Genomic DNA, 42,765 nt, shown 5'->3' with positions numbered 1-42,765 from the left:
CCGCTTCTGGCGCGGGGCCCGGCCCGCACATCGGACTCCGGCCCGGCCAGCCAAATGGGGTGCCGGTGTGGCGGTGGGGGGGGGGCGCGGTCGGGGCGCCCCGCCCCTCTGTGTCTTCCGGGCCTGTTGCCCGACGCCCGCCGCCTGTCGCGCGCGGCTTCCGGGGCGGCACCCGGACTCAGGCCCGGGTCGGCCCGCCGGGCATCCGGACGGTGGCGAGCGTGCCCGGGCCGCCGTCCGGGGCCGGGCCGAGCGACACCTCGCCGCCGGCCTCCCGGACGCTCTGCGCCACGATCGACAGCCCCAGCCCGGAGCCCGGGAGCTGGCGCGAGGACGGCGAGCGCCAGAACCGGTCGAAGACGTAGGGCAGTTCGTCCGGCGGGATGCCGGGACCGTGGTCGCGGACGGTCAGCACGCCCTGCTGGAGACGGACGTCGACGGCTCCGCCGGGCGGGCTGTACTTGACCGCGTTGTCCAGCAGATTGATCACGGCGCGTTCGAGGGCCGCGGCGTCGGCGTGCACGAACCAGGGCGCGACGTCGGTCTCGAAGACCAGCCCGGGGCCGCGCAACCTGGCGCGGGCGACGGCGCGTTCGGCGATGTCGTGCAGCGCGACCACGGCGAGGTTCCCGCCGGGCTTGGGGGAGTCCGGACGGGACAGCTGGAGCAGGTCGCCGATCAGGGCGGTGAGTTCCTGCATCTGGGCCTTCATGTTGCCCAGCAGCTTGGTCTTCGTGGCGGGCGGCAGCGGGCGGCCGGTGTCGTCGCTGCGGATGAGCAGGTCGACGTTGGTGCGCAGCGAGGTGAGCGGGGTGCGGAGCTCGTGCCCGGCGTCGGCGATCAGACGGGTCTGCCGCTCGCGGGAGTTGGCCAGCGCGGTGCTCATCGAGTTGAAGGAGGTGGAGAGCCGGGCGATCTCGTCCTCCCCGTGCACCGGGATGGTGGTGCCGACCTCCTCGGTGCGGGCGATGTGCTCCACGGCGTCGCTGAGCCGGTCGACCGGCTTGAGCGCGGAGCGGGCCACGAGCCGGCCGGCGAGCCCGGCCAGGATGACGCCGCCGACGGCCACTCCGCCGAGGACGACGGCGAGTTGGCGGAGATCGCGCTCGATCCCGTCGACGGGGGCGGCGGTGAGGTAGGCGTAGCGGTCCCCGGTCGACGGGTCGGCGAGCAGGTTGACGCGGACCATGGCCGGGGTGCCGTCGAGGTAGCGGCCGTCCCGGTAGACGAATTCCTTGGACAGGGTGCCGACGAGGTCGCCGGCCTTGACCTCGACCGCCTTCGGCACCGAACCGGAGGTGAGGCAGACGGTGCCGTTCTTCCCGTAGAGCTCGGTCGTGAACTGGCCGGCTCCCCGGGGCGGGTTGTTGCCGACGAGGTGGGTCGAGAGCCTGTCGCGGATCTTCGCCGCGGCCTCCGCCTTGGCCTGGGCGTCCGGGGGCGACGCGGCGCAGTACCCGAGCCAGCTGCGCTGGAGCGTCGGGTCGGGCGGTTCCGGCGGGGGTACGTCCATGGCACGGGAGAGGTTCTCCCTGACCTGGCCGTAGAGCTTCTGCTCCACGATGAACCAGCAGGCCAGCGCCGAGGCGGCGATGGCCACCGCGACCGCCGCCGCTGTCAGGAAGGTGAGGCGGCTGCGCAGTGAGCGGGCCCGGTACCAGGTGTGGAGGCGTTGCCGGGTGCGGTGCGGGACGCGCGGCGGGGCGAGTGGGGGTGGTGGGACGGCGGGGGTCACGTGAGCGTGCCGGCGGCCGGGCGGAGCGCGTATCCGACTCCGCGGACGGTCTGGACGAGCCGGGGCAGGCCGCCCTGCTCGGTCTTGCGGCGCAGGTACATCACGTACACGTCCAGCGAGTTGGAGGAGGGCTCGAAGTCGAAGCCCCAGACCGCCTTGAGGATCTGTTCGCGGGTGAGCACCTGCCGGGGGTGGGCGAGGAACATCTCCAGCAGCATGAACTCGGTGCGGGTCAGTTCGACCGGTCGGCCGGCCCGGGTGACCTCGCGGGTCGCCGTGTTCATCCGGAGGTCGGCGAAGGCCAGGACGTCGCCCTCCTCCTCGACCGCGGCGGCCCGGGCGGCGGCCTCGCCGGCGAGGGCGTTGCGGCGGAGCAGCGCGCGGACCCGGGCGAGGAGTTCGTCCAGTTCGAAGGGCTTGGCGAGGTAGTCGTCGGCGCCGACGTCGAGGCCGGTGACCCGGTCGCCGACGGCGTCCCGGGCGGTGAGCATCAGCACCGGGACGGTGTCGCCGCGCGAGCGCATCCGGCGGACGGCGGTGAGGCCGTCCATCCGGGGCATCATGATGTCGAGCAGGACGAGGTCCGGCCGGTCGCGTTCGACGGACTCCAGCGCCTCGTACCCGTCGGTGGCGGTGGAGACCTCGTAGCCCTCGAAGGCGAGGCTGCTCTCCAGCGCGTCCCGGAGGGCGGGTTCGTCGTCGACCACGAGGAGCCGGGCGGTGGGCTGCGGCCCGGGCTCGGCGGAGGTGCGGTCGTCAACGGACGGGGTCATGGGCGGTTGCCCTTTCTCTGGGCCTGAGGGCGCGGTGGTCGCAGGGCCGTGCTCGGAGGACCTGCTCGGGTCAATTGTCGGGCGTCGTCAGACGTTCTGGCCGGACTGCAGCTTGGGCAGCACCTGCTTGATGTCGTCGATCGGGATGGCGAAGCCGAGACCGACGCTGCCGGCGCCGCTGCCGCCGGCCGTGGCGCCGGCACCGCTGGGCGAGTACATGGCCGAGTTGATGCCGATGACCTGCCCGCCCGCGTTGATCAGGGGGCCGCCGGAGTTGCCGGGGTTGAGGGCGGCGTCGGTCTGGAAGGCCCGGTAGGTGGTGGTGTCGCCGCCGGTGGGCCGGTCGGTGCCGCGCAGTCCGGGCAGGTCGGGGAAGCCGAACCCGCCGTTGCCGCTGGTGGTGCCCTCGTCGAGCTGGACGGTGACCTCGCGGTGCTGGGCGCTGATGATGCCGGAGGTGACGGTGCCGGTGAGGCCCTCGGGGTTGCCGATGGCGACGACCGGGTCGCCGACCGAGACGGCGGAGGAGTCGCCGAGGACGGCCGGGGTGAGCTTCTTGGCGCCGCTCGCGGTGATCACGGCGGCGTCGAGGCTCTTGTCGGTGCCGGTGAGGGTGGCGCGGGCGGTGGAGCCGTCGTGGAAGGTGACGGTGATCTGCCCGCCGGCGGCCGCGGCAGCGACCACGTGGTAGTTGGTGAGGATCTGGCCGCCTGCGGTGAGCACGACGCCGGTGCCGGTGGCGGTGCCGTTGGTGCCCTGGACGCTGATCTGGACGACGCTGGGCGAGACGGCCGCGGCGATGGCGGCGACGTCGGCGCCGCCGTCGGAGCGGGCGGCGACCGGGCTGGCGACGGTGCCGGTGCGGCTGCCGGAGCCGTGCTCCTGGGCGGCGACCACGCCGCCGGTGACCCCGCCGAGCACGGCGGCGACCGCGGCGACGGCGGTGACCAGGGTGAGCCTGCCGCGCAGCAGGCCGCGGCGGGCCCGGCCGCCGTGGGAGGCCGGGGCGCCGTCGCCGTGCCCGGACGGCACCGGCGGCACCGGGGGCACCGGCGGGACCGGGGGTGCGGGAGGGCCTGCGGGCGGGGGAGGGGGCGGAGTGCCGACCGACGGGCTGCCCGCGGCCGGGTACCCGGGGTCCTGGTGGGTGCTGCTGCCGAGCACGGTGCCCGGGATGACCTGCGGATCCCCCTGGCCGTACGGCAGTCCGTCGCCGTACGGGTCCTGCCGTCCGTACGCGGTCCCGTACGGGCCGTCGTCCTGCGTGCCGCCGCGGTACTGCTCGTGATCGCTCATGCCGACCAACGTCCGCCCGCCGGATGAGAATCCGGTGAGAGTGCGCTCAGAACGCCCCGAGAAGCCTGTTGACTTCTCATAAAGCCTGGTCAGGCTAGTTCGCGGGGCCGGCCGGCGAGCAGCCGCAGGAACGCCGGACGACCAGGCGCGACGGGAACTTGCGGACCCGTTCGGTGTCCGAGCCGGGCACCATCAGCGAGTCGTCCAGCACCAGGTCGACCGCGGCCCGGGCCATCGCGTCCCGGTCGGAGGCGACGGTGGTCAGCGGCGGGTCGGCCAGCGCGGCCTCCGGCACGTCGTCGAAGCCGGCCACCGCGAGGTCCTCGGGCACCCGCAGGCCGAGTTCGCGGGCGGCGCGCAGCACGCCGATCGCCTGGTCGTCGGTGGAGCAGAAGATCGCCGGCGGGCGGTCGGGGGAGCCCAGCAGGCCGAGCGCGACGTCGTAGGCGCCGTACCGGTGGAACGGCGCGTCGATCAGGCGCGACTCGGTGGGCAGGCCGTGCGCGTCCATGGCGCGCTGCCAGCCCTCGACGTGGTCGATGACCGGGTCGCCGGGGGCGGGGGACTCCACCGGGCCGCCGAAGCAGGCCACGTACGAGTGTCCGTGCACCTCCAGGAGGTGGCGGACGACGGCCTCGGCGCCGCCCACGTCGTCGGTGACCACCGCGACGTCGTCGATGGCCTCGGGCCGGCGGTGCAGCAGGACGACCTTCGCGCCCTCCATCGCGGCGAACTCCTCGGCGGCCCGCTGGGACGGCCCCTGGCTGACCAGGATCAGGCCGGAGACCCGCATGCCGAGGAAGGCCCGGACGTAGTGGACCTCGCGGTCGTCGACGTAGTCGGAGTTGCCGATCAGCACCAGCTTGCCGCGTTCGGAGGCGGCGCGTTCGACGGCGTGCGCCATCTCGGCGAAGAACGGTTGACGGGCGTCCGGGACGACCATGCCGATCAGGTTGGTGCGGCGGGAGGCCATCGCCTGGGCGACGCTGTTCGGCCGGTAGCCGAGCTGCTCGATCGCCGCGAGGACCTTCTCCCGGGTGGCGGGCGCGACCGGTCGCGGCCCGTTGTTGATGACGTAGCTGACGACCGCGGTCGAGGTACCAGCCAGTCGGGCTACATCGTCGCGCGTCACTTTGGCCACGGGGGGAGTCTACGCGTGTGGCGTGCCGTGGGGCAGAGGGGACCGCGGCTACCGGGCGGTACCCGGAGGACAGCGCGGGGCGAATGCGGACAGGCCGGGCGGGTGTTCCCGCCCGGCCGACCGGTCAGGCCTCCAACGGGGCCGAGGAGCGCAGCGAAGCGGTCTCGGGCCGCTCCCCCTTGTCCGGCTTCTCGGGGACGACGAAGCGGTAGCCGACGTTGCGCACGGTGCCGATCAGCCCTTCGTGTTCCACGCCGAGCTTGGCGCGCAGCCGCCGGACGTGCACGTCGACCGTCCGGGTGCCGCCGAAGTAGTCGTAGCCCCAGACCTCCTGCAGCAGCTGCGCCCGGGTGAAGACCCGGCCGGGGTGCTGGGCGAGGTACTTGATCAGCTCGAACTCCTTGAAGGTGAGGTCGAGCACCCTGCCCTTGAGCTTGGCGGAGTAGGTGGCCTCGTCGACCGACAGGTCGCCGTTGCGGATCTCCATCGGGCCGTCGTCGGTGACCACCTGGAGGCGGCCCATGGCCAGGCGCAGCCGGGCCTCGACCTCGGCGGGGCCGGCGGTGTCGAGCAGGACGTCGTCGATGCCCCACTCGGCGGTGACCGCGGCCAGGCCGCCCTCGGTGACCACCAGGATCAGCGGGCAGCCGATGCCGGTGGAGCGGAGCAGCTGGCAGAGGCTGCGGATCTGCGGCAGGTCCCGCCGGCCGTCGACCAGGATGACGTCTGCACTGGGGGTGTCGACCAGGGCGGACCCTTCGGCCGGAGCCACCCGGACGTTGTGCAGCAGCAGGCCGAGGGCGGGCAGTACCTCCGCGGAGGGCTGCAGCGCGTTGGTGAGGAGGAGCAGAGAACTCATACCCGGTAGTCCCCTTTCCGGGTCGTCGCGGTCGCGTTACGGCTGCCGCCACAGCCGGATGGCGCACGTTCGGGGAGGTGCCGAGCGCAGCGCGTCCCGCGAGGGGCGGCGGCGGTCGGCGGGAGGGTGGGGGAAGCGGCGGACACCGGTGGGGAGCCGGAGCAGTCGTCGGCGCGCACGGCGGAACGGGGCGCGCGTCGAGGGTCCCGCAACCCGCGATGCACCGTTTCTGCCTTGCTCATCCGTGAACCTTCCGGTCCTGTCCGGTTCCGGGTGGCGGCCCGGAGCCGGGGTTCCGACACCCCGGCCTGGCCCCGGCACGTCGTTGTGCCGCTGGTGGCGGGGCGGTCCCTGCGGCACGCCGGGGGTGGGCCGACGATTCGCACGGACGTCCGTACTGGCGTCCTGAAAGCACAAAAGGATCCGGGGGCGACTCTGCCCGGACCCTCAGGGGTCGAGGATAGCCGACGGGTCCCCGCCCGGGGGAGGGCTCGAAACCGGCGGTTCGGCCTTTTCGGGCGCGCCCCGGGTGAGCCTGGCCACAGCTTCGCTCGGCCGACGGCGGGCGCCGGGCCAGGGCGGTTGCCGGTGGTGCGGGCGAACAGGCCATCATGGGACGCACATCGGCGGCACCGTGCGCGTACCCCTTTCGGGTGGGGCGCGGGCGCTCCGGTGGTGGACCCGGCCGGGGTACCGGGCCCGGGCGAGGACGACGAGAAGGGGTTGCCATGGGCGCGACCACCGGGCATCACGACCCGGCCGGCGCCACGCGGGTGAGCGGGACGATCCGCTACTGGGCGGCGGCGAAGTCGGAGGCCGGGCTGGCCGAGGAGCCGTACCGGGCGGCGACCCTGGCCGAGGCACTGGCGGCCGTCCGGCAGCAGCACGCGGACCGGCCGAAGCTCGTCGGGCTGCTCGGACACTGCTCCTACCTGGTGGACGGTTCGCCGGTGGGCGGCCGTGACCACGCGGCCGTGACCCTCACCGAGGGCGGCACGGTCGAGGTACTCCCCCCGTTCGCGGGCGGGTGAGCGGCGTGACCGAGCCGAACAACCCCACCCCGGACAGCAGGCCGCAGCGGCAGTATCCGTACGGGCCGCCGCAGCCGCAGCCGCAGCCGCAGTACCCGCAGGGGCCGCAGGGGCCGGCGCAGCCGCCGCAGCAGGCGCCGCCGCAGCAACCGCCCTATCCGTACGCCCCGCAGCAGGCGTACGCGCCGGATCCGTATGCGCAGCAGGGGCTTGCGGCTCAGCCGTACGCCCCCGATGCGGGGCATGCGCCCTACGGTGGCCATCCCGGTCAGCAGCCCCCCGCACCGCCCTACGGCCAGCAGCCGTCCGCGCCGCAGTCGTACGGCGAGCAGCCCCGGAACGGCCACGGCGGCGGGCAGACTCCGTACGGCCGGCCGCCGTACGGTGCCGGGCCGGGTGCGGGTGCGGCGGACGACGCCGCGACCGCCCTGCTTCCGCCGGTGCCCCCGTTGGAGGACCCGGCGGCCACCACACTCCTGCCGCCGGTCCCGGCATCGGACGCGACGCCCGGGGCGCACGCCCAGGCCCAGGCGCACGCCCAGGCACAGGCTCAGGCCCAGGCAAACGCTCAGGCCCAGGCTCAGACGCACGCCCAGGCACAGGCTCAGGCACAGGCAAACGCTCAGGCCCAGGCTCAGACGCACGCCCAGGCACAGGCTCAGGCCCAGGCAAACGCTCAGGCGCACGCCCAGGCGCAGGCCCAGGCCCAGGCGCAGGCTGAGGCTGAAGCCCAGGCCCAGCCCTTCGACTCGCCGACCATGACGCTGAAGCGTCCGCCGGCCCCCACCCCGACCGATCCGGCCACCGCCCGGGCCGCCCGCGCGGCGCGTGCGGCACGGGCGGGACGGCAGGCTCCGCCCGCACGGCAGGCGCCGCCCACCGCGTACGCGGCCCCGGCCGGGCCCGTTCCGGGGCCGCCGGCGCAGCCGTTCCCGGCCCCCGTGCCGTCGGCCGTCCCGGCCGGGTCCGCCCGGACCGGTTCGCCGATCATCGACCCGGGCCTCCTGCCGGCCGTGATCACCGCCGGTGCGGCCGCGCTGCTGGCCGCCGGTGCGGCCCTCGGCCAGGTGCCGCTGGCCCTGGTGGTGGCGCTGCTCCAGGTGCTGACGGCCGCCGGATGGTTCCGGCTGAACGGCATGTGGCCGGCCCGCCAGGGCATCGCGCTGGCGGCGCTGTCCGGTCTGGTCGCCGACGTGGCGGTGCTGCTGGCCGACACGGACGGCGGCACGGGGGCGGTGGTCGGGACCCTCGGCGGATTCTTCCTGCTGGTCCTGGTGCTGCAGACGTTCCGGCCCGCCGATCCGAAGGAGCGGTTCTACGCGCTCACCGTGCTCGGCTCGGCCACGGTGGTGACGGTGCTCTGCACCGCGCTGCTGCTGGCCGACTGGGTGCCGGCGGCGGTCGGCGGCGTCGCCCTGGCGACCCTGCTGGCAGCGGCGCCGCTGCCCGGCCCGAAGCTGCTGGGCCCCGTGCTCGGCCTGCTGGCGGCGGTGGGCCTCGGCCTGGCCGTGGGCGCGCCGCCCGCGCTGGGTGCGGCGGCCGGGATCGGTGCCCTGGTCGGGCGCCGGGTGGCCGGGTACGACTTCCCGTCCCGGTTCGTGCACATGACGGCGGGGGTGGCGCTCCCGCTCGCGGTGGCGGCGCCGCTGGTCTGGATCGCCACCGAACTGCTCGCCGGCTGACCCGGCCGGTCCGGCCGCCCGCCCCACCACGGGCCGGTGGCCGGGCCCGGCACGCGCCGTACGGCGTCCCGTTCCCGGAACCATGCCCCGGGGCGGGACGTCGTACGGTCGTGCGAGGGCGGCCGCCCCTGAGCGGTCGGATCCGACTTCGAACGACAGCGACCGGCGACGACGGGGGAGAGCGATGCGCGGCTGGCTGAAGGTGACGATCGGCCTGGTGGTGCTCTCGGGAGCACTGGTGGGCGCGGACCGGGTCGCCGTCGGGGTGGCCGAGGACGAGGCCGCCGAACAGATGCTGAAGAGCGGCCGGATGAACCAGCGGCCGGACGTGTCGATCGGGGGCTTCCCGTTCCTCACCCAGGTCCTGTCGATGAAGCTGGACGACGTGCGGATCTCCTCGGACGGCCTGACCGTGGGTGACGGCAGCCACCAGGTGGCGCTGCACTCGTTCGAGGCGAAGCTGGCGGGCGTCAAGGTGAGCGACAGCATGAGCAGCGCCACCGTGGACACCGGGACGGGGAGCGGCCTGATCTCCTACGCGGACCTCTCCCAGCTCCTGCCGCCGGCCTCCCAGCTGGTGCCGAACGCGACCGGGCTCTCGCTGGGCGGCAACACCCGGCTGAGCCTCTCGTACGGCGGCCCGGGCAAGATCAAGGCCGCGTTCGGGCCGGTCCCGGTCGGCGAGGGCACGGTGCGCAACCAGGGCAACACGGTGACGGCGGAGGGTTTCCGGCTGACCGGGATGGCCGCGGTGCTGGCCGGTCTGACCAGCCAGAAGCTGGATCCGGTGAGCTTCACCCTCTCCTCGCTCCCGGCGGGTCTGAACCTGGCTGCGGTCACGCCGCAGGAGGACGGCCTCCGGCTGACCTTCGACGGCAAGGGCGTGAAGCTCATCGGCTGACCGGCTGCCCGCCTGACCGGCTGACCGGCACCGGCCAGGTCAGGCCGGGCCGGGGCGGGTCCGCTTCCCGCCGGTCGTGGTCGTTCGCCTTCGTTCCGCTCCGCGAGACGCGCTGTCCAGCGCGGACCGCGGAGCGGTCGTGTTTCCGCCCCCTGACCGAGGGACGTACGGTGCCCGGCCGGTTCACGGCGCCCATGAATCGACCAAATCCCAGCATGTGATCCATCTGGTCTCAACATTCGATACGCTGATGACAGCGGGCGTCGAGTGTCCCTAGCATCGTCGGCATGAAGCGACAGACGGACCTCACGAAGCGGCGGGCGGTAGACCTGTGCCGCGTGGCCGCCTGTCTGTGTCGAATGCGTTAACTCGGCATCTTGGCTGGGCAGTTGTCGCCCGCCGCCGATTCCTCCGGTGACCTGGACCGGCCTCCCGGGCCGAACGTCGCCGCCGTGCACCGCAGATCACCGCCCGGCCGTGCCGCATGCCTTCTCCGTCCCATTATTCGGACGTGAATTCGGACCGGTCACCGTCGGACACCCCGCAGTACCCCTCTCCGGCTCACGGCCGGGAGACCCCAGAGCAGCACCACCTTCCGCCAACCGCCCTCGGATGGAGAACATCACCATGAGCCGCAGCGACGTCCTGGTCGACGCCGACTGGGTCCAGGCCCACCTGGACGACCCGAAGGTCGTCATCGTCGAGGTCGACGAGGACACCTCCGCCTACGACAAGAACCACATCCGCAACGCGGTCCGGATCGACTGGAAGACGGACCTCCAGGACCCGGTCCGCCGCGACTTCATCGACCAGGCCGGCTTCGAGGCGCTGCTCAGCGCCAAGGGCATCGCCAACGACGACACGGTCGTGCTCTACGGCGGCAACAACAACTGGTTCGCGTCGTACGCCTACTGGTACTTCAAGCTGTACGGCCACGGTGACGTCCGCCTGCTCGACGGCGGCCGCAAGAAGTGGGAGCTGGACTCCCGCGACCTCGTCGCCGAGGTGCCGGCCCGCGCCGCGACCTCGTACACGGCGCAGGCCGCCGACGCCTCGATCCGCGCCTTCCGCGACGACGTGATCGACGCCATCGGCAGCCTCAACCTGGTCGACGTGCGCTCGCCCGACGAGTTCTCCGGCAAGCTGCTCGCCCCGGCCCACCTCCCGCAGGAGCAGTCGCAGCGCCCCGGCCACGTGCCGAGCGCCCGCAACATCCCGTGGGCGAAGAACGCCAACGACGACGGCACCTTCAAGAGCGACGACGAGCTCAAGGCCCTCTACGAGGCCGAGGGCATCGACCTGGCGAAGGACACCATCGCCTACTGCCGCATCGGCGAGCGCTCCGCGCTCACCTGGTTCGTGCTGCACGAGCTGCTCGGCCAGGAGAACGTGAAGAACTACGACGGTTCCTGGACCGAGTACGGCAGCCTGGTCGGCGTGCCGATCGAGCTCGGCAACTGAGCCGCCTGCTCCACCCGTAAGGCTGAAGGGAAGACAAGACATGTGCGGTGCGAAGGCCGGTGGGCCGGACCTGGCAGGAGTTGACGTGGCGAACGAGACGATCATCCAGGGTTCCGTGACCCGCGACGGCGAGCCGGTCAACGGCTACGTCCGACTGCTCGACGAGGGCGGTGAGTTCACCGCCGAGGTGCCCACCTCGGCGACCGGCCAGTTCCGGTTCTTCGCCCGCCCGGGCAAGTGGACCCTGCGGGCGCTCATCCCGGGCCAGACCGTGGACCGCCAGGTGGTCGCCTCCCAGGGCAACCTGACCGAGGTCGCGATCGCGGTCTGATCCACCCCGGTGACGTCGTGCCCGAGGGCCCCTGCCGTGCAGGGGCCCTCGGGCATACCGTGGAGGAGTGCAGGCACGCCGGCGACACCGCTACTACTTCGCCATGATGGGCGTCTGCCTCGGGCTGTTCGTGCTGGCCTGGGGCGTCGTGCGGTTCTGGTCCGTCCCGGTCGCGATCGGCATGTGCGCGGTCGCGATGGTGATCCCGCCCGCTGCCGCGGTGTTCGCGAACCGGCGGGACCCCGAGGACGACTGGTGGAACGACCCGCGCTGGGAGGACCCGAAGTGGGACGACCCCGGCCACGACCGGGACCGCCCCGACCGCGAACCCCGCGGGTAGACGGACACCCGTACGGCCCCGGTCGGCGGCCGGCCGGCCGCGTCAGTAGACGAGCGCCTGCACGCCGTCGGCCATGATCTCGCTGACGAAGACCTGTGCGCCCGCGATCCGGACACCCTCGACGGTGTCCTTCTGCTCGATCCCGCGCCGCGCCGCGCACTGGGTGCAGAGAGTGACCGTGCCGGCCGCCAGGAGCGACTCCAGCAGGTCCGGCAGCGGCGCCGCGTGCGGCAGCTCGAACTCGGCCGCCCTCCCGGGCAGGGCGAACCACGACGACTCGCCGGTCAGCCAGAGCGAGACCTCGACCCCGCTGGCGACGGCCACCGCCGCCACCGTGAACGCCTGCGAGCACCGCTCCGGCGCGTCCGCCCCGGCGGTGACCTTGATGACGAGCTTCTTCGACTGCTGCGACTGAGACGACATGCCGACACCCTAGATCGCCGACGTGGTGGGGCTCACCGAGAACCGTCGGCACCCGGCGGATAGAGTGAGCGCCAGCAAAATCCTTCACACTGTCGCCGCCCTGGGAGCCCCCCGTGTCCGGTCTGGAAATCTTCTTCGACGGTCTGCTGGCCCTCATGGCCGTGCTGATCACCTGGTTCGCCATCTTCGCGGTGATGAAGCTCTACCAGGGCCAGCGCTGACCGGCTGCCGTACGGTTGAAAGCAGTCCCGCACCGACGACAGTGACCAGGAACATGATCGAGATTCCCTCTGACCTCCACCGGGACGTCGTCCCGCTCGCCTTCCTCCTCGGCACCTGGGAGGGCGCGGGCGTCTACGACTTCCCCGGTTCGGAGAAGTGCAACTTCGGCCAGGAGATCGTCATCCGCCACGACGGCCGGCCCTTCCTGGAGTTCCGCTCCCGGACCTGGGTGCTGGACGCCGAGGGCGAGAAGATCCGTCCGCTGGAGAACGAGCACGCGTTCTGGCGCATCACCAGCAACCACCAGGGCACCAGCGGTGTGCGGGGGATCGAGATCTCCTCCGTCCGCGACGACGGCACGGTGGAGATCTGGTACGGCGAGCTGGCCGACGGCAAGCCTCAGATCGACGTCTCCACGGACGCGGTGGCCCGGATCGAGGGCTCGCCCGAGTACTCGGGCGGCAAGCGTCTCTACGGCTTCGTCAACGAGGAACTGCTCTGGGTCGGCGAGAAGGCCGCCCCGAACGTGCCGCTGCGCCCGTACATGTCCGCGCAGCTGAAGCGGGTGCTCAGCCCGGCCCAGCTGATCAAGGACATCAACGACCTGCCGGACGACGGCATCGCGTTCTTCCGCTGAGCCGGGGCGTTCCGCGCCGGGCACATCACGCGTGAGGTAGGGACCGGCCCCGCGGCCGGTCCCTACACTTGCCTCAGGACCCCCGACATCGGCAGGGACAGGACCCGTGGCGGACACCGGCACCACCGACTGGCAGCTCTCCGGCGACTGGAAGGCCGGCCTGCGCGAACGCGGCTACCGGCTCACTCCCCAGCGCCAGCTCGTCCTGGAGGCGGTCGAGGCACTCGACCACGCCACCCCCGACGAGATCCTCGGTCACGTCCGGCGGACCGCCAGCGGCGTCAACATCTCCACCGTCTACCGGACCCTGGAGCTGCTGGAGGAACTGGGGCTGGTCTCGCACGCCCACCTCGGCCACGGCGCCCCGACGTACCACCTGGCCGGCCGCCACCACCACCTGCACCTGGTCTGCCGGGACTGCGAGCAGGTCATCGAGACCGGGACCGAGATCGCCCAGCCGCTGGTCGACCGGCTGCGCGCGCAGCACGGCTTCGACACCGACCTCGAACACTTCGCCGTCTTCGGCCGCTGCGCCGACTGCACCGCCAAGCGGGCCGGGGCGCAGCCGTAAGCTTTCCGGTATGAAGAGCCCGCTGCTTGCGCTGCCCGGTGCCGTCCCCGCCGAGGGAACCGACGAGGGGGTGGCCGCCCACTACGGCGACCTCTTCCGTGAGCAGCGCAGGCTCGCGCAGGGCTCCGGGTTCGTGGACCTCTCGCACCGCGGCGTGCTCACCGTCACCGGTGACGACCGGCTCACCTGGCTGCACCTGCTGCTCACCCAGCACGTCAGCGCGCTGCCGCCGCAGCAGGCCACCGAGGCGCTGGTGCTCTCCCCGAACGGGCACGTCGAGCACGCGCTCTACCTGGTCGACGACGGCACCACCACCTGGGCGCACGTCGAGCCGGGGACCCAGGAGGCGCTGGTCGGCTACCTGGAGAGCATGAAGTTCTTCTACCGGGTCGAGGTGGCCGACGCGACCGCCGACTACGCGGTGGTCCACCTGCCGGCCGGCTCCACCGCCTCCGCCGAGGGCGCGGCGGCGGTCCGTGAGCTGACCTGGGGGCGGGACCTCTTCCTGCCGCGGGCCGAGCTGGCGGAGCTGACCCGGGAGTACGGCCCGGCGGCCGGGATCTGGGCGTACGAGGCGCTGCGGATCGAGGGGCACCGGCCGCGGCTGGGCTTCGAGACCGACCACCGCACGATCCCGCACGAGGTGGACTGGCTGAACACCGCCGTCCACCTGCAGAAGGGCTGCTACCGCGGGCAGGAGACGGTCGCCCGGGTGCACAACCTGGGCCGCCCGCCGCGCCGGCTGGTCTTCCTGCACCTGGACGGCACCGAGGAGGTGCTCCCCCCGCACGGGACGGAGGTGCGGCTCGCCTCGGACCCGGACGGGCGGGCGCTCGGCTTCGTCACCTCCTCGGCGCGTCACCACGAGCTGGGCCCGGTCGCGCTGGCGATCGTGAAGCGGAACGTGCCGCTGGACGCGGTGCTGCTCGCCGGCCGGGTGCCGGGGACGCAGGACGTGATCGTCCCGCAGTAGCCGCAGCACCCACGCCGTGCACGCCGGCCGTGCACGGCACCCACGCCGTGCACGGCGGTCGGGGTCGCTCAGACCTCGACCAGCACCGTGAACGGGCCGTCGTTGACCAGCGCGACCCGCATGTCCGCGCCGAACCGGCCGGTCTCGACCTTGGCGCCGAGCGCCCGCAGCTGGGCGACCACCTCGTCCACCAGCGGCTCGGCGACCGGGCCGGGGGCGGCGGCGTTCCAGGTCGGGCGGCGGCCCTTGCGGGCGTCCCCGTAGAGCGTGAACTGGCTGATGACGAGCAGCGGGGCGCCGATGTCGGAGCAGGACTGCTCCACGCCTGCCGCGTCGGGGGCCAGCAGCCGCAGGGTCCAGAGCTTGCGGGCGAGCTGGGCCGCCTTGGCCGGGTTGTCGTCGTGGGTGACGCCGATCAGGACGCAGAGCCCGGGCTCCTCGATCGCGCCGACGGTCTCGCCGGCCACCGTCACCCTGGCCTCGGTCACTCGCTGCACCACTGCTCGCATGCGGCCATTGTGCCGGAGCCGGTGGGGGCGCCCGCGGGCCCCTGGGGGCGCTCGAAGACTTGGCGCGCGCTGGGTAGCGTGCGCCTGCGCGCCGGTTGGCGCCGCTCTCCCTGCGAAAAGCTTCCGTCATATCAGCCACCCCTCTTCGCCAGGGGGCCGTTCGGGTGCACGGGCGGTGCGGCGGCGGCGGGCGGGGTGGCACGCTGGGGGACCGTACAAGGGGTCCGGGGCGCCAAGGTCCGCCGCGCCGGGCCCGGTTCGGCCAGGAGGCCGAGCCGGTGGGTCAGGTGTTCTGGCGGTGTCGCCCTGACGGGTGGTGCCGGTCGGGGGCGGGAACCTTCGCGGGTGGTCAGGGCGTGGCCCGGAGGGGTACGCGCCACGGGCGCACGCGACGGGAACGGGCCGGGCCGGCGGCAGGCGACGGGGTGCCGCGAGCGGGCGGGATCGGGACGACGGCAGGTGGTTGGCTGATGGACGCGAGCAGTACGGCGCAGGACCGGTACGGGCGGGTGCCCGAAGACCCGGAACCCGGTCCGGCACCGGAGACGGGAACGCCGGGCCTGGGACAGCTGGGCCTGGAGGAGCTGCGGATCCTGCGCAGGGAGACCCTGGAGCAGGAGGCTGACCTCTCCTACCTGCGGCGGCTGCTGCACGGGCGGATGGACATCCTGCTGGCCGAGCTGGACCGCAGGCCCGGCGGCGCGGCACCCCGCCCTGCGGACGGGGGAGAGCCGGCCGGCGCCCTGCTGGAACGGTTGCCGGCCATCCTCACCGACGCGCCCTCCACCGTCCGTCGGTCCGCCCGGCACGTCACCCTGGGCCCGCCGCGCGGCCAGCAGTCCCAGCTGGAGGCGGACGCGCTGATGGGCGACGTGCAGCTGGCCGACCTGGCCGCGCACCCGGCCGAGGAACTGCTGGCGGCACTGGACCGGCTGCGCGCGCACGAGCGTGAGGTCTCCGGGCGGCGGCAGCTGCTGCTGCGGACGGCGGACGGCTGCAACGCGGAGATCACCCGCAGGTACCGTGATGGGGAAGCACGGGTCGACGACCTGCTCGCAGGCGGCCCGCTCTGACCGGGTGAGGCGCCAGGGGCGGGGCCGTTCCCGGCTCGCCCCCGGCCCACCCTCATTTCCGGAAGGCTCCCGCCATGTCCAACCCCACCGCCCTGTCCGTGCTCGCCGAGGTCGTCCGCTCGGGGTTCACCGAGGGCCGGCACCACGGCTCGCTGGTCCTGCTGGCCGCCGACGGCTCGGTCGAGTTCGCGCTGGGTGCGCCGGACGCGCCGGTGTTCCCGCGCTCCTGCGCCAAGCCGTTCCAGGCGGTGGCCACCCTGCGGGCCGGACTGGCGATCGAGGGTGAACTGTTGGCGCTGGCGGCTTCCAGCCACTCGGCAGAATCGTTTCACCTCGACGGGGTCCGACGGATCCTGACCGAGGCCGGGCTCGACGAGTCCGCCCTGCGGACGCCGGCCGACCTCCCGCTCGACGAGACCGAGGCCGAGCAGTACCTGCGCTCCGGCGGAGAGCGCGCGCCGATCCTGATGGACTGCTCCGGCAAGCACGCCGGCTGGCTGGCCGCCTGTGTCGCCAACGGCTGGCCCGTCGACAGCTACCTCGACCCGGCCCACCCGGTCCAGCTGCTGGCCCGCGAGGCGTTGGAGGAGGCCACCGGCGAGACCGCCGGGCACGCCGGGGTGGACGGCTGCGGTGCGCCGCTGCTGGCGGTCAGCCTCACCGGACTGGCCCGCGGCTACCGGGCGCTGGTGCTGGCCGGGGCCGGCACGCCGCAGCGCCGGGTGGCCGACGCGATGCGGGCGCACCCCGAGTACGTCGCCGGCACCCGCCGGGCCGACACCTGGCTGATGCGGGCGGTGCCGGGCGCGCTCTCCAAGATGGGCGCCGAGGCGGTCCAGGTGGTGGCGCTGCCGGACGGCCGGGCGCTCGCCTTCAAGATCGACGACGGTGCCGAGCGGGCCCGCGGACCGGTGCTGGCGGCCGCGCTGCACCGGCTGGGCGTCTCCGCCGAGGACGGGACGGTCGAGCGGATAGCCGCCTCCCCGCTGTTCGGTGGCGGCGTGCCGGTGGGCGGGGTCCGGGCGGCCTTCTGAGCCTCGGCGTCGTGGGCCCCGGCCGCGGCCCCTCGCCGTGGGCCCCGGCGGCCGGTCCCTTCGGCGGCGGCCGCGGTCTCCGCCGGGCGGGCGCCGGGGCCGCGCCGCGGGCGGCCCCGGCCGGCGGTCGCCGGAGTGCGGACGGACGGCCTCCGGTGCACGGTGGACCGGGGGCCGTCGCACAGCTGAGGGAGTCCGTCATGAGCGAGCACGTCTACCGGGTGACCGAGATCGTCGGGTCGTCGACCGAGAGCATCGACGCCGCGATCCGCAACGGGGTCGAGCGGGCCTCCCGGACGCTGCGCAACCTCGACTGGTTCGAGGTGACGCAGGTCCGGGGCCACCTTGAGGAGGGCCGGGTCAAGCACTACCAGGTCGGCCTGAAGATCGGCTTCCGGCTGGACGACGAGGGCTGAGGCGACCCACCCGGACCGAAGCGAGCTGGACCGACCCGTGCTGGACCGAACCGGACCGGCCAGACCTCGGCCGAACCGGCCCGGCCCGGTCCGCGTCAGTCGCGCTCGGGCAGGACCAGCGGGACGCCGGTGCGCGGATGCGGCAGCACCTCGACCGGGTGGCCGTAGACCTCGCTGAGCAGCGGTGCGCGCAACACCTCGGCCACCGGTCCGTCGGCGACCGTCGCACCGCCGGTCAGCAGCACCACCCGGTCCGCGTAGGCCGCCGCCAGCGTGAGGTCGTGCAGGACGACGACCACGGCGTCCCCGGCGGCGGCCCTGGCCCTGGCGACCCGCAGCACCAGTTCCTGGTGGCGCAGGTCGAGCGCGGCGGTGGGCTCGTCGAGGAGCAGCAGCGCGGTCCGCTGGGCGAGGACCCGGGCCAGGGCCACCCGGGCCCGCTCGCCGCCGGAGAGGGCGGTGAACGGCCGTCCGGCGAAGGCGGTGGACTCGGTCGCGGCCATCGCCTCGGCGACCACCGCGTCGTCCTCGGCGGCGGCGGTCGTACCGGACCAGGGCGCGCGGCCCATCCGGACCACCTCGTCCGCCGGGAACGGGAAGGAGAGGGCGGCCGACTGCGGCAGCAGCGCGCGGTGCCGGGCGAGTTCGGGGGGCCGGTAGCCGGCCAGCGGCCGGCCGAGCAGGCGGACCTCGCCGGCGGTCGGCGGGAGGTCGCCGGCCAGCACGGAGAGCAGGGTGGACTTCCCGGCGCCGTTCGGCCCGAGCAGGGCGACCACTTCGCCGGCCGTCACCCGGACGTCCGCGCCGGCCAGCAGCTCGCGCCCGCCGACGGTCAGCCGGACGGCCTCGGCGGTGAGCAGTTCGGCGCCCGGGGCGGGGCGTGCGGGCACCTCGGGACGGGTTCGCAGTCTCACGCCCAGCCTCCCTGCTTGGTCCGGGTGCGGCGCAGCAGCCAGAAGAAGAACGGGCTGCCGATCAGTGCGGTGAGCACGCCGAGCGGGAGTTCGGCGGGCTCGGCCAGGGTGCGGGCGGCGAGGTCGGCGGCGACCAGGACGAGGGCGCCGCCGAGGGCGGAGGCGGGCAGCAGGAACCGGTGGCCCGGTCCGGCGACCATCCGCAGCAGGTGCGGGACGACCAGGCCGACGAAGCTGATGATGCCGCTGACCGCGACGGCGGCGGCGGTGAGCAGGGCGACCAGGGTGATCAGCACCAGGCGCATCCGCTCGACGTCGACGCCGAGGTGGCGGGCCGGCCGCTCGCCGAGCGCGAGCAGGTCCAGCGGCCGCGCGTAGCGGGGGGCGAGGGCCAGTCCGACGAGCGCGAACGGCAGGACGGCCAGCACCTTGCCCCAGGTGGCCTGGGCGAGCGAGCCGAGCTGCCAGAAGGTGACCTGGTTGATCGCGGCGGTGTCGGCGGTGAAGAGGAAGAGGCCGATCAGCGCGCCGCAGAAGGCGTTGACCGCGACGCCGGTGAGGATCAGCGTGACCACCTCGGTGCGGCCGCCGGAGCGGGACATCGCGTACACCGCGAAGACCGTCAGCAGGCCGGTGGCGAAGGCGAAGGCGGTGATGGTCCAGTTGCCGAACGCGTCCAGGCCGAGCACGATGCAGGCGACCGCGCCGACCGCGCCGCCGGAGGAGACGCCGATCACGGCGGGTTCGGCGAGCGGGTTGCCGAAGACGCCCTGCATCAGTGCGCCCGCGCAGCCGAGCGAGCCGCCGACCAGCAGGGCCAGCACCACGCGGGGGAGCCGGACGTTCCAGAGCACCGACTCGGGGACGCGGTCGAGCGGGTGTCCGCCGAGGCCGAGCCGGTGGGCGAACGAGGCGAGGATGTCGCCGAGCGGGATGCGGTAGGCGCCGATCCCGGCCGCGAGCAGGGCGCAGAGCACCAGCGCGACGGCCAGGCCGACGACGACCAGGGTGGTCCGGCTCCGGGGCCGGGCCAGGGGGACGGTCTTCTTCTGTACGGCGGTGGTCACTTGGCGGCCGCCGGGTAGAGCTGTTCGGCGATCTCGCGGATCACCTGCGGGGTGCGCGGGCCGTAGCTGAGCAGCTGGCCGTCCTCGACGGAGACGACCCGGCGGTCCAGCCCGGCGGGGGTCTGGGCGACGCCGGGCAGCTTGAGCAGGCCGTCGACGCCGCCGACGGAGTCGAGGCCCTTGCTCATCACCAGGATCGCGTCGGGTGCCGCCTTGACCAGGGCCTCGCTGGTGAGCGGGGTGAAATCGCCGGAGAGCCCGGCGGCGGTTCCGGCGTCCTCGCCGCCGACCGCCTCGATCAGCGAGCCCGCGCCGGAGGCCGGGCCGCCGAGCAGGAAGACCGAGGCGCTGCCGCGGAGGTAGAGGAAGGCGACCTTGGGGTGGTGGTCGACGGCCGGCAGGGCGGCCCTGGCCTGGGCGATCCGCTGCTCGGTGCGCTCCTTCAGCTGCCGCCCGGCGTCGGGGACCCCGAGCGCGGCGGCGACGGTGTCGATGCGCGGGCCGACGTCGCCGAGCTTCTTGGCGTCGTCCAGCACGATCAGCGGGACGCCGGCGGCGCGGATCTGTTCGATCGCCTCGGCCGGGCCGGTGGAGCGGTCGGCGAGGACGAGGGTCGGGTGCATCGAGAGCACGCCCTCGGCCGAGACGTCGTGGGCCTGGGTGATCACCGGGAGGGCGGCGGCCTGCTGGAAGGTGGTGGAGACGTCCCGGGCGATCACCTTGGGGCCGAGGCCCAGGCTGAAGACGATCTCGGCCAGGCTGCCGTTGAGCGGGACGATCCGGTCGGCGCTGGTGACGGTGACCTGGCGTCCGTCGGCGGAGGCGACGGTGGCCGGGAGCTGCGGGGCGGGCTCGCCGGGCAGCGGTTCGACCGTGTCCGGGGCCTTCGTGACGCCCGTTCCGGTGGCGGCGCCGGTGGAACCGGTGGACGGGCCGCAGGCGGTCAGGGTGAGCAGCAGGCCGAGGGCGAGCAGCAGGAGGGCAGGCCCGAGGGCTGCCCGGCTTCGGGTGGTACTGCTGCTCAACATGGTCCCCTTCGGTGGGAGTTGTCCCTGCCGGGTGCCATGTGTGGGGGGCGACCGGCGGGGCTCTTGACTCATATATTAGGTTAGCCTTACCTCAATTCCGCAAGGGGGTCGGTGGTGTACCGACTCTCTTTCCCCCGTCGCGCCGAGGAGTGATCCGCGTGCCTCTGCCCAGCCGGCTACGTCGTCTGGCCGCCGTCCTGGTGGCCGCCCTGGCTGCCCTGATGACGGCCGTGCTGCTGCCCGGCCAGGCGGTGGCGGCCGAGGGGAAGGTCTCCGGCGGGCGGCTCGACTGGGGGATCAGGCAGTCCTTCCTGACGTACGTCACCGGGCCGATAGCCAAGGGGAGTTGGGCGCTGACCGGAGGTGCGGCGACCGTTTCCGGCAGCGGCTTCCGGTTCCACTCCGCCACCGGCACGTACGACCCGGCGAGCGGCGCGCTGACCGCGGCGTTCTCCGGCGGGGTCCGGTTCACCGGGCACCAGGAGAACGGTGTCAACGTGCTCGACCTGAGTGTCGGACGGCTCACCTTCCGGGCCGCTCCGGGCGGCGCGGCCGGGCTGTACGCGGACATCAGCAGCAGGTCCAAGGAGACCGGCCGGGTCAGCAGTGCGAGCCAGGCCAAGCTGGCCGACCTCTCGCTGGCCGGCGTCGACCTGCGCGGCGCGGCCGGCACCCTGACCCTCAGCGGCGTCCCGGCGACGCTGACCGACGCCGGGGCCAGGGCCTTCGGCAGCTTCTACACCGCCGGGACGGCGCTCGACCCGGTCAACCTCTCGGTCAACCTCCCGGCGGCCCAGCCGGCTTCGACGGCACCCTCGACGGCCCCGACGGCCGCCGCGTCGACCCCGGCCGGGACGTCCGCACCGACCGCCGCACCGACCGCAGCAACGCCCACCACGCCGGCGCCGACCGCCGCACCGACGACGCCGGCCGCCCCGGCGGCGACCCAGGATGCCGCCGCCCGGGCGGAGTTCGGCAACGGCGCGCTCGACTGGGGCGTCCGACGGACCTTCCGCGACTACGTCACCGGCTCGATCGCCCAGGGCCGCTGGGAGCTCACCGGCGGCGCGGCGGACGGCGGCGCCTTCTTCCGCTGGACCCCGGCCAAGGGCGCCTACGACCCGGCGACCGGCGCCCTGACCGCCGCCTTCACCGGTGGCGTCCGCTTCACCGGCCTGAAGACCGGTGACACCCACGGGCTGGACCTCACCCTGGCCAACCTCGGCGTGACGATCGCCGACGGTCAGGGGAGGCTGCTCGCCGACGTCTCCGGCCGGACGCCGGACGGCGCCACCCAGCAGCTCACCGGCGTCGAGCTGGGCGCCTTCGACCCGGCCGGGCTGAAGCCCGAGGGCGGCCTGCTCAAGGCCGCCGAACTCCCGCTGAAGCTCACCGAGGCGGGCGCCAAGGCCTTCGGCAACCTCTACCCGGCGGGCACCGTGATGGACCCGCTGAGCTTCGCCGTCGCGCTCGACCCGGCCGCCGCCCTCCCGCCGCTGCCCGACATCGGCAGCGCCCCGGCGGCGACGCCGGCCCCGTCGGCGACCGCCTCGCCGTCCGCCGCCCCGGTGGCCGACGCCGCCGATGCGGGCGGATCCGGCGGAGTGCCGACGGCGGCCGTGGTGGCCGGCGTCGTGCTGGTGGCGGCGCTCGCCGCGGCCGGCGGCGTGTACACCCTCCGCCGGCGCCGGGCCGCGCCGACGGACCCCCCGGCCACCGCCCCGGCCGACGCGGCCTGACCGCCGCTCCACCTTCCCCCGCTCACCGATCGGAGTACCCCCATGTCCCGCAGCACCGCCCTGCCTTCGGCCGGCCGCCGCAACCGCACCCGGCTGGCGGCCCTGGCCGCCGTCACCGCCGGTCTCGGCCTGGCCGCCGCAGGCGTCCCCGCGCTGGCCTTCGGCGCCGGTGCGCCGACCACCGTCACGTACGACACCGGTTCGCTGGACTGGGGCGTGAAGGCCAGCTTCCGGAACTACGTGACCGGCCCGGTCGGCCAGGGCGCCGTGGAGCTGACCGGCGGCGCCACCACCAACGCCGACGGGACCTTCCACTTCGGTCTGGTGAGTGCCGCCTACGACATGTCCACCCACGCGCTCAGCTCCTCGTTCACCGGCGGGGTCCGCTTCACCGCCCACCACGGCGCGCTCGACGTCGCCCTCAGCGACCTGAGGATCACCACGGCCGGGACGGCCGGCACGCTGACCGCCGACACCGCGTCCAAGGAGTCGATGGGCGCCACCGAGGTCACCCGTCGGGACGACGTGCCGCTGGTGACCTTCACGGTCGCCCGGGACACCACCAACGGCGTGCCGGCGGCGGCCAAGCTCACCGAGCAGGGCGCCAAGGCGTTCGCGGGCTTCTACCAGGCCGGTTCGGACGTGGACCCGCTGGCGCTGCTGCTCAAGCAGAGCCCGGCCACCCCGTCCCCGACCGCCACGCCGACCGCCACCGCGACGCCCTCCGCGACCCAGTCGCCCACCGCCACGGGCTCCCCCTCCGCGACGCAGTCCCCGTCCGCGACCCAGTCGCCGACCGCCACGGGCTCCCCGAGCGGTTCTCCGTCGGCCACCCAGTCGCCGAGCGCGACCGGCTCGCCCTCCGCGTCCGGCAGCCCGTCGGCCACCGGCTCCCCGAGCGGGTCCCCGTCGGCCACCGCCACCGGCACCCCGTCGGCCACGACCACGTCGACCACCCCGCCGGCCGCCGGCCAGCTCGCCGTCGTCGACGGCAGCCTGGACTGGAAGGTCAAGGAGAGCTTCCGCAAGTACCTGCAGAGCCCGGTGGCCAACGGCAAGGTCGAGTTCGGCGGCGGCGCGGCCGACTACCGCTTCGGCGGCGCGACCGGCAGCTACGACACCCGGAACCACACCCTGTCGGCGGGCTTCGCCGGTTCCGTCCGCTTCCTCGGCCACCCCGCGGCCGGCGGCTACCAGCTGGACACCACCTTCTCCAAGCTCGGCCTGAGCATCGGCAAGGACGGCGCGTTCCTGACCGCCGACGTCAACGCCAAGTCCCTGGACGGCAAGACGTCCGCGCTGTCCGGTGCCCGGATCGCCAAGCTCGACCTGTCCAAGGCCTCCCTCGCCCCGGTCAACGGCGTGGTGACGCTCACCGGCGTTCCGGCCGCGCTGACCGCCGAGGGCGTGCCGGCCTTCGCCAACTACCCGGCGGGCGAGGTGCTCGACCCGGTCACCGTCTCGCTGGCCTTCGACAAGAACGCCCAGCTGCCCACCAACCCGGCCGGCGGCGGCACGACGGGCGGGACCGCCGCGGGCGGCACCGGCAGCGGTACCGGCACGGGTGCGGGCACCGGTGCGGGCTCGGTGGGCGGTGCCTCGCTCACCACCTCCGGCGGCGCCTCGCTGGGCGGCTCGGGCGTGCTGGCCTCCACCGGCTCGTCCACCCCGGTGGCCCCGCTGCTGGCCACCGCCGGCGGTCTGCTGCTGGCCGGTGGCGGCGCCACCGTCCTGGCCCGCCGTCGCGGCGCGGCCCGGGCCTGAGGACCGGCCGCCGGCTCGACGGTCCCGAGCCGGCGGCCCCACGGGAACGGCCCCGGCGAGCAGCTGCTCGCCGGGGCCGTCGCCGTACGGGGTCGTTCAGGCGCTCAGCGGGTACCGCGTGTCGAGGTCCCGGAAGATCGCGCCGTTGAGCCGGAAGGCCTGCTTGCACTCCTCGACCACCCGGCGGCGCTCGATCTCGTCCAGCGCCAGCCCCGCGGCGTCCAGCTTGGCCCGGTAGTCGCGCTTGAAGGCGGCCGGGTTGCCGACCTCCTCGAAGACGTAGAACCGCACGCCGTCACCCTTGCGGTCGAAGCCCCAGGTCTTCTCCGCGATGCCGCGGATGATCTGGCCGCCCGACAGGTCGCCCAGGTAGCGGGTGTAGTGGTGCGCGACGTACCCGGCCGGCCACTGCTCGGCCAGCTCCTCCACGCGGGCCGCGTACGCGGCGGTGGCGGGCAGCGGCGACAGCGCGTCGCGCCATCCGGGCCCGAGCAGGTGCGCCAGGTCGCGCTCGATGGCGGCGGTCCGCATCAGGGCCAGGTCGATGAACGGCCCGGCCACCGGGTGCTCCGCCAGCTCGGCGGCCCGGCCCTCCAGGGCGCGGTAGACGTACCAGAGCTGGCCGGTGAGGTCGGCGTAGGCGTCGACCCCGAGGTGCCCGCCGAGGAGCCGGCTCATGAACGAGGACTGTTCCGCGGCCTCGTGTTCCGCGCTGCTCGCGGTGCGCAGCACGGTGGAGAACGGGACGGGCTGCTCGGGTATGGGCATGCGGGCCTCCAGGTATCGAGTACACCCCCGATTGCTTTGGTTAGCCTAGCCTAATCTTTCGTCATGCCGACAGGGTGTCGGGAAGATTCGTACCCCCCGGGGAGTCCCGGAGAACGGCGAAGGCCGGGACCCGCGGGACAACCCCGCGAACCCCGGCCTTCGACTGCCGCGACCTGCCCCGAGCCGCTCCGGCGGACGGACCGCCGGGCGGACGAGATCGGTACGACGACTCAGTGGCCGCCCTGCTCCGCCAGACGCTTGATCGACGCGGTGACCTCGGCCTCGGCCTCGGCGCGGCCGACCCAGTTGGCACCCTCGACCGACTTGCCCGGCTCCAGGTCCTTGTAGACCTCGAAGAAGTGCTGGATCTCCAGGCGGTCGAACTCCGAGACGTGGTGGATGTCCTGGAGGTGCTCCCAGCGCGGGTCCGTCGCCGGGACGCACAGCAGCTTGTCGTCGCCGCCGGCCTCGTCCGTCATCTTGAACATGCCGATGACGCGGCACTTGATCAGGCAGCCGGGGAAGGTCGGCTCCTCCAGGATGACCAGCGCGTCCAGCGGGTCGCCGTCGTCCGCGAGGGTGCCCTCGACGTAGCCGTAGTCGGCCGGGTAACGGGTCGAGGTGAAGAGCATCCGGTCCAGGCGAAGGCGACCGGTCTCATGGTCGACCTCGTACTTGTTGCGGGAGCCCTTCGGGATCTCGATCAGGACGTCGAACTCCAACGGTTCCTCCAAGGTAGGGACTGACAGAATCCAAGTGTCTCCTACGGGAGTGGATGCTCAGGAAAGGGGCCGGGTCGTGCGCGCAGGGGCTGGGGCGGGGTGCCGCCGTCGGGGGACGGCCGCGGGGCTGTTCGGGACGGCACTGCTGGTCGCGGGGACGGTGCTGACGTCGGGTGGTGCGTACGCGCAGCCTTCCGCGACGCCCGGGGCGACGCCCACGCCCGGCGGGTCCACCGCACCGCCCGGCACCGGCACGCCCGGGCCGGGTACGCCCGCGACCGGCACGCCCGCGACCGGCACGCCCGGGGCGGCGTCCGCCTCGGCGTCCCCCGGCTCCGCCGCCCGCCCCGCACCCGCCGCCGGCACGGTGCTGGCCGCCGCCGAGGCCGGCCCGGGCGCCGGACTGCCCACCGCGCAGGGACTCCAACAGGCCCTCGCCCCCGTGCTCGGCGACCGGAACCTCGGCACCGTCAGCCTCGCCGTCGCGGACGCCGCCGACGGCCGGCTCCTGTACGGCAGCGGGGAGAACACCCCGGCCACGCCCGCCTCCACCACCAAGCTGGCCACCTCGGTCGCGGCCCTCTCGCTGATCCCGGCGGAGACCCGGCTGACCACCCGGGTCGTCAAGGGCGCGGCCCCCGGCGGGATCACCCTCGTGGGTGGTGGCGACCCCACGCTGACCGCGCTGCCCGCCGACCAGGTGCAGATCGCCGGCCTGCCCGCCGACCCCGACACCGCCCCGGCGTCGCTGGACGCGCTGGCCCGGCAGACCGCCACCGCCCTGAAGGCCGCCGGCACCACCACCGTCTCGCTGGACTACGACCTCTCGCTCTACTCGGGCAACCCGCAGCACAAGAACCACGACGGGGAGAACATCGCGCTGGTCACCTCCCTGATGGTGGACGAGGGCAAGGTCGACCCGAAGAGCCGCGAGGACGCGCCGGCCCGGTTCGCCGACCCGGCCGGCCAGGCCGCCGAGGCGTTCGCCGGCCTGCTGAAGGCCCAGGGCATCACCGTCCAGGGCAAGGCCAAGCAGGCGTCCGCCCCGGCCGCGGCCGACGCCGCCGTGCTCGGCCGGGTGGACTCGCCGACCATGGCCCGGCTGGTCGAACGGATGCTGACCACCTCCGACAACACCCTCGCCGAGGCGATCGCCCGTCAGGCCGCGCTCGCCGCCCGCCAGCCGGCCGGTTTCGAGGGTGCCGCCACCGCGGTCACCCAGGAACTCGCCCGGCTCGGCGTGCCGATGACCGGGGTGGTGATCAACGACGGCAGCGGCCTCCACACCGGCAACGCGATCCCGCCGGTCGTCCTGGTCAGGCTGCTCGCGCTGGCGGGCGCCGACCAGCACCCGGCGCTGCGACCGGTGATGACCGGTCTGCCGATCGCGGGCTTCACCGGCACCCTCGGCAAGCGGTTCGGCGCCGGATCCGGCGCCGCCGACGCGGCCGGGCTGGTCCGCGCCAAGACCGGCAGCCTCAGCGGCGTCAACACCCTGGCGGGCACCGTGGTGGACGCCGAGGGCCGGCTGCTCTCCTTCGCCGTGATGACCCGGACCGGGGCCCCCGTCGACGCGGCCCGCGCCGCGATGGACCGCATCGTCGCCCGGCTGGCGGCCTGCGGCTGCCACTGACCGGCCACTGTGGCTCCCCCCGGCGGACGAGAGCACGTACGGTGAGGGCATGACGAGCGCGAGCGGCGGTGCTGACATGGTCGACTGGAATCTCGCGGTCGCAACCGCGACCAGGCTGGTACGGCCGGGGCCGGAGGTGAGCCGGGCCGAGGCGGCCGCGGTGGTCGCCGAACTGCGCCGGCACGCCCTGGAGGCCGAGGAACACGTCCGGGAGTTCACCGGCATGCGGTCCAGCAGCCTGGCCGAGGCGGTCGCGACCCCGGTGCTGATCGTGGACCGCCCCGGCTGGGTGCGGGCCAACGTGGCGGGGTTCCGCACGATCGTCCAGCCGCTGGTGGAGAAGCTCCAGGCGCGCCGGGCCAACGGCTCCGGCCCCGGGGTCTTCGGCACGGTGGGGGAGAAGGCCACCGGGATCGAGGTCGGCGCCCTGCTGGCCTTCCTGTCCACCAAGGTGCTCGGCCAGTACGAGACCTTCGCCCCGGCCGAGTCCTCGCTGGAGACGCCGGACAGCCCGGCGGCCCTGTTCGACAAGCCGCGGCTCGGCCCCGAGACCGCAGGCCCGGGCCGGCTGCTGCTGGTGGCGCCGAACATCGTGCACGTCGAGCGCGAGCTGGACGTCGACCCGGCCGACTTCCGGCTCTGGGTCTGCCTGCACGAGGAGACCCACCGCACCCAGTTCACCGCGGTGCCCTGGCTGCGCGACCACATCCAGTCCGAGGTGCAGTCGTTCCTGTCCGAGACCGACGTCGACCCGGGGGCGCTGCTGGACCGGCTGCGCGACGCGGCCGGCACGCTCGGCGGCGGCCTGCCCGGACTCGGCGGCCGTGCCGAGAGCGCCCCGTCCGCCGGACTGCTGGAGATCGTCCAGTCGCCGGCGCAGCGCGAGATCCTCGCCCGGCTGACAGCCGTGATGTCGCTGCTGGAGGGCCACGCCGACGTGGTGATGGACGGCGTCGGCCCGGCCGTGGTGCCGAGCGTGGCGGAGATCCGGGAGAAGTTCCAGCAGCGGCGGGACCGCGGCGCCAACCGGCTCGACCTGGTGCTGCGCCGGCTGCTCGGCATGGACGCCAAGCTCCGCCAGTACCAGGACGGCGCGGTCTTCGTCCGGGGCGTGGTCGACCAGGTCGGGATGGACGGCTTCAACCGGGTCTGGACCTCGCCGAACACCCTGCCGACCAAGGAGGAGGTCCACGACCCGGCCGCCTGGGTCGCCCGGGTCGCGCGGTAACCCCTTCCGTCCCGCCGTCCGCCCGCCCTCCGTGCCCGTCGTCGGGCCGGAGGGCGTCGTCCTCGGCGGGCCGGCGCGGACCTTCGGCCGCCCGGGACGGGCCGGGAGCGGGGGCGGACGACCGTCTCGGCGGGGCGTTCGGTCCGAAGGGTGGTCGCGCGCGGTCAAACCCGTTCGTACGAGTGGTCCAGTCGTGCAGATGGCGGGTGAAGATACGTTTCTCCATTCACCCGAACGTGGGACGGTGGTCGTACCGGTGGCGCGGGTGGCGTAGCGGGTGCCTCCTTTCTGCCACCATCTGTGAGCGCCCGGTAACGCGGTGCGCATGGATGCGCGGTCCCCGCCGCGCCCACAGCCGTCCTGTCCCCCTCTGCCGAGGAGTCGTCCGCCGTGGGCCCTCACCCCGCCGTCGCAGCGATACGCCTGGCCGTACGCCGTACCCTCGCCGACCTCGCCACCGAGGCCGGCTCCACCTTCACCGCCCCGGTCCGCGAGCCGCGTGAACGCACCGGGGGCGTGCCGCTGGCCGTCGCCGCCGTCGGCACCACGTTGATCGGCAACGCCCACCGCCATCCGTCCGGGCTGCCGCGCACCCCCGCCGCGCCGGGCTCCCCGCTGGTCCTGGTCGCCGTCAGCGGCGGCGCGGACTCCATGGCCCTGGCCATCGCGGCCGCCTTCGAGGCCCCCAAGATCGGTCTGCGGGTCGGCGCCGTCACCGTCGACCACGGCCTCCAGGCGGGATCCGCCGACCGGGCCGCCCAGGTCGCCGACCGGCTCCGCGAGCTCGGGCTCGACCCGGTCGAGGCGATCCCGGTCCAGGTCGGCCGCGAGGGCGGCCCCGAGGCCGCCGCCCGCGACGCCCGGTACGCCGCCCTGGACGAGGCCGCCGAGCGCCACCGCGCGGTCGCCGTCCTGCTCGGCCACACCCGCGACGACCAGGCCGAGACGGTCCTGCTGGGCCTGGCCCGCGGCTCCGGCTCCCGCTCGTTGGCCGGGATGCCGGCCCAGAAGGGCCGCTACCGCCGCCCGCTGCTGGAACTGGACCGGGCCGCCACCCGGCAGGCCTGCTCCGCGCAGTCCATCCCGGTCTGGGACGACCCGCACAACTGCGATCCGGCCTTCACCCGCTCGCGGGTCCGCCACGAGGTGCTGCCGGTGCTGGAGAAGCACCTGGGCGGCGGCGTGGTCGAGGCGCTCGCCCGCACCGCCCGGCTGTTCCGCGACGACGCCGACGCGCTGGACCAGTGGGCCTCCCTGGCCGAACGCGACCTCCGGACGGGCGAAGGCACCCTGGACGCCGTGAAGCTGGCCGAACTCCCCTCCGCCGTGCGCCGCAGGGTGCTGCGCCGGGCCGCGCTGCGCGCGGGCTGCCCGGCCGGGGACCTCTTCGCCCGGCACCTCGAAACGATCGACCTGCTGGTCACCGGATGGCGCGGCCAGGGACCGCTGCACCTACCCGGGGGCGTCGAAGCCACCCGGCGGTGTGGCACGCTGGTCTTTCGGCGACAGGGCGACTGACGGGCTGGTGTGCCCCGGGGAAGCCGGCCGCCGGCCATCCAGACCCCGACACGTTTGAGGACGTATCCCCGGTGGACCAGAACGACATGGGCGCTGACCTCGCGAAGGTGCTCATCAGCAAGGACGAGATCGACGCGAAGCTCCTGGAGCTGGCCGAGCGCATCGACCGCGACTACGCAGGCAAGGACCTGCTGATCGTCGGCGTCCTCAAGGGTGCCGTGATGGTCATGGCCGACCTCGCCCGGGCCCTGCACTCGCAGGTCACGATGGACTGGATGGCGGTCTCCTCCTACGGGATGGGCACCAAGTCCTCCGGCGTGGTGCGTATCCTCAAGGACCTCGACACCGACATCGCCGGCCGTGACGTGCTGATCGTCGAGGACATCATCGATTCCGGACTGACCCTCTCCTGGCTGCTCGGCAACCTGGGTTCGCGCGGCCCGGCCTCGCTGGAGGTCTGCACGCTGCTGCGCAAGCCGGACGCCGCCAAGGTCGAGATCGACGTCAAGTACGTCGGGTTCGACATCCCCAACGAGTTCGTGGTCGGCTACGGCCTCGACTACGCCGAGAAGCTGCGCAACCTGCCGTTCATCGGCACGCTCGCCCCGCACGTCTACGGCGGCTGATTGACCCCGTTCGGACGACGGGCGGGAACGGTTGGCCGTTCCTGCCCGTTGGGTCGGGGGAACAGAGAAACACTGTCGTGTCGCTGTGCTCCCGCCATGAGCGGGTCGTACTGCGGTACGGTCCAATAAAACCGCTCTTCACATGAGCACAGACCGGATGCGCCGGCGGCCCACAGCCCCGCGGCGCCGTTGAGTGGCAGGAGGGACGGGGCGGCAACGCCCCGCATGGATGGACGTCAAGCGATACTTCCGTGCGCCGATCATGTGGATCGTGCTGGCCGTCCTCGCCGTCATCGTGCTGATGCAGGTCGTTTCGGATTCGAACGGCTACAAGACGGTGGACACCGGGCAGGTCGTCGCAGCGATCGACGCGAAGCAGGTCAAGTCGGCGCAGATCACCACGGGTGACTCGAGCACAATCAAGATCCAGCTGAAGGACGGTGCCAAGCTGCCCGCAGTGGGCACCGGCAAGCCGCAGTCCGGCAGCAAGTTCCAGGCCTCCTACATCGGGGACCAGGGCGTTGCGATCGCCGACAAGCTGCAGGCCCAGATCAACGACAACGACCAGAGCACGCTCTCCGAGGGCTACACCGTCAGCCCGGAGAAGCAGAGCACCCTCGTCAGCCTGCTGCTGTCGATGCTGCCCATTGTGATCATCGTTCTGGTCTTCCTGTTCCTGATGAACCAGATGCAGGGCGGCGGCTCCCGCGTCATGCAGTTCGGCAAGTCCAAGGCCAAGCTGCTGACCAAGGACACCCCGAAGACCACCTTCTCCGACGTCGCGGGCGCGGACGAGGCGGTCGAGGAGCTCCACGAGATCAAGGAGTTCCTGCAGGAGCCGGCCAAGTTCCAGGCCGTCGGCGCCAAGATCCCCAAGGGTGTGCTGCTCTACGGCCCGCCCGGAACCGGCAAGACCCTGCTGGCGCGTGCCGTCGCGGGCGAGGCCGGGGTGCCGTTCTACTCGATCTCGGGTTCGGACTTCGTCGAGATGTTCGTGGGTGTCGGCGCCAGCCGCGTCCGCGACCTCTTCGAGCAGGCCAAGGCGAACGCCCCGGCGATCGTCTTCGTCGACGAGATCGACGCAGTCGGCCGGCACCGCGGTGCGGGTCTCGGCGGCGGTCACGACGAGCGCGAGCAGACCCTCAACCAGCTGCTGGTCGAGATGGACGGCTTCGACGTCAAGGGCGGCGTGATCCTCATCGCGGCCACCAACCGCCCGGACATCCTGGACCCGGCGCTGCTGCGCCCGGGCCGCTTCGACCGTCAGATCTCGGTCGAGCGTCCCGACCTCCAGGGCCGTCTGGACATCCTCAAGGTGCACCAGAAGGGCAAGCCGATCGCGCCCGACGTCGACCTCTCGGCCGTCGCCAAGCGCACCCCCGGCTTCACCGGTGCCGATCTGTCGAACGTCCTGAACGAGGCGGCGCTGCTGACCGCCCGCTCGGACAAGAAGCTGATCGACAACAACACCCTGGACGAGGCGATCGACCGCGTCGTGGCGGGTCCGCAGAAGCGCACGCGGATCATGTCCGAGAAGGAGAAGAAGATCACCGCGTACCACGAGGGCGGCCACGCCCTGGTGGCAGCGGCCTCTCCGAACGCGGACCCGGTGCACAAGATCACCATCCTGTCCCGCGGCCGGGCCCTCGGCTACACCATGGTGCTGCCGGACGAGGACAAGTACTCCACCACCCGCAACGAGATGCTCGACCAGCTGGCGTACATGCTGGGCGGGCGTGCGGCGGAGGAGCTGGTCTTCCACGACCCGACCACCGGTGCCTCGAACGACATCGAGAAGGCCACCGCCACCGCGCGGGCCATGGTCACCCAGTACGGCATGACCGAGCGCCTCGGTGCCATCAAGTTCGGCAGCGACAACTCGGAGCCGTTCCTGGGCCGTGAGATGGGTCACCAGCGCGACTACTCGGAAGAGGTCGCCGGGCTGGTCGACGAAGAGGTCAAGAAGCTCATCGAGAACGCGCACAACGAGGCCTGGGAGATCCTGGTCGAGAACCGCGACGTGCTCGACAACCTGGTCCTGGAGCTCCTGGAGAAGGAGACCCTCAACAAGGAGCAGATCGCCGAGATCTTCACGCACATCGTGAAGCGCCCGGCTCGTCCGGCCTGGACCGGGTCCGCCCGTCGGACCCCGTCGACCCGCCCGCCGGTGCAGTCCCCGAAGGAGCTGGCGCTCACCTACGGCGCCGCCGCCGTCGAGGCCGCCCCGGCCGACGTGGCGAAGGTCCCGCCGCTGCAGCCCGAACCGCCCGCCGAGGGCTGACCGGCAGCACGGGCACCCGCCGGAATGGATGCCGCGTCACCAGGGTTTGTACCCTGGAGGCGCGGCATCCGTGCTGTTCAGCCAAGTCAGTCCCACGAGAAGCGAGGCCCGCATGATCGACCCGGTGACGCTCGACGGTCCGCCCGCCGTCGGCACCTTCGACCAGAAGCGGGCCGAGAACGCGATCCGCGAGCTGCTGCTGGCCGTGGGGGAGGACCCGGACCGCGAGGGGCTGCTGGAGACGCCCGCGCGGGTGGCACGGGCGTACAAGGAGATATTCGCGGGTCTCTGGCAGGAGCCCGAGGAGGTCCTCACCACCACCTTCGACCTCGGCCACGACGAGATGGTGCTGGTCAAGGACATCGAGCTGACGTCCGTCTGCGAGCACCACCTGGTCCCGTTCCGGGGGGTCGCGCACGTCGGGTACATCCCGTCCACGAGCGGCAAGATCACCGGCCTGTCCAAGCTGGCCCGGCTGGTCGACGTCTACGCCCGCCGGCCGCAGGTCCAGGAGCGTCTCACCAGCCAGGTCGCCGACGCGCTGATGCGGATCCTGGAGCCGCGCGGCGCGATCGTCGTGGTCGAGTGCGAGCACATGTGCATGTCGATGCGGGGCATCCGCAAGCCCGGGGCCAAGACCATCACGTCCTGCGTGCGCGGCCAGCTGCGCGACCCGGCCACCCGGGCCGAGGCGATGAGCCTCATCATCGGGCGCTGACCGGGTCGGCGCCGCGGGCCGCCGGTCAGATCGCCTCCTGCGCCTCCTGGGCGTCGGACACCGCGTGCGGCGGAGCGGGCGTGCCCAGCGCGTTGCGGCGCGCGGGCATCCGCAGCCGCACCATCCGCCGCCAGCCGTACGACCGGTCGTACAGGTAGAGCGCGTGGACGCCCGCGGTGACCACGGCCCGCTGCCAGAGCGGCCAGCGCAGGATCCGCGCCATCCGGGACGTCACCGCGAGCCCGACGTCCCGGTGGGTGCGGATCTCGCCGCGGGCGCAGGTCTCCAGGACGTGCCGGACGTACGGGCCGTGGCCCTCGGAGACAAGCCGGAGCAGCTCCTCGTGGCAGTAGGCGAGGTGGTTGTCCTCGTCGGCCGAGATCATCCGCATCGCCCGGCCGACGTCGGGGTTGTCCCCGTAGGCCTTCACCAGCTGGCGCATCTGCTCGGCCGCGCGCTGCTCGGTGACCCGGCTGTGCGCCAGGTAGGTGATGATCTCGCGCTCGGTCAGCGGGACGTCGCCGGTGAGCCGCTCGTGGGCGAGGCCGACGCCCTGGCGCTCCAGCAGCATGCAGTAGTCGGCCTCGGCGGGGACGTCGATCCTGGGCAGGCCGCGCTTGTTCAGCAGCTGGGTGAAGATCCGGCCGTGCTTGCGCTCGTCGGCGCCGTGCCGGGCGATCTTCGGGGCGAGCACCGGGTCGAGGGTGAGGACGGTGATCCGTTCGTTCTCCCAGCCGCCCTGGTCCTCGCCGCCGGCTGCGATGCTGCAGAACAGCTGATAGGCCTCGTCGTTCCGGTAGATCTCGTCGAAGAGTGATCGGGTGCTGAGCATGGGGCCTCCTGCCCGGATCCGGGACGGTGCCGGCCGTTCGGCCGGGCGGTCTCGATGCGTTCCCCCGGGGCGCCGGGCGGTCCGCCCGACCGGCCGGTAGTCACCCGGCTGCCCTAGCCGAGGTGGTGGCCCATCCACTCCAGCGAGGCGGGCAGCTCGCGCACCCAGCTCTCGAAGTTGTGACCGCCGTCGTCCAGGTAGAGCGACTCCACCGTGAACTGGGGGTTGGCGGCGGCGACCTGCTGGGCCAGGTCGACGAACTGGACGGTCCGCGGGTAGTCGGCCTCCTTGCGGGTGGAGACGACCAGCATCGACAGGGCCGGGACGGGCAGGTTCTGCAGCCGCCACGCGAGGTCGCTCTGCTCGGCCAGCGCCGCGTCGCCGCCGAACAGGCTGCCGCCGGTGAACTGGTCCTCCACGACCTTGAAGTCGCCGTGCAGGCCGCCGGCCGCGCCGAAGACGTTCGGGAACCGCATCGCCAGCCGGAACGCGCAGCTGCCGCCGGTCGAGTAGCCGAAGGTGCCCCAGGCGGCGGCCGAGCGGCTGGTCCGGTACGCGGAGCGGAGCGCCTCCGGGACGTCCCTGGTGAACCAGGACTCGGCGAGCGGCCCGCCGGGGACGTCCACGCACTCGGTGTTGCGCGACGCGGAGACGGTCGGACGGGACAGCACCACGATGGTCGGCTGCATCCTGCCGGTGCGCTGGAGCTCGGCGGCGGTCTGGACGACCGGCAGGTCCTTCATCAGATTGAGCGTCGTGCCGGGGTAGCCGGCGATGGCCAGCAGCACCGGGAAGCGGACCAGGGCGAACTTCGGGTCGAAGTACTCGGGCGGCAGGTAGACGAACATCTGGTCGGACAGGCCGGTCTCCTTCCCGGTGATCCGGACCGACTCGACCCTGCCGACCTCCTCGGGCGGCCCCTTCGGCAGGTCGCCGACGGTCTCCATGCCGCCCTCGTTGGTCGGCTGGAGCAGTGCGTCGGGGGTCGCTCCGCCCTTGTGGTTCTCGTTGCTGGTCAGGGCGAGCTTGGTGCCGCCGGAGCTGAGCAGGTCGTTCCATGTGGTGTAGAAGCCGAAGGAGTTGTTGACGGCGAGCGCCATCACGGCGAGGACCGACACCTGAGTGACCGTCATCAGTCCGACCCGGCCGAGCACCGGCAGCGGGCGCTGGCGCGCCAGCCTGGGCCAGATCCAGAGGGTGGCGACGAGCGCCGCCGAGCCCAGGGCGAGGAGCGAGTTCATCAGCGCGTCGCTGGTCAGTTCCATGCCGTGGGCCTTCCGGTGGGACACTGTCGGTGCAGGGTTCATCGTCTGGCGGTGCGTCAGCCGGGGCCAGCGCGGCTAGGCTGTCCGGACGTCGGGAGGGCCCGGGAGGCCGCCGGTCGCAGTGCGCAACCGACGCCCTAGAATGCGGCGTCCACCGTACGTACCGCGTACGCGGGGGCCCGTCGCGCCACGCGGCGAGGGGCTCCGGCACCCACCCCTCGGCTCAATCGCAGTGCCCCCAGGGCTTCGGCTTACCCTTCGTTTCCGGTTCCTTGGTGTGCGTCTTGCCTGATGAAGGAAATCGCATGAAGGTCCATCACGGCTCCTCCCCCGGAGTGACAGGACACCGCTCCGAAGCCTCTACGCTGAACCTCCATGAGCGTTCCCGTGTCCGTTGAGCCGAGCCCCGAGCAGCCGCCCCGCCGTCGCGGCCTGCAGACGCTTCGTACCCAAGCGGCCGCCGTACCCCGGGCCTGGCTGCCCGGTGCGGTCGGCTACGCCTGTCTGCTGATCGGGCTGGTGGACGTCGCCAGCGCGGTGTTCCCCAAGCTCCGGCACACCAAGGTGCACACCTTCGCCGGGCAGCTGCCCGGCGGCACCACCACCCTGGCCGCCGCCGGCACCCTGATGGTCGGCCTGCTGCTGGTGCTGCTCGCGCACGCGCTGCGCCGGCGCAAGCGGCGTGCCTGGCGGGCGGTCTGCGTCCTGCTGCCGATCGGCGCCGCGCTGCACCTGCTGCGCTGGCACCAGCTGGGCCCGGCGGTCATCTCGCTGGTGCTGTTCGTGGTCGTGCTGGTCCACCGGCGCGAGTTCTACGCCAAGGCGGACCCCCGCACGCGCTGGCGGGCGGTGGTCAACCTGGTCGTGATGGGCGCCGTCAGCGTGCTGCTCGGCCTGTTGGTCGTCTCCACCCGGACCGGGTACGAGCTCGGCCACGCCGGCCTGTACGAGCGGCTGGAGCACGTCGTCTACGGACTGTTCGGCTTCGAGGGACAGGTCCACTACACCTCGGACCGGGTCTCCGACCTGGTCGCCTACCTGCTCGGCGGGATGGGCCTGATCACCGCCTTCACCACCGCGTACCTGGCGCTGCGCCCGGAGAAGCCCAAGCCGGAGCTGACGGCCGAGGACGAGGAGAAGGTCCGTGGGCTGCTGGAGCGCCACGGCGAGCGGGACTCGCTCGGCTACTTCGCGCTGCGCCGCGACAAGAGCGTGCTGTTCTCGCCCAGCGGCAAGGCGGCGATCTCCTACCGGGTGGTCTCCGGGGTGATGCTCGCCTCCGGTGACCCGGTCGGCGACGTCGAGGCCTGGCCCGGCGCGATCAAGGTCTTCATGGCCGAGGCCCGCGAGCACGCCTGGGTGCCGGCCGTGATGGGCTGCAGCGAGGTCGGCGGCGAGGTCTGGACCCGGGAGGCGGGCCTGGACGCGCTGGAGCTGGGGGACGAGGCGATCGTCGACACGGCCACCTTCTCGCTCTCCGGGCGGGCGATGCGCAACGTGCGCCAGATGGTCAAGCGGATCGAGCGCAACGGCTACTCCTGCCAGGTGCGCCGGGTCTCCGACCTGACCCCGGAGGAGAAGTACCGGATCGCCGACGCCGCGGCCCGCTGGCGCGGCACCGACACCGAGCGCGGCTTCTCGATGGCCCTCGGCCGGTTCGGGGACCCGGGTGACGACGCCTGCGTGGTGGTCACCGCCCACAAGGCCCCGGAGGAGGGCGAGACCGGCGACGACCTCAAGGCCGTGCTGCACTTCGTCCCCTGGGGGACGGACGGCATCTCGCTGGAGCTGATGCGCCGTGACCGGGCCGCCGACCCCGGCCTGAACGAGCTGCTGATCGTCGCGGCGCTGCAGGCGGTGCCGGCGATGGGGGTCCGGCGGGTCTCGCTGAACTTCGCGATGTTCCGCTCGGCGCTCGCCCGCGGTGAGCGGATCGGCGCCGGACCGGTGCTGCGGGCCTGGCGGGGGCTGCTGGTCTTCCTCTCGCGCTGGTTCCAGATCGAGTCGCTGTACAAGTTCAACGCCAAGTTCCAGCCGGAGTGGGAGCCCCGGTTCCTGGTCTTCCCCAACACCCGCGACCTGCCCCGGATCGGGTTCGCCGCGATGCAGGCGGAGGCCTTCATCACGCTCGGCATGCCCCGGATCGGCCGCAAGCGGCAGCGCCAGGGCCTGATGCCGGCCGACGCCCGGCCGGAGGTCGGCGAGGCCGCCTGAGCCGCGCCGACCGGTCCGCCGGCCCCCGTCGAGGCGTGTCCTCGGCGGGGGCCGGCGGCTTCTCCGGCCGGTGCCGGACCGGCGTCCGGGGTGGGCTGCCGCGTGACCGGATGGCGTCGGCCAGATAATGGGGTTATGAGCAATTCGGTGCCCTTCTCCCTGCCGGCCGGACTGCCGCGGCTCGACCGCTGCGCCGTCATGGGCGTGGTCAACGTGACCCCCGACTCCTTCTCGGACGGCGGCCTGTGGCACGACCCGGCCCGGGCCGTCGCCCACGGGCTCGCGCTCCGCGCCCGCGGCGCGGACCTGGTCGACGTCGGCGGCGAGTCCACCCGCCCCGGCTCGCAGCGGGTGCCCGAGGAGGAGGAGCTGAGCCGGGTCCTGCCGGTGGTGCGGGAGCTGGCCGACGCGGGGGTGCCGGTCTCCGTCGACACCATGCGCGCCTCCGTCGCCGAGCAGGCCGTGGCGGCCGGCGCGGTGATCATCAACGACGTCTCCGGCGGGCTGGCCGACCCGGCGATGGCCCGGGTCGTGGCCGAGACCGGCGCACCCTTCGTGGTGATGCACTGGCGCGGGCAGTCCGCGGCCATGGACCGGCTGGCGGTCTACGACGACGTCGTCACCGACGTGGTCGCCGAGCTCACCGGCCGGATGGAGGCGCTGCTGGCCGCCGGGGCCAAGGAGGAACAGCTGATCCTCGACCCGGGCCTCGGCTTCGCCAAGACCGCCGAGCACAACTGGCAGCTGCTCGGCCGGCTCGACGCGCTCACCGCGCTCGGCCGGCCCGTCCTGGTCGCCGCATCGCGCAAGCGGTTCCTGGGTACGCTGCTCGCCGACCCGGAAACCGGGGAACTGCGCCCGGCCCGAGAGCGCGACGACGCGACCGCTGCGGTGTCGGTGCTGTCGGCCAGGGCGGGGGCCTGGGCGGTGCGGGTGCACGACGTGTCCGGCACGGCGGATGCCGTCCGGGTGGTCGCGGCCTGGCAGCGCGCGGCCCGGCAGGGGTGACCGGCAGGGAGGACGGGAGGGTCATGGCAGGTGACGGCAGGTTGAGCGGGGAGACCGCGGGCCGACAGGCCGCCGAGGCGGACCGGGAGGCGGCCCTGGAGGCCAACCGGGCGCTCTACGAGGCGCTGGAGAACGGGGACCTGGAGGCGGTCGAGGAGGCCTGGCTCGGGGCCGACGAGGCCGACGACAAGGGCGGCGTGGTCTGCGTCCACCCGGGCTGGCCGGTGCTGCGCGGACGGGCCCAGGTGACCCGCTCGTACATGTTGATCATGGCGAACACCGAGTACATCCAGTTCATCCTCACGGACGAGGAGGCCGAGGTGCACGGCGATGTGGCCCTTGTCACGTGCACCGAGAACATCCTTTCCGGCGGGGAGGCGGAGGAGGAGGGGGAGCTCGGCCCGCTGGTCGGCGGAAAGGTCGTCTCGACCAATCTCTTCCGCCGCACCCCGGCCGGGTGGAAAGTCTGGTCCCATCACGGTTCACCCGTTCTGACCAGCGCCGACGAGGACGAAGAGGACTGATTCCGGGAACGGGCGGGAAATGTCGCCCGGCGGTGGTCCGGGAATTCCCGGACGGTCACCGAACGTTCACGTCAAGCGCCATTCCGGCGCGCGTGGCGACGGTTCGTGCCGGGTAGGACGGTCAGGTGTTGTCGGCGCGCGCGGGTAGATTCGAAATCGGAGTGTCGGGCGCGACGCCCGTCTCCGCCCTGCCTGCCCACACCCTTCCGGGGTGGGGCCAGTCCGACTGGGAGCAGTGATTCGTTTGCTGGACCGCGTCACCCTGCGGGGCCTGCGCGCCCGGGGTCACCACGGCGTCTTCGAGCGCGAGCGCGTCGACGGCCAGACCTTCGTGGTGGACCTGGTGCTGTACCTGGACACCCGCCCCGCCGCGTCCGGCGACGACCTCACCCGCACGGCGCACTACGGCGTCGTGGCCGAGGAGGTCACCGCGATCATCGCCGGCGAGCCGGTCGACCTGATCGAGACCCTGGCCCAGCGGATCGCCGACCAGTGCCTGAAGCACGAGGCGGTCGAGGAGGTCGAGGTGACCGTGCACAAGCCGGACGCCCCGATCACCGTGCCGTTCGACGACGTGACCGTGACCATCCACCGGGCCCGCGCGTGACCACCACCGCGCGCCCCGCGGCAGCCGCCGAGCCCGTTCCAGCTGTAGAGGAAGTCCCGATGAGCGACCGAAGCGAGCGACTCACCGAAAGGCCCGTCCGGGTGACCGTCCGGGCCGGGCGGAACGGGGCGGGCGCATGAGCACGACCGACCCGACCGCCGCGCCGAGCGCGTTCGACCTGGAGAGCCGGGTGGACTCGGTCGACACCACCCTGCACGGCCAGCGCTGCGCCGTGATCGCCCTCGGCTCCAACCTCGGCAACCGCCTGGACACCCTCCAGGGGGCCGTGGACGCCCTCGCGGACACCCCCGGGCTCCGGATCAAGGCCGTCTCCGCCGTGTACGAGACGGCGGCTGTCGGCGGCCCCGAGGACCAGCCCGCCTACTACAACGCGGTGGTGGTGCTCCGCACCTCGCTGCCCCCGCGGGACCTGCTGGAGCGCGGCAACGCGATCGAGGACGCCTTCGGCCGGGTCCGCACCGTCCACTGGGGTCCGCGCACCCTGGACGTCGACATCCTCGCCTACGAGGGCGTCACCAGCGAGGACCCGCAGCTGCTGCTGCCGCACCCGCGCTCGCACGAGCGGGCCTTCGTGCTCGCCCCGTGGCTGGACGCCCAGCCGGAGGCCGAGGTGCCCGGCCACGGGCCGGTGGCCGACCTGCTGGCGGCGCTCGGCGGCCCGGACGCCCAGGGCGTCCGGCGGCGCGAGGACATCGGGCTGACCCTGCCGGAGTAGTGTCCGCCCCGCCCGCCCCGGGTCCTGCGGCGTCGCCGTCGCCGGCCGGGGAACTCGGGCGGGGGTCCCGGCCGTACGAACAGGTGGGCGCCGAACAGGTGGGCGTCCTGGTACGGGGGGTGTCCTTCGGGCCGAGCCCGGTACGGTGGCCTGGCGCCGCCGTGCCCGTGCCCGGGGGCGGCCTCCCGTCACCGCTGCCCCGGGAAAGGACCCTGTCCGCGTGAAGCTGCTTCGCCTCCGCCTGTTGGTCGGCATCACCGCCGCGACCACGGCGCTGTCCTGGGCCGGTGCCAAGCTCTGGTCCTCCCTGGACACGCTGCCCGCCGTGCCCGGTGCGGCACCGGTGGTGCTGGCCGCGGTGGCGGTGATCCTGCTCGCCACCGCGCTGTCGCTGCGTTCGCGGCTGAAGGCGGCCCGCGACCGGCAGCCCGGGGCGAAGCGGGTCGACCCGCTGGGCGCGGCCCGCGCGGTGGTGCTGGGCCAGGCGAGCGCGCTGGTCTCGGCGGTGGTCACCGGCATCTACGCGGGAGCCGGGATCCACCTGCTCGGCGAGCTGGACGTGCCGGCCCGGAAGGACCAGGCGATCACCGCCGGCTTCGCGGTGCTGGCCGGCGTGGCGGTGATCGCGGCGGCGCTCTGGTTGCAGCACGTCTGCAAGCTGCCGGAGAACCACGACGACCCGGGCGGGCGCGGGCCTGCGGCCACCCACCGCTGACCGGGCGTTCCCCGCCGGTCCCTGGTGATCCCCCGGGTGCGTCCGGTAAAGCCGGCGCGGTGTCAAGGGCCAAAGCGGACCCTGGGCTGACACGGCCCCAATTCGCACGCTAGTTTCTTGGCATGTCTCGCGGACGCCACCGTCATTCCTCCGTCCTCGGCCGGGTCTTTCCCCCCACCGCCGCCGGCGTGCTCATCGTCGCCGCGCTGGCCGCGCTGCTTGTCAGTCAGGACACCGTCCTGGTCCGTTCGGTGGGTGTCGCGGCGGTGCTCGCGACGCTCGGGATCGCGGTGCTGCTGCGGCAGCGCGACCGGGCCGCCCGGGCGGCTGCCGAACTCTCCGTCGCGCAGCGCCTGCGGGCCGAGGAGCGGTTCGAGGAGCAGCTCGCCGAGGCCGAGTACGCCGCCGAGGTGGCCGAGGAGCGGGCGACCCGGTTCGGCCGCCGGCTGACCGCCGAGAAGTCCCGGCTCGCGAAGGCCGAGACGGAGATCGCCCGGCTGCTCAAGGAACGCGCCGTGTCGGTCGCCGAGCAGGCGCTCAAGGAGGCCGAGGCGGCCCAGCGGGCGCTCGCCGCGAGCCGGCCCAGGTACCCCGCCAGTCCGGCCGCGTTCGTCCGTGCCGGGGCCGTGCTGCGGCAGCTGGAGCGGCGCGCGGCGCAGCTGCAGGCGCAGCGGGAACGGGAGGCGCAGCGGGAGGCCGAGCGCGCGGCGGGTGCGGAGGTCACCTTGCGGCCCCGGACGACGCCCGCGAAGGCGCCCGCGGTGCCGGTGCCCGCCGCGGCCCCCGCACGGGTGACGCCGACGGTTCCGGCTCCGGTGGTGCCCGCGGTGCCCGCTCCCGGGGAGGCGGGGCCCTCCGCGGCGGCCGTCCCGGCGGCGCCCGCGGCTCCGGCGGCGCGGGTGGCTCCCGCGGCGCCGGTCCGGCCGGTGCTGACGGCGACCGTCGGGCAGCTCGGCGGGGCGCCCGCCGCCCCGCCCGCCGTGCCGGCCGAGCGGCAGCGCCCCCGACCGGTGCAGTCCTCGGCGGTGCGCGGCCAGGGGTTCAGCTTCTTCGGCCGCGGCTCCGGTGCGCCGGCCCGGCCGGCCGCTCCGGCGCAGGCCGTCGGCAGTGTCGCGGAGCTCGGCGAGCGGACCGACCTGGCGGACGTGGTGGGGGACGAGGCGGTCGAGGCCCAGGCCCGGCAGCAGGCCCAGGAAGCCCGGGCGGCCCAGGAGCAGGCCCAGGCCCAGGCGCGGGCGACGGCCGGACGGGAGCGGTCCGAGGCGGAGACCCAGGTGCTGCCGCAGGTCGGCGCCGGGGCGGACCCCGGGGAGACGGCCGGGCCGGAGGTGGTCGACCTGACCCCCCACGACGAGACCGAGCTGATCCAGCTCCCGGAGCTGCGCGCCACGCGCTGAACCCGGCTCCGGGAACGAACGGCGGCGCGGGAGGACGGGACACCGTCCTCCCG

42 protein-coding genes are annotated in these 42,765 nt (G+C 73.7%); 28 read left to right on the top strand and 14 right to left on the bottom strand.

All coding sequences use genetic code 11. The features are described 5' to 3' along the window. Positions 1-178: 178 nt before the first annotated feature. From ACFWIC_RS35600 to ACFWIC_RS35580, 5 genes are all read right to left on the bottom strand, one after another. Positions 179-1,735, bottom strand: a complete 1,557-nt coding sequence (locus ACFWIC_RS35600) for a sensor histidine kinase (protein ID WP_380521074.1) — start codon at positions 1,733-1,735, stop codon at positions 179-181. Then, positions 1,732-2,508 carry a response regulator transcription factor gene (locus ACFWIC_RS35595; RefSeq protein ID WP_380521072.1) on the bottom strand — a complete coding sequence of 259 codons (777 nt, stop codon included), beginning with the start codon at positions 2,506-2,508 and terminating at the stop codon, positions 1,732-1,734. The genes ACFWIC_RS35600 and ACFWIC_RS35595 overlap by 4 nt, the downstream gene beginning before the upstream one ends. 87 nt (positions 2,509-2,595) lie before the next feature. Beyond that, positions 2,596-3,804: a S1C family serine protease gene (locus ACFWIC_RS35590; protein ID WP_380521069.1), complete on the bottom strand. Its 1,209-nt coding sequence runs from the start codon at positions 3,802-3,804 to the stop codon at positions 2,596-2,598. Between the two features lie 94 nt (positions 3,805-3,898). After that, a complete protein-coding gene (locus ACFWIC_RS35585) occupies positions 3,899-4,945 on the bottom strand; it encodes a LacI family DNA-binding transcriptional regulator (protein WP_329950625.1) in 1,047 nt (348 codons plus the stop codon). A gap of 124 nt (positions 4,946-5,069) precedes the next feature. Continuing rightward, the gene (locus ACFWIC_RS35580; RefSeq protein WP_329950624.1) at positions 5,070-5,804 is read right to left on the bottom strand and encodes a response regulator transcription factor; all 735 of its coding nucleotides are present in this window, start codon (positions 5,802-5,804) and stop codon (positions 5,070-5,072) included. Between the two features lie 728 nt (positions 5,805-6,532). On the opposite strand from ACFWIC_RS35580, the gene ACFWIC_RS35575 reads away from it, so the two are divergent. From ACFWIC_RS35575 to ACFWIC_RS35545, 7 genes are all read left to right on the top strand, one after another. After that, a complete protein-coding gene (locus ACFWIC_RS35575; protein WP_380356846.1) occupies positions 6,533-6,835 on the top strand; it encodes a MoaD/ThiS family protein in 303 nt (100 codons plus the stop codon). A gap of 5 nt (positions 6,836-6,840) precedes the next feature. Next, positions 6,841-8,517 carry a hypothetical protein gene (locus ACFWIC_RS35570; RefSeq protein ID WP_380521067.1) on the top strand — a complete coding sequence of 559 codons (1,677 nt, stop codon included), beginning with the start codon at positions 6,841-6,843 and terminating at the stop codon, positions 8,515-8,517. 184 nt (positions 8,518-8,701) lie between these two features. Continuing rightward, the gene (locus ACFWIC_RS35565; RefSeq protein ID WP_329950621.1) at positions 8,702-9,418 is read left to right on the top strand and encodes a DUF2993 domain-containing protein; all 717 of its coding nucleotides are present in this window, start codon (positions 8,702-8,704) and stop codon (positions 9,416-9,418) included. 287 nt (positions 9,419-9,705) lie between these two features. After that, a complete protein-coding gene (locus ACFWIC_RS35560) occupies positions 9,706-9,786 on the top strand; it encodes an Ms5788A family Cys-rich leader peptide (protein ID WP_350517234.1) in 81 nt (26 codons plus the stop codon). A 259-nt stretch (positions 9,787-10,045) separates the two neighbouring features. Beyond that, on the top strand, positions 10,046-10,879 hold the full coding sequence (locus ACFWIC_RS35555; protein WP_329883989.1) for a sulfurtransferase: 834 nt from the start codon (positions 10,046-10,048) through the stop codon (positions 10,877-10,879). A 40-nt stretch (positions 10,880-10,919) separates the two neighbouring features. After that, positions 10,920-11,210 carry a DUF1416 domain-containing protein gene (locus tag ACFWIC_RS35550; protein WP_030397542.1) on the top strand — a complete coding sequence of 97 codons (291 nt, stop codon included), beginning with the start codon at positions 10,920-10,922 and terminating at the stop codon, positions 11,208-11,210. A gap of 67 nt (positions 11,211-11,277) precedes the next feature. Next, positions 11,278-11,550, top strand: coding sequence for a DUF3099 domain-containing protein (locus tag ACFWIC_RS35545; RefSeq protein WP_329883988.1), 273 nt, complete (start codon positions 11,278-11,280; stop codon positions 11,548-11,550). 42 nt (positions 11,551-11,592) lie between these two features. Here the strand turns inward: ACFWIC_RS35545 and ACFWIC_RS35540 are convergent, their stop codons facing one another. Next, positions 11,593-11,973, bottom strand: a complete 381-nt coding sequence (locus tag ACFWIC_RS35540; protein WP_329883987.1) for a DsrE family protein — start codon at positions 11,971-11,973, stop codon at positions 11,593-11,595. A 274-nt stretch (positions 11,974-12,247) separates the two neighbouring features. Here ACFWIC_RS35540 and ACFWIC_RS35535 point away from each other — a divergent pair, with 274 nt between their 5' ends. The 3 genes from ACFWIC_RS35535 to ACFWIC_RS35525 all read left to right on the top strand — a co-directional run bounded on the left by ACFWIC_RS35535 (position 12,248) and on the right by ACFWIC_RS35525 (position 14,376). After that, entirely contained in the window at positions 12,248-12,832 is a 585-nt protein-coding gene (locus tag ACFWIC_RS35535; RefSeq protein ID WP_329883986.1) for an FABP family protein, read from the top strand. A gap of 106 nt (positions 12,833-12,938) precedes the next feature. Continuing rightward, the gene (locus ACFWIC_RS35530; protein WP_329883984.1) at positions 12,939-13,403 is read left to right on the top strand and encodes a Fur family transcriptional regulator; all 465 of its coding nucleotides are present in this window, start codon (positions 12,939-12,941) and stop codon (positions 13,401-13,403) included. Between the two features lie 10 nt (positions 13,404-13,413). After that, positions 13,414-14,376, top strand: a complete 963-nt coding sequence (locus ACFWIC_RS35525) for a YgfZ/GcvT domain-containing protein (RefSeq protein WP_380521064.1) — start codon at positions 13,414-13,416, stop codon at positions 14,374-14,376. A gap of 68 nt (positions 14,377-14,444) precedes the next feature. On the opposite strand, the gene dtd is transcribed toward ACFWIC_RS35525, so the two are convergent. Then, on the bottom strand, positions 14,445-14,885 hold the full coding sequence (gene dtd, locus ACFWIC_RS35520; RefSeq protein WP_380521062.1) for a D-aminoacyl-tRNA deacylase: 441 nt from the start codon (positions 14,883-14,885) through the stop codon (positions 14,445-14,447). Between the two features lie 470 nt (positions 14,886-15,355). Between dtd and ACFWIC_RS35515 the strand changes: the two genes are divergently transcribed. The 3 genes from ACFWIC_RS35515 to ACFWIC_RS35505 all read left to right on the top strand — a co-directional run bounded on the left by ACFWIC_RS35515 (position 15,356) and on the right by ACFWIC_RS35505 (position 17,408). Further along, positions 15,356-15,958: an ABC transporter substrate-binding protein gene (locus ACFWIC_RS35515; protein ID WP_329949170.1), complete on the top strand. Its 603-nt coding sequence runs from the start codon at positions 15,356-15,358 to the stop codon at positions 15,956-15,958. A gap of 74 nt (positions 15,959-16,032) precedes the next feature. Continuing rightward, on the top strand, positions 16,033-16,992 hold the full coding sequence (locus ACFWIC_RS35510; RefSeq protein ID WP_329883980.1) for an asparaginase: 960 nt from the start codon (positions 16,033-16,035) through the stop codon (positions 16,990-16,992). A gap of 200 nt (positions 16,993-17,192) precedes the next feature. Further along, positions 17,193-17,408 carry a dodecin gene (locus ACFWIC_RS35505; RefSeq protein WP_329883979.1) on the top strand — a complete coding sequence of 72 codons (216 nt, stop codon included), beginning with the start codon at positions 17,193-17,195 and terminating at the stop codon, positions 17,406-17,408. Between the two features lie 95 nt (positions 17,409-17,503). Here ACFWIC_RS35505 and ACFWIC_RS35500 read toward each other — a convergent pair whose 3' ends face one another. Genes ACFWIC_RS35500 through ACFWIC_RS35490 form a run of 3 tightly spaced genes read right to left on the bottom strand, consistent with a single transcriptional unit; the run spans position 17,504 to position 20,417 of the window. Continuing rightward, positions 17,504-18,328 (bottom strand): heme ABC transporter ATP-binding protein, encoded by an 825-nt coding sequence (locus ACFWIC_RS35500; protein WP_380521076.1) that lies wholly within the window; start codon positions 18,326-18,328, stop codon positions 17,504-17,506. Next, complete coding sequence (locus ACFWIC_RS35495; RefSeq protein WP_380521060.1) at positions 18,319-19,389, bottom strand: FecCD family ABC transporter permease; 1,071 nt, start codon at positions 19,387-19,389, stop codon at positions 18,319-18,321. Before ACFWIC_RS35495 ends, ACFWIC_RS35500 begins: the two co-directional genes overlap by 10 nt. Next, positions 19,386-20,417 (bottom strand): hemin ABC transporter substrate-binding protein, encoded by a 1,032-nt coding sequence (locus ACFWIC_RS35490; RefSeq protein WP_380521058.1) that lies wholly within the window; start codon positions 20,415-20,417, stop codon positions 19,386-19,388. The genes ACFWIC_RS35495 and ACFWIC_RS35490 overlap by 4 nt, the downstream gene beginning before the upstream one ends. 158 nt (positions 20,418-20,575) lie before the next feature. Here ACFWIC_RS35490 and ACFWIC_RS35485 point away from each other — a divergent pair, with 158 nt between their 5' ends. Both ACFWIC_RS35485 and ACFWIC_RS35480 read left to right on the top strand, forming a co-directional pair. Next, complete coding sequence (locus ACFWIC_RS35485) at positions 20,576-22,156, top strand: HtaA domain-containing protein (RefSeq protein ID WP_380521057.1); 1,581 nt, start codon at positions 20,576-20,578, stop codon at positions 22,154-22,156. A gap of 42 nt (positions 22,157-22,198) precedes the next feature. After that, on the top strand, positions 22,199-23,920 hold the full coding sequence (locus ACFWIC_RS35480; RefSeq protein WP_380521056.1) for an HtaA domain-containing protein: 1,722 nt from the start codon (positions 22,199-22,201) through the stop codon (positions 23,918-23,920). Positions 23,921-24,016: 96 nt separating this feature from the next. On the opposite strand, the gene ACFWIC_RS35475 is transcribed toward ACFWIC_RS35480, so the two are convergent. Both ACFWIC_RS35475 and ACFWIC_RS35470 read right to left on the bottom strand, forming a co-directional pair. Continuing rightward, positions 24,017-24,688, bottom strand: coding sequence for a biliverdin-producing heme oxygenase (locus tag ACFWIC_RS35475; RefSeq protein WP_329949175.1), 672 nt, complete (start codon positions 24,686-24,688; stop codon positions 24,017-24,019). A 230-nt stretch (positions 24,689-24,918) separates the two neighbouring features. Beyond that, positions 24,919-25,410 (bottom strand): inorganic diphosphatase, encoded by a 492-nt coding sequence (locus ACFWIC_RS35470; protein WP_148643392.1) that lies wholly within the window; start codon positions 25,408-25,410, stop codon positions 24,919-24,921. 76 nt (positions 25,411-25,486) lie between these two features. Here ACFWIC_RS35470 and dacB point away from each other — a divergent pair, with 76 nt between their 5' ends. The 6 genes from dacB to folE all read left to right on the top strand — a co-directional run bounded on the left by dacB (position 25,487) and on the right by folE (position 33,414). Beyond that, on the top strand, positions 25,487-27,043 hold the full coding sequence (dacB, locus tag ACFWIC_RS35465; protein WP_380521054.1) for a D-alanyl-D-alanine carboxypeptidase/D-alanyl-D-alanine-endopeptidase: 1,557 nt from the start codon (positions 25,487-25,489) through the stop codon (positions 27,041-27,043). A gap of 49 nt (positions 27,044-27,092) precedes the next feature. Beyond that, entirely contained in the window at positions 27,093-28,271 is a 1,179-nt protein-coding gene (locus ACFWIC_RS35460) for a zinc-dependent metalloprotease (RefSeq protein WP_380356880.1), read from the top strand. A gap of 390 nt (positions 28,272-28,661) precedes the next feature. Further along, positions 28,662-29,789: a tRNA lysidine(34) synthetase TilS gene (tilS, locus tag ACFWIC_RS35455; RefSeq protein ID WP_380356889.1), complete on the top strand. Its 1,128-nt coding sequence runs from the start codon at positions 28,662-28,664 to the stop codon at positions 29,787-29,789. A gap of 71 nt (positions 29,790-29,860) precedes the next feature. Then, positions 29,861-30,415, top strand: coding sequence for a hypoxanthine phosphoribosyltransferase (hpt, locus tag ACFWIC_RS35450; RefSeq protein ID WP_030059589.1), 555 nt, complete (start codon positions 29,861-29,863; stop codon positions 30,413-30,415). A 229-nt stretch (positions 30,416-30,644) separates the two neighbouring features. Further along, positions 30,645-32,696 carry an ATP-dependent zinc metalloprotease FtsH gene (gene ftsH / locus ACFWIC_RS35445; protein WP_329949176.1) on the top strand — a complete coding sequence of 684 codons (2,052 nt, stop codon included), beginning with the start codon at positions 30,645-30,647 and terminating at the stop codon, positions 32,694-32,696. Between the two features lie 112 nt (positions 32,697-32,808). After that, the gene (gene folE / locus ACFWIC_RS35440; protein WP_329883966.1) at positions 32,809-33,414 is read left to right on the top strand and encodes a GTP cyclohydrolase I FolE; all 606 of its coding nucleotides are present in this window, start codon (positions 32,809-32,811) and stop codon (positions 33,412-33,414) included. A gap of 25 nt (positions 33,415-33,439) precedes the next feature. Here the strand turns inward: folE and ACFWIC_RS35435 are convergent, their stop codons facing one another. Both ACFWIC_RS35435 and ACFWIC_RS35430 read right to left on the bottom strand, forming a co-directional pair. Then, on the bottom strand, positions 33,440-34,246 hold the full coding sequence (locus tag ACFWIC_RS35435) for a ferritin-like domain-containing protein (protein ID WP_329883965.1): 807 nt from the start codon (positions 34,244-34,246) through the stop codon (positions 33,440-33,442). A 113-nt stretch (positions 34,247-34,359) separates the two neighbouring features. Continuing rightward, complete coding sequence (locus ACFWIC_RS35430; RefSeq protein ID WP_329949177.1) at positions 34,360-35,511, bottom strand: alpha/beta hydrolase-fold protein; 1,152 nt, start codon at positions 35,509-35,511, stop codon at positions 34,360-34,362. A 375-nt stretch (positions 35,512-35,886) separates the two neighbouring features. Here ACFWIC_RS35430 and ACFWIC_RS35425 point away from each other — a divergent pair, with 375 nt between their 5' ends. From ACFWIC_RS35425 to ACFWIC_RS35395, 7 genes are all read left to right on the top strand, one after another. Next, a complete protein-coding gene (locus ACFWIC_RS35425; RefSeq protein WP_329949178.1) occupies positions 35,887-37,725 on the top strand; it encodes a phosphatidylglycerol lysyltransferase domain-containing protein in 1,839 nt (612 codons plus the stop codon). Between the two features lie 135 nt (positions 37,726-37,860). Further along, positions 37,861-38,733, top strand: a complete 873-nt coding sequence (gene folP, locus ACFWIC_RS35420; RefSeq protein ID WP_380521051.1) for a dihydropteroate synthase — start codon at positions 37,861-37,863, stop codon at positions 38,731-38,733. Positions 38,734-38,756: 23 nt separating this feature from the next. Further along, on the top strand, positions 38,757-39,257 hold the full coding sequence (locus ACFWIC_RS35415) for a nuclear transport factor 2 family protein (protein WP_329883960.1): 501 nt from the start codon (positions 38,757-38,759) through the stop codon (positions 39,255-39,257). Between the two features lie 247 nt (positions 39,258-39,504). Continuing rightward, positions 39,505-39,864, top strand: a complete 360-nt coding sequence (gene folB / locus ACFWIC_RS35410) for a dihydroneopterin aldolase (protein WP_329949184.1) — start codon at positions 39,505-39,507, stop codon at positions 39,862-39,864. Positions 39,865-40,000: 136 nt separating this feature from the next. Then, a complete protein-coding gene (gene folK, locus ACFWIC_RS35405; protein WP_380521049.1) occupies positions 40,001-40,600 on the top strand; it encodes a 2-amino-4-hydroxy-6-hydroxymethyldihydropteridine diphosphokinase in 600 nt (199 codons plus the stop codon). Positions 40,601-40,820: 220 nt separating this feature from the next. Next, positions 40,821-41,315, top strand: coding sequence for a DUF3180 domain-containing protein (locus tag ACFWIC_RS35400; protein WP_329883956.1), 495 nt, complete (start codon positions 40,821-40,823; stop codon positions 41,313-41,315). A 122-nt stretch (positions 41,316-41,437) separates the two neighbouring features. Continuing rightward, complete coding sequence (locus ACFWIC_RS35395) at positions 41,438-42,712, top strand: hypothetical protein (protein WP_380521047.1); 1,275 nt, start codon at positions 41,438-41,440, stop codon at positions 42,710-42,712. Positions 42,713-42,765 lie beyond the last annotated feature (53 nt).

This window comes from Kitasatospora sp. NPDC127035 (assembly GCF_042726075.1).
Lineage (GTDB): Bacteria > Actinomycetota > Actinomycetes > Streptomycetales > Streptomycetaceae > Kitasatospora.
This window is presented reverse-complemented; position numbering and strand designations above follow the sequence as displayed.

Excerpts from the sequence above, each read along its gene's own strand:
- ACFWIC_RS35595 (WP_380521072.1), bottom strand. The coding sequence starts at position 2,508 with ATGACCCCGTCCGTTGACGACCGCACCTCCGCCGAGCCCGGGCCGCAG.
- ACFWIC_RS35590 (WP_380521069.1), bottom strand. The coding sequence starts at position 3,804 with ATGAGCGATCACGAGCAGTACCGCGGCGGCACGCAGGACGACGGCCCG.
- ACFWIC_RS35580 (WP_329950624.1), bottom strand. The coding sequence starts at position 5,804 with ATGAGTTCTCTGCTCCTCCTCACCAACGCGCTGCAGCCCTCCGCGGAG.
- ACFWIC_RS35575 (WP_380356846.1), top strand. The coding sequence starts at position 6,533 with ATGGGCGCGACCACCGGGCATCACGACCCGGCCGGCGCCACGCGGGTG.
- ACFWIC_RS35565 (WP_329950621.1), top strand. The coding sequence starts at position 8,702 with ATGCGCGGCTGGCTGAAGGTGACGATCGGCCTGGTGGTGCTCTCGGGA.
- ACFWIC_RS35560 (WP_350517234.1), top strand. The coding sequence starts at position 9,706 with ATGAAGCGACAGACGGACCTCACGAAGCGGCGGGCGGTAGACCTGTGC.
- ACFWIC_RS35555 (WP_329883989.1), top strand. The coding sequence starts at position 10,046 with ATGAGCCGCAGCGACGTCCTGGTCGACGCCGACTGGGTCCAGGCCCAC.
- ACFWIC_RS35550 (WP_030397542.1), top strand. The coding sequence starts at position 10,920 with ATGTGCGGTGCGAAGGCCGGTGGGCCGGACCTGGCAGGAGTTGACGTG.
- ACFWIC_RS35540 (WP_329883987.1), bottom strand. The coding sequence starts at position 11,973 with ATGTCGTCTCAGTCGCAGCAGTCGAAGAAGCTCGTCATCAAGGTCACC.
- ACFWIC_RS35535 (WP_329883986.1), top strand. The coding sequence starts at position 12,248 with ATGATCGAGATTCCCTCTGACCTCCACCGGGACGTCGTCCCGCTCGCC.
- ACFWIC_RS35525 (WP_380521064.1), top strand. The coding sequence starts at position 13,414 with ATGAAGAGCCCGCTGCTTGCGCTGCCCGGTGCCGTCCCCGCCGAGGGA.
- dtd (WP_380521062.1), bottom strand. The coding sequence starts at position 14,885 with ATGCGAGCAGTGGTGCAGCGAGTGACCGAGGCCAGGGTGACGGTGGCC.
- ACFWIC_RS35515 (WP_329949170.1), top strand. The coding sequence starts at position 15,356 with ATGGACGCGAGCAGTACGGCGCAGGACCGGTACGGGCGGGTGCCCGAA.
- ACFWIC_RS35510 (WP_329883980.1), top strand. The coding sequence starts at position 16,033 with ATGTCCAACCCCACCGCCCTGTCCGTGCTCGCCGAGGTCGTCCGCTCG.
- ACFWIC_RS35505 (WP_329883979.1), top strand. The coding sequence starts at position 17,193 with ATGAGCGAGCACGTCTACCGGGTGACCGAGATCGTCGGGTCGTCGACC.
- ACFWIC_RS35490 (WP_380521058.1), bottom strand. The coding sequence starts at position 20,417 with ATGTTGAGCAGCAGTACCACCCGAAGCCGGGCAGCCCTCGGGCCTGCC.
- ACFWIC_RS35480 (WP_380521056.1), top strand. The coding sequence starts at position 22,199 with ATGTCCCGCAGCACCGCCCTGCCTTCGGCCGGCCGCCGCAACCGCACC.
- ACFWIC_RS35475 (WP_329949175.1), bottom strand. The coding sequence starts at position 24,688 with ATGCCCATACCCGAGCAGCCCGTCCCGTTCTCCACCGTGCTGCGCACC.
- ACFWIC_RS35460 (WP_380356880.1), top strand. The coding sequence starts at position 27,093 with ATGACGAGCGCGAGCGGCGGTGCTGACATGGTCGACTGGAATCTCGCG.
- ftsH (WP_329949176.1), top strand. The coding sequence starts at position 30,645 with ATGGACGTCAAGCGATACTTCCGTGCGCCGATCATGTGGATCGTGCTG.
- folE (WP_329883966.1), top strand. The coding sequence starts at position 32,809 with ATGATCGACCCGGTGACGCTCGACGGTCCGCCCGCCGTCGGCACCTTC.
- ACFWIC_RS35435 (WP_329883965.1), bottom strand. The coding sequence starts at position 34,246 with ATGCTCAGCACCCGATCACTCTTCGACGAGATCTACCGGAACGACGAG.
- ACFWIC_RS35430 (WP_329949177.1), bottom strand. The coding sequence starts at position 35,511 with ATGGAACTGACCAGCGACGCGCTGATGAACTCGCTCCTCGCCCTGGGC.
- ACFWIC_RS35425 (WP_329949178.1), top strand. The coding sequence starts at position 35,887 with ATGAGCGTTCCCGTGTCCGTTGAGCCGAGCCCCGAGCAGCCGCCCCGC.
- folP (WP_380521051.1), top strand. The coding sequence starts at position 37,861 with ATGAGCAATTCGGTGCCCTTCTCCCTGCCGGCCGGACTGCCGCGGCTC.
- ACFWIC_RS35415 (WP_329883960.1), top strand. The coding sequence starts at position 38,757 with ATGGCAGGTGACGGCAGGTTGAGCGGGGAGACCGCGGGCCGACAGGCC.
- folK (WP_380521049.1), top strand. The coding sequence starts at position 40,001 with ATGAGCACGACCGACCCGACCGCCGCGCCGAGCGCGTTCGACCTGGAG.
- ACFWIC_RS35395 (WP_380521047.1), top strand. The coding sequence starts at position 41,438 with ATGTCTCGCGGACGCCACCGTCATTCCTCCGTCCTCGGCCGGGTCTTT.